General features: G+C 72.3%; 56 protein-coding genes (2 of these 56 only partly in view). 19 read left to right on the top strand and 37 right to left on the bottom strand.

Annotated elements, in window-relative coordinates; genetic code table 11:
- The 3 genes from AS594_RS28165 to AS594_RS28155 all read right to left on the bottom strand — a co-directional run.
- On the bottom strand, window positions 1-374 hold the 5' portion of the coding sequence (locus AS594_RS28165) for a GNAT family N-acetyltransferase (RefSeq protein ID WP_069929643.1). Its footprint begins 130 nt before the window's first position; only the first 374 of its 504 coding nucleotides appear in the window; its start codon is at window positions 372-374; the stop codon falls past the left edge of the window.
- 37 nt (window positions 375-411) lie between these two features.
- Window positions 412-978: a sigma-70 RNA polymerase sigma factor region 4 domain-containing protein gene (locus AS594_RS28160; protein ID WP_240509097.1), complete on the bottom strand. Its 567-nt coding sequence runs from the start codon at window positions 976-978 to the stop codon at window positions 412-414.
- Window positions 979-1,068: 90 nt separating this feature from the next.
- The gene (locus AS594_RS28155; RefSeq protein ID WP_069929642.1) at window positions 1,069-2,232 is read right to left on the bottom strand and encodes a glycerophosphodiester phosphodiesterase; all 1,164 of its coding nucleotides are present in this window, start codon (window positions 2,230-2,232) and stop codon (window positions 1,069-1,071) included.
- Window positions 2,233-2,492: 260 nt separating this feature from the next.
- Here AS594_RS28155 and AS594_RS28150 point away from each other — a divergent pair, with 260 nt between their 5' ends.
- The gene (locus AS594_RS28150; protein ID WP_069929641.1) at window positions 2,493-3,164 is read left to right on the top strand and encodes a lysophospholipid acyltransferase family protein; all 672 of its coding nucleotides are present in this window, start codon (window positions 2,493-2,495) and stop codon (window positions 3,162-3,164) included.
- A gap of 119 nt (window positions 3,165-3,283) precedes the next feature.
- Here AS594_RS28150 and AS594_RS28145 read toward each other — a convergent pair whose 3' ends face one another.
- The 5 genes from AS594_RS28145 to AS594_RS28125 form a co-directional block, all read right to left on the bottom strand.
- Window positions 3,284-4,834, bottom strand: a complete 1,551-nt coding sequence (locus tag AS594_RS28145) for an MFS transporter (protein ID WP_069929640.1) — start codon at window positions 4,832-4,834, stop codon at window positions 3,284-3,286.
- The gene (locus AS594_RS28140; RefSeq protein ID WP_069929639.1) at window positions 4,831-5,382 is read right to left on the bottom strand and encodes a TetR/AcrR family transcriptional regulator; all 552 of its coding nucleotides are present in this window, start codon (window positions 5,380-5,382) and stop codon (window positions 4,831-4,833) included. The genes AS594_RS28145 and AS594_RS28140 overlap by 4 nt, the downstream gene beginning before the upstream one ends.
- 53 nt (window positions 5,383-5,435) lie before the next feature.
- Entirely contained in the window at window positions 5,436-6,407 is a 972-nt protein-coding gene (locus tag AS594_RS28135; protein WP_069929638.1) for an aldo/keto reductase, read from the bottom strand.
- A 66-nt stretch (window positions 6,408-6,473) separates the two neighbouring features.
- Entirely contained in the window at window positions 6,474-7,901 is a 1,428-nt protein-coding gene (argH, locus tag AS594_RS28130) for an argininosuccinate lyase (RefSeq protein WP_069929637.1), read from the bottom strand.
- Window positions 7,902-7,986: 85 nt separating this feature from the next.
- Window positions 7,987-9,180 (bottom strand): argininosuccinate synthase, encoded by a 1,194-nt coding sequence (locus tag AS594_RS28125; protein ID WP_069929636.1) that lies wholly within the window; start codon window positions 9,178-9,180, stop codon window positions 7,987-7,989.
- 202 nt (window positions 9,181-9,382) lie between these two features.
- On the opposite strand from AS594_RS28125, the gene AS594_RS28120 reads away from it, so the two are divergent.
- Entirely contained in the window at window positions 9,383-10,741 is a 1,359-nt protein-coding gene (locus AS594_RS28120; RefSeq protein WP_069929635.1) for an NAD(P)/FAD-dependent oxidoreductase, read from the top strand.
- A 43-nt stretch (window positions 10,742-10,784) separates the two neighbouring features.
- Here the strand turns inward: AS594_RS28120 and AS594_RS28115 are convergent, their stop codons facing one another.
- From AS594_RS28115 to argC, 6 genes are read right to left on the bottom strand one after another with little or no spacing between them, the layout of a single operon-like run.
- Window positions 10,785-11,327 (bottom strand): arginine repressor, encoded by a 543-nt coding sequence (locus AS594_RS28115; RefSeq protein ID WP_069929634.1) that lies wholly within the window; start codon window positions 11,325-11,327, stop codon window positions 10,785-10,787.
- A 5-nt stretch (window positions 11,328-11,332) separates the two neighbouring features.
- Complete coding sequence (locus tag AS594_RS28110) at window positions 11,333-12,547, bottom strand: acetylornithine transaminase (protein WP_256096840.1); 1,215 nt, start codon at window positions 12,545-12,547, stop codon at window positions 11,333-11,335.
- Window positions 12,544-13,449: an acetylglutamate kinase gene (gene argB / locus AS594_RS28105; protein ID WP_069929633.1), complete on the bottom strand. Its 906-nt coding sequence runs from the start codon at window positions 13,447-13,449 to the stop codon at window positions 12,544-12,546. Before argB ends, AS594_RS28110 begins: the two co-directional genes overlap by 4 nt.
- The gene (argJ, locus tag AS594_RS28100) at window positions 13,446-14,600 is read right to left on the bottom strand and encodes a bifunctional glutamate N-acetyltransferase/amino-acid acetyltransferase ArgJ (protein WP_069929632.1); all 1,155 of its coding nucleotides are present in this window, start codon (window positions 14,598-14,600) and stop codon (window positions 13,446-13,448) included. The genes argB and argJ overlap by 4 nt, the downstream gene beginning before the upstream one ends.
- Window positions 14,597-14,764 (bottom strand): hypothetical protein, encoded by a 168-nt coding sequence (locus AS594_RS44775; RefSeq protein WP_167368048.1) that lies wholly within the window; start codon window positions 14,762-14,764, stop codon window positions 14,597-14,599. Before AS594_RS44775 ends, argJ begins: the two co-directional genes overlap by 4 nt.
- Window positions 14,761-15,789 (bottom strand): N-acetyl-gamma-glutamyl-phosphate reductase, encoded by a 1,029-nt coding sequence (argC, locus tag AS594_RS28095; RefSeq protein WP_069929631.1) that lies wholly within the window; start codon window positions 15,787-15,789, stop codon window positions 14,761-14,763. The genes AS594_RS44775 and argC overlap by 4 nt, the downstream gene beginning before the upstream one ends.
- Before the next feature lie 188 nt (window positions 15,790-15,977).
- Between argC and AS594_RS28090 the strand changes: the two genes are divergently transcribed.
- From AS594_RS28090 to AS594_RS28070, 6 genes are all read left to right on the top strand, one after another.
- Window positions 15,978-16,340, top strand: a complete 363-nt coding sequence (locus AS594_RS28090; RefSeq protein WP_141746828.1) for an SIMPL domain-containing protein — start codon at window positions 15,978-15,980, stop codon at window positions 16,338-16,340.
- Between the two features lie 11 nt (window positions 16,341-16,351).
- Window positions 16,352-16,474, top strand: a complete 123-nt coding sequence (locus AS594_RS47305; RefSeq protein WP_256096841.1) for a hypothetical protein — start codon at window positions 16,352-16,354, stop codon at window positions 16,472-16,474.
- 138 nt (window positions 16,475-16,612) lie between these two features.
- Window positions 16,613-17,221 carry a YdeI/OmpD-associated family protein gene (locus AS594_RS28085; protein WP_069929629.1) on the top strand — a complete coding sequence of 203 codons (609 nt, stop codon included), beginning with the start codon at window positions 16,613-16,615 and terminating at the stop codon, window positions 17,219-17,221.
- A gap of 82 nt (window positions 17,222-17,303) precedes the next feature.
- Entirely contained in the window at window positions 17,304-17,489 is a 186-nt protein-coding gene (locus AS594_RS28080; protein WP_069929628.1) for a hypothetical protein, read from the top strand.
- Window positions 17,490-17,635: 146 nt separating this feature from the next.
- Entirely contained in the window at window positions 17,636-18,418 is a 783-nt protein-coding gene (locus AS594_RS28075) for a VOC family protein (protein WP_069929627.1), read from the top strand.
- A 33-nt stretch (window positions 18,419-18,451) separates the two neighbouring features.
- Window positions 18,452-19,609 carry a methyltransferase gene (locus tag AS594_RS28070; RefSeq protein WP_176733087.1) on the top strand — a complete coding sequence of 386 codons (1,158 nt, stop codon included), beginning with the start codon at window positions 18,452-18,454 and terminating at the stop codon, window positions 19,607-19,609.
- Window positions 19,610-19,696: 87 nt separating this feature from the next.
- Here AS594_RS28070 and AS594_RS28065 read toward each other — a convergent pair whose 3' ends face one another.
- Window positions 19,697-21,139, bottom strand: coding sequence for an aminotransferase-like domain-containing protein (locus tag AS594_RS28065; protein ID WP_069929626.1), 1,443 nt, complete (start codon window positions 21,137-21,139; stop codon window positions 19,697-19,699).
- Here AS594_RS28065 and AS594_RS28060 point away from each other — a divergent pair.
- Window positions 21,138-22,133, top strand: coding sequence for a DMT family transporter (locus AS594_RS28060; protein ID WP_069929625.1), 996 nt, complete (start codon window positions 21,138-21,140; stop codon window positions 22,131-22,133). The two genes, AS594_RS28065 and AS594_RS28060, sit on opposite strands and share 2 nt — an antisense overlap.
- Before the next feature lie 83 nt (window positions 22,134-22,216).
- Window positions 22,217-22,420 carry a DUF1918 domain-containing protein gene (locus AS594_RS28055; RefSeq protein ID WP_069929624.1) on the top strand — a complete coding sequence of 68 codons (204 nt, stop codon included), beginning with the start codon at window positions 22,217-22,219 and terminating at the stop codon, window positions 22,418-22,420.
- A gap of 39 nt (window positions 22,421-22,459) precedes the next feature.
- On the opposite strand, the gene AS594_RS28050 is transcribed toward AS594_RS28055, so the two are convergent.
- Complete coding sequence (locus tag AS594_RS28050) at window positions 22,460-23,707, bottom strand: glycoside hydrolase family 10-like protein (protein WP_069929623.1); 1,248 nt, start codon at window positions 23,705-23,707, stop codon at window positions 22,460-22,462.
- 170 nt (window positions 23,708-23,877) lie between these two features.
- Here AS594_RS28050 and AS594_RS28045 point away from each other — a divergent pair, with 170 nt between their 5' ends.
- Together AS594_RS28045 and AS594_RS28040 are read left to right on the top strand one after the other, a co-directional pair.
- Complete coding sequence (locus tag AS594_RS28045; RefSeq protein ID WP_069930836.1) at window positions 23,878-24,738, top strand: 3-hydroxybutyryl-CoA dehydrogenase; 861 nt, start codon at window positions 23,878-23,880, stop codon at window positions 24,736-24,738.
- 148 nt (window positions 24,739-24,886) lie between these two features.
- Window positions 24,887-25,144 (top strand): hypothetical protein, encoded by a 258-nt coding sequence (locus tag AS594_RS28040; protein ID WP_069929622.1) that lies wholly within the window; start codon window positions 24,887-24,889, stop codon window positions 25,142-25,144.
- A 19-nt stretch (window positions 25,145-25,163) separates the two neighbouring features.
- On the opposite strand, the gene AS594_RS28035 is transcribed toward AS594_RS28040, so the two are convergent.
- The 10 genes from AS594_RS28035 to infC form a co-directional block, all read right to left on the bottom strand.
- Window positions 25,164-25,694 (bottom strand): NUDIX hydrolase, encoded by a 531-nt coding sequence (locus AS594_RS28035; protein ID WP_079144365.1) that lies wholly within the window; start codon window positions 25,692-25,694, stop codon window positions 25,164-25,166.
- Between the two features lie 51 nt (window positions 25,695-25,745).
- Window positions 25,746-27,086, bottom strand: a complete 1,341-nt coding sequence (locus AS594_RS28030; RefSeq protein WP_069929620.1) for a tetratricopeptide repeat protein — start codon at window positions 27,084-27,086, stop codon at window positions 25,746-25,748.
- A gap of 271 nt (window positions 27,087-27,357) precedes the next feature.
- Window positions 27,358-28,446, bottom strand: coding sequence for a PP2C family protein-serine/threonine phosphatase (locus AS594_RS28025; RefSeq protein ID WP_079144366.1), 1,089 nt, complete (start codon window positions 28,444-28,446; stop codon window positions 27,358-27,360).
- Between the two features lie 187 nt (window positions 28,447-28,633).
- Window positions 28,634-31,162 carry a phenylalanine--tRNA ligase subunit beta gene (pheT, locus tag AS594_RS28020; protein ID WP_069929618.1) on the bottom strand — a complete coding sequence of 843 codons (2,529 nt, stop codon included), beginning with the start codon at window positions 31,160-31,162 and terminating at the stop codon, window positions 28,634-28,636.
- On the bottom strand, window positions 31,162-32,289 hold the full coding sequence (gene pheS / locus AS594_RS28015) for a phenylalanine--tRNA ligase subunit alpha (RefSeq protein WP_069929617.1): 1,128 nt from the start codon (window positions 32,287-32,289) through the stop codon (window positions 31,162-31,164). Before pheS ends, pheT begins: the two co-directional genes overlap by 1 nt.
- Window positions 32,290-32,404: 115 nt before the next feature.
- Window positions 32,405-33,550 carry a sensor histidine kinase gene (locus tag AS594_RS28010; protein WP_069929616.1) on the bottom strand — a complete coding sequence of 382 codons (1,146 nt, stop codon included), beginning with the start codon at window positions 33,548-33,550 and terminating at the stop codon, window positions 32,405-32,407.
- Window positions 33,551-33,681: 131 nt separating this feature from the next.
- On the bottom strand, window positions 33,682-34,539 hold the full coding sequence (locus AS594_RS28005; protein ID WP_069929615.1) for a TrmH family RNA methyltransferase: 858 nt from the start codon (window positions 34,537-34,539) through the stop codon (window positions 33,682-33,684).
- 127 nt (window positions 34,540-34,666) lie between these two features.
- The gene (rplT, locus tag AS594_RS28000; protein WP_028815427.1) at window positions 34,667-35,053 is read right to left on the bottom strand and encodes a 50S ribosomal protein L20; all 387 of its coding nucleotides are present in this window, start codon (window positions 35,051-35,053) and stop codon (window positions 34,667-34,669) included.
- A 104-nt stretch (window positions 35,054-35,157) separates the two neighbouring features.
- A complete protein-coding gene (gene rpmI / locus AS594_RS27995) occupies window positions 35,158-35,352 on the bottom strand; it encodes a 50S ribosomal protein L35 (protein WP_028815428.1) in 195 nt (64 codons plus the stop codon).
- 126 nt (window positions 35,353-35,478) lie between these two features.
- Window positions 35,479-36,144, bottom strand: a complete 666-nt coding sequence (gene infC / locus AS594_RS27990) for a translation initiation factor IF-3 (RefSeq protein WP_218107237.1) — start codon at window positions 36,142-36,144, stop codon at window positions 35,479-35,481.
- A 407-nt stretch (window positions 36,145-36,551) separates the two neighbouring features.
- Between infC and AS594_RS27985 the strand changes: the two genes are divergently transcribed.
- Window positions 36,552-36,914 carry a DUF1844 domain-containing protein gene (locus AS594_RS27985; RefSeq protein WP_079144367.1) on the top strand — a complete coding sequence of 121 codons (363 nt, stop codon included), beginning with the start codon at window positions 36,552-36,554 and terminating at the stop codon, window positions 36,912-36,914.
- A gap of 20 nt (window positions 36,915-36,934) precedes the next feature.
- On the opposite strand, the gene AS594_RS27980 is transcribed toward AS594_RS27985, so the two are convergent.
- Complete coding sequence (locus tag AS594_RS27980; protein WP_069929612.1) at window positions 36,935-37,669, bottom strand: SseB family protein; 735 nt, start codon at window positions 37,667-37,669, stop codon at window positions 36,935-36,937.
- Window positions 37,670-37,733: 64 nt separating this feature from the next.
- On the opposite strand from AS594_RS27980, the gene AS594_RS27975 reads away from it, so the two are divergent.
- Window positions 37,734-38,405 carry a serine hydrolase gene (locus AS594_RS27975; protein ID WP_069932145.1) on the top strand — a complete coding sequence of 224 codons (672 nt, stop codon included), beginning with the start codon at window positions 37,734-37,736 and terminating at the stop codon, window positions 38,403-38,405.
- Window positions 38,406-38,423: 18 nt separating this feature from the next.
- Here AS594_RS27975 and mycP read toward each other — a convergent pair whose 3' ends face one another.
- Window positions 38,424-39,755 (bottom strand): type VII secretion-associated serine protease mycosin, encoded by a 1,332-nt coding sequence (gene mycP / locus AS594_RS27970; RefSeq protein ID WP_079144369.1) that lies wholly within the window; start codon window positions 39,753-39,755, stop codon window positions 38,424-38,426.
- Window positions 39,752-40,978 carry a hypothetical protein gene (locus AS594_RS27965; protein WP_420877852.1) on the bottom strand — a complete coding sequence of 409 codons (1,227 nt, stop codon included), beginning with the start codon at window positions 40,976-40,978 and terminating at the stop codon, window positions 39,752-39,754. Before AS594_RS27965 ends, mycP begins: the two co-directional genes overlap by 4 nt.
- A 510-nt stretch (window positions 40,979-41,488) precedes the next feature.
- On the opposite strand from AS594_RS27965, the gene AS594_RS27960 reads away from it, so the two are divergent.
- Window positions 41,489-42,691, top strand: coding sequence for an amino acid deaminase/aldolase (locus AS594_RS27960; RefSeq protein ID WP_069929610.1), 1,203 nt, complete (start codon window positions 41,489-41,491; stop codon window positions 42,689-42,691).
- A 47-nt stretch (window positions 42,692-42,738) separates the two neighbouring features.
- Here AS594_RS27960 and AS594_RS27955 read toward each other — a convergent pair whose 3' ends face one another.
- From AS594_RS27955 to AS594_RS27945, 3 genes are read right to left on the bottom strand one after another with little or no spacing between them, the layout of a single operon-like run.
- On the bottom strand, window positions 42,739-43,545 hold the full coding sequence (locus tag AS594_RS27955) for a 3-oxoacyl-ACP reductase (protein WP_069929609.1): 807 nt from the start codon (window positions 43,543-43,545) through the stop codon (window positions 42,739-42,741).
- 4 nt (window positions 43,546-43,549) lie between these two features.
- Window positions 43,550-44,914 (bottom strand): aldehyde dehydrogenase family protein, encoded by a 1,365-nt coding sequence (locus AS594_RS27950; protein WP_069929608.1) that lies wholly within the window; start codon window positions 44,912-44,914, stop codon window positions 43,550-43,552.
- Window positions 44,915-44,922: 8 nt separating this feature from the next.
- Window positions 44,923-46,296, bottom strand: a complete 1,374-nt coding sequence (locus AS594_RS27945; protein ID WP_069929607.1) for a glutamine synthetase family protein — start codon at window positions 46,294-46,296, stop codon at window positions 44,923-44,925.
- A gap of 77 nt (window positions 46,297-46,373) precedes the next feature.
- On the opposite strand from AS594_RS27945, the gene AS594_RS27940 reads away from it, so the two are divergent.
- From AS594_RS27940 to AS594_RS27930, 3 genes are all read left to right on the top strand, one after another.
- Window positions 46,374-47,102 carry a FadR/GntR family transcriptional regulator gene (locus AS594_RS27940; RefSeq protein WP_069929606.1) on the top strand — a complete coding sequence of 243 codons (729 nt, stop codon included), beginning with the start codon at window positions 46,374-46,376 and terminating at the stop codon, window positions 47,100-47,102.
- 151 nt (window positions 47,103-47,253) lie between these two features.
- Window positions 47,254-48,729, top strand: coding sequence for an ethanolamine permease (gene eat, locus AS594_RS27935; RefSeq protein WP_069929605.1), 1,476 nt, complete (start codon window positions 47,254-47,256; stop codon window positions 48,727-48,729).
- A gap of 29 nt (window positions 48,730-48,758) precedes the next feature.
- Window positions 48,759-49,481, top strand: a complete 723-nt coding sequence (locus tag AS594_RS27930; protein WP_069929604.1) for a gamma-glutamyl-gamma-aminobutyrate hydrolase family protein — start codon at window positions 48,759-48,761, stop codon at window positions 49,479-49,481.
- Window positions 49,482-49,510: 29 nt separating this feature from the next.
- Here the strand turns inward: AS594_RS27930 and AS594_RS27925 are convergent, their stop codons facing one another.
- Both AS594_RS27925 and AS594_RS27920 read right to left on the bottom strand, forming a co-directional pair.
- On the bottom strand, window positions 49,511-49,966 hold the full coding sequence (locus tag AS594_RS27925) for a hypothetical protein (protein ID WP_069929603.1): 456 nt from the start codon (window positions 49,964-49,966) through the stop codon (window positions 49,511-49,513).
- Window positions 49,967-50,002: 36 nt separating this feature from the next.
- Window positions 50,003-50,983, bottom strand: a complete 981-nt coding sequence (locus AS594_RS27920) for a LysR family transcriptional regulator (protein ID WP_079144370.1) — start codon at window positions 50,981-50,983, stop codon at window positions 50,003-50,005.
- Window positions 50,984-51,053: 70 nt separating this feature from the next.
- Between AS594_RS27920 and AS594_RS27915 the strand changes: the two genes are divergently transcribed.
- The gene (locus AS594_RS27915) at window positions 51,054-52,193 is read left to right on the top strand and encodes a TDT family transporter (RefSeq protein ID WP_069929602.1); all 1,140 of its coding nucleotides are present in this window, start codon (window positions 51,054-51,056) and stop codon (window positions 52,191-52,193) included.
- Here AS594_RS27915 and AS594_RS27910 read toward each other — a convergent pair.
- The 3 genes from AS594_RS27910 to AS594_RS27900 all read right to left on the bottom strand — a co-directional run.
- The gene (locus AS594_RS27910; protein ID WP_069929601.1) at window positions 52,132-52,854 is read right to left on the bottom strand and encodes a helical backbone metal receptor; all 723 of its coding nucleotides are present in this window, start codon (window positions 52,852-52,854) and stop codon (window positions 52,132-52,134) included. The genes AS594_RS27915 and AS594_RS27910 overlap by 62 nt on opposite strands.
- A gap of 17 nt (window positions 52,855-52,871) precedes the next feature.
- A complete protein-coding gene (locus AS594_RS27905) occupies window positions 52,872-53,477 on the bottom strand; it encodes a helix-turn-helix domain-containing protein (protein WP_069929600.1) in 606 nt (201 codons plus the stop codon).
- Between the two features lie 181 nt (window positions 53,478-53,658).
- Window positions 53,659-54,863 carry the 3' portion of an ABC transporter permease/substrate binding protein gene (locus AS594_RS27900; RefSeq protein WP_439794510.1) on the bottom strand. Its footprint extends 691 nt past the window's final position, so 1,205 of the gene's 1,896 nt are visible here — the last part of the coding sequence; its start codon lies off the right edge, out of view — the gene reads right to left on this strand; it ends in the stop codon at window positions 53,659-53,661.

Raw genomic sequence — 54,863 nt, 5'->3', positions numbered from 1 at the left:
CTGCGGTGACCGGTGAAGAGCTGGAAGCGCTTCGCGGCGGGCTCCCCGGCGAAGTACGCCTCGATCGCGTCGAGCAGCCGCCCGCCGAGGCCGTGCCGCTGCATCCGGGGGTGCACGATGAGCTTCGCGATCCGCGCGGTGCCCGCCTCGTCCACGGCCGCACGCACGGACGCGACCACCTCGTCGCCGAGCCGGGCCACCAGCGTGTGGCTGCGCCCGAGTTCGGCCCGCAGATCGTCGAGGGTCTGGGTGAGCGGCTCGATGCTGTAGTCGCCGTACAGCTCGGCCTCGCCCTGGTAACACAGGTACTGCAACTTGAGGATCTGCTCGGCATCCTGCGCCGTTGCCGCTGAGATGGTCACGCTCATGCCCATGTGTGCATGCCTCCCGCTCGCCTGATACGCCGGTTGCTTATCGCTCCATTCCCCTTTGCCCTGGAGCCGCAACCTCCGCCGCCAGCATTCTGCGCAGGCATCCCAGGCAACGGGAACGCATGGGCCCCAAACTGCCCTGTGACATTCCCAACCTTCCTGCGATTTCCCGGTACGTGGGGTCGGACGGCGACAGCATCGCGTCCAGCAGCCGTGGACACCTTCCGGGCAGCCTCCGGACCGCCGCACGCAGGGCCCGCCGCCGCTCCGCGCTCAGCGCGGCGCGTTCCGGGCAGGTGGTGTCTGCCGTCGCGGCCGGTGGGGCGGGGCAGGGCAGTTCACGCCGCGTCGCGCGGCGGGCCAGGCTCGCCTCGGTCCGTACGGCGTGCAGCAGCCAGCCCGCCGGGTCGGGCGGCGGGCCCGAGCCGTCGAGGAGTTCGACGAGCCGCAGCCATACGGCCTGTTCGAGGTCGCCCGCCTCGACTCCGCCGCCCGCCGCCTCCGCGACGGCTTCGGCGGCGAGCAGGGGGCGCAGCGTACGGAAGAGGGCGGACGACGCCGCCGTGGGCGGGGCGGCGGGGACGGGGATGATCACGGGGAGGGTCATGCCAGGCGGGACGTGAGGCCGGCGGCCGGCGGTTGCCGTACGGCGCCACAGTCACCCGTCCGTGGACACGCGGCCCTCCCCGCGCTCCCGTCAGCGCTCGCGCGCGAAGTCCTCCGCCGCCAGCAGCGCGGTGTCCGGGTGGTCGGAGAAGATGCCGTCGATGCCCTGTTCGAAGTAGCGCTTGAAGGCGCCGAACGCGTCTCCGTACGCCGCCGGATCGGTGCCGCGCCTGAAGTCCGCGGGCAGGAAGGTGTTCTCGTTGCGCATCGTGTACGGGTGGAGTATCAGCCCCCGCGCGTGAGCGTCCCGTACGAGCGTCGTCGGCGCCCCCAGCTTGCCCGTGGCGTCCTTGGGGATGATGAGGTCGAGAGTGGGGCCGATCCCCTGGGCGAAGTCGGCGATCCACTTCAGCCCCTCGGGCTTCACCAGGTCGGCGACGGTGCGCGGGTCTCCGGCCACCTGGAAGTCCCAGGGCCGGGTGGCGGCGCCGGACAGGAGTACGACGCGCGGCGCCGCGACCAGCCCGGCCATGCGCCGCATGCTGCCGGGCTCGAAGGACTGGAGGAAGTTGGGCGAGTTCTTCTTGTGGCGGCCGTACGTGCGCAGCAGCTTGGCCAGGGGCTCTTCGAGGCCGAGGCCGCGGCCGCGGAAGTACGTGGGGTGCTTGGTCTCGATGTGCAGCCAGATCCGCCGGCCCCGGGCGCGGCCCTCCTGCTCGGCCCAGCGCAGCACCTCCTCGAAGGTGGGGATCGTCCAGCGGCCGTCGTACAGGGTGTTCTCCTGCCGGGTGCCCGGGATCCGCTCCTTGGCGCGCAGCGTCTTGAGCTCGGCGAGGGTGAAGTCCTCGGTGAACCAGCCGGTGAGCGACACGCCGTCGACGGACTTCGTCGCCTTGCGGGACGCGAACTCGGGGTGCGCCGCGACGTCCGTGGTCCCGGTGATGTCGTTCTCGTGGCGGCAGACGAGGTGCCCGTCCTTGGTGGGGACGAGGTCCTGCTCGATGACGTGCGCGCCCATGTCGAGGGCGAGCTGGTACGAGCCGATGGTGTGTTCGGGGCGGTAGCCGCTGGCTCCGCGGTGCGCCACGACGGTCGGTACGGGGAGGTCACGGTAGGAGGTGTGGCCCCGGCCGTCCCCCTCGCTCCCGGCGGCGCCCGCGGTGCCCGGCAGTCCGAGGGTGACGCCCCCGGCCCCGAGTACGGCCGCGCCGATAACCGTGCGCCGCCCGGGATTCCGCTGTCCGCCCTGTGTCATGAACGCTCCTCCGTCAGTTCCCGCAGATGTCCCGCGAATGTCCCGCACCTGCCAAGAATGAAGGGCCCGATCGTAGGCGCCTACGTCTTACGCGGACGAGACTGTGGACGGAACGGACCGGAAACACACGTCAACACTGCGTATCGATGTGATGAACCCGATGTGCGGTCGGGCGGACACGGCGAGTATCGTCCTCACCTGCACAGACTTCATCCAGAACAGGCCGACAGCCTCACCCGGCCACGACACCGGAGGAACCGTTGTCCCGTCTCGCGCTCATCAAGGCAGTGCTCGGACCGATCCTGCGCCTGATGTTCCGCCCACAGGTGGAGGGCGCCCAGAACATTCCCGGGACCGGTCCGGTCATCCTGGCGGGCAACCATCTGACGTTCATCGACTCGATGATCATGCCGATCTGCTGCGACCGGCAGGTGTACTACATCGGCAAGGACGAGTACGTCACCGGCAAGGGGCTGAAGGGCCGGCTGATGGCCTGGTTCTTCACCAGCTGCGGCATGATCCCGGTGGACCGGGACGGTGGCCGCGGCGGTGTCGCGGCGCTGATGACGGGCCGCCGGGTGCTCGAGGAGGGCAAGATCTTCTCGATCTACCCGGAGGGCACCCGCTCCCCCGACGGCCGCCTCTACCGGGGCCGGACGGGCATCGCCCGCCTCACCCTGATGACCGGCGCGCCGGTGGTGCCGTTCGCGATGATCGGTACGGACAAGCTCCAGCCGGGCGGCGCGGGCCTGCCGCGTCCCGGCAAGGTGACGGTGCGCTTCGGTGAGCCGATGGAGTTCTCGCGCTACGAGGGCATGGACCGCGACCGCTACGTGCTGCGCGCGGTGACGGACTCGGTGATGGCCGAGGTCATGCGGCTGTCCGGCCAGGAGTACGTCGACATGTACGCCACCAAGGCGAAGGCCGCCTGAGCGGAGCCGCCCGAGGCGGCGTCACCGTACGGCCGGGGGCCGGGGCACCGACGGGTGCCCCGGCCCCTTTCCGCGCGCCGCCCGCGCCGCCTTCGCGGCTGCCTCGGGCACCGCACGCCTCACTCGATGTCGTCGACGATGCCCTTCGCCAGCTTCTGGCCGCGCAGCATGAACCACGCCGCGACCGCTGTCGCGAACAGCACCACCGACCCCACCCACGCCCCCGCCTGGAAGCCGTCCGTGAACGCGTCCTGCGCCGCCGAGATGAGCGCGGCGGCCTGGTCGGCCGGGAGGGACTCCGCCGCCTCCACGGCTCCGCCGAGGGAGTCGTGCGCGGCGTCGGCCACCTCGGCGGGGGTGTCCGGGGGCACCGTGAAGCTGCGGTAGATGGCGGTCACGATCGAGCCGAGCAGCGCGATGCCGAGCGCCGCGCCCAGTTCGTACGCCGTCTCGGAGACGGCCGAGGCGGCTCCCGCCTGCTCTTTGGGGACGCTGGAGAGGATGACGTCCGCCGTCACGGTGAAGGCCAGTCCCGCCCCGATGCCGCCGACGACCATGGCCGCGACGAGCAGCGGCACGTCGGTGTCCGCCGTGACGATGGTGCAGGTCAACAGACCGAGTCCGAGCGCCACCAGGCCGCTGGTCACCGCGCTGCGGACCGAGACCCTGCGCGCTACGTAGCCGGCCGCCAGACCGGCGGCCACCGCGCCGGCCGCTGCGGGCAGCTCGATGAGGCCCGATTCCAGGGGGGAGCGCTCCTGGACGAGTTGCAGGAACTGCGAGAGGAAGAAGACCAGGCCGGACAGGCCGAGGATGGTCAGCAGGTCGGCGAGGACCGCGCCCGAGAACCCCCGGTGGTGGAAGAGCCGCATGTCCAGCAGCGGCGAGGGGAGGGTGAGCTGGCGCCGTACGAACCAGAAGAGCGCCGCCAGTCCGGCCAGCCCGGTGAGCCCGGTCCCCCAGGCGAGGCCGTGTGCCGCCGCCTCTTTGACGGCGTACACGAAGCCGACCATGCCGACGAGTGAGAGCCCGACGCTGAGCAGGTCCCAGGGGCCGGGCGCCGGGTCCTTGGACTCGGGCAGCAGTTTGATGCCGACGAGGACCAGGACCAGCATCACGGGCACGTTGATGAGGAAGACCGAGCCCCACCAGAAGTTCTCCAGGAGGAAGCCGCCCACCACCGGGCCGACGGCCGCGCCGGCCGAGGCGGCGGCGCCCCAGATGCCGATGGCGAAGCTGCGTTCCTCGGCGTCGTGGAAGATGTTGCGGATGAGCGCGAGCGTGGAGGGCATCAGCGTCGCGCCTGCCACGCCGAGCAGCGCGCGGGCGAGGATCATCATCTCGGGGCTGCTGGCGTACGCGTTGAGCACCGAGACGGCGCCGAACGCGACGGCGCCGCACAGCAGCAGCTTCTTGCGCCCGATCCGGTCGCCGAGGCTGCCCATCGAGACGAGCAGGCCGGCGATGACGAACGAGTAGACGTCACCGATCCACAGCAGTTGGGTGCCGGAGGGCTGGAGGTCCTCGCTGAGGAAGGGCGTCGCGAGGCCGAGTACGGTCGCGTCGACGGCGACGAGCAGCACGGCGAGCACGAGCACGCCGAGCGCGAGCCAGCGGCCGGGATGGTGGACGGCGCTCCGCGCCATCTGGTGCCGGCCGCTACTGGTCATTGCTCCACGTTCCGACGTGCTCCGCCGAGCAGCAACTCGACGATCATGTACTGGAAGTCCTTCGCCGCCACCCGGCCGTCCTGGACGGCCCACGCGCCGGTGCCGATGAGCCCGTACAGCGCCTCGGTCAGCCAGGCCGGAGTGAGGTCGATCCGGAACTCGCCCTGCTGCTGGCCGCGCCGGAAATGAGCGGAGACGCGGGCGTCCAGACGGCCCCATCCCTCGTGGACCTGTGCGCCTTCGAAGAGCTGGTTCTCCGTGACGAGGAAGGCGAGCAGACCGGCGGCGGGCTCGATCTCGGCGATCAGGCGGCGCAGCCCTTCCTCGGCGGTTCCCTCGTTCAGCCGGGCCGCGTCGAGCGCCGCCTCGAACTCACGGATGCCGAGCCCTTCGAGGGCCTTGACCAGGGCCTCGCGACCGGCGAAGTGGCGGTGCAGGGTGGCCCGGCCGATGCCGGCCGACTTGGCGACCTCGTCCATGGTCGCGGTCGCCTTGCGGGAGAGGAGGGCGGCCGCGGTGCGGAGCACCTGCTCGCGATCGACAGTCATGAGACAACAATAACCCGAATGAGACATTAATGTCTCGCGCACCGGGTAACGGCTCAGCTCCAGGGCAGTTCCGAGCGGTGCTTCCAGTACGCCCCCGGCTCCTCCACCGACTCCGCCAGACGGGCCATGTGACTGTCGTCCAGGTCCACCACCGCGGCGTGCACGTTGGAGACCAGCTGGACCGCGGTCGCCGCGCCGGACAGGACGACGCCCGCCCAGGGCAGCCGCAGGATCACCGCCATGGCGACGGCGTCGCACGAGAAGCCGGTCTCCCCGGCTACGGCGCGCAGCGCGGCCGGGGCGGCGGGTCCGGCGAGCCTGCCGTTCGCCAGGGCCTCTTTCACGATCACGGTGAGGCCCGCCTCGTGAGCCTCGGCCAGCGCCGGCCCCGCCGAGGTCTCCAGCAGGTTGTACGTCGCCTGGACCGTACGGAACAGCGGCTCGCCGTCGACCGTCACGGCGAGCGCCGACCGGATGGCTTCGGCCTGGCCGGGACCGCTCGTGGAGATGCCGACGGTGACGCCACCGGCGGCCAGCTCCGCCAGCCGGGCGTGCAGCGCCGGGTCTGTGAGCGCCGGGCTGTCGGGGGTGACCGAGTGGATCTGGTACAGGTCGAGGCGGTCGCCCAGCAGGGCGGCGGTCTCGGCGTACTGCCGTTCGAAGGCCGCCAAGCTGTGGTCCTTGACCTCGTGGACGTCGGCGTCCGTACGCCAGTCGGCGGTGTACGTGTAGCCCCACTTGCTGCCGATCACCACGTCCTGGACCTCGGGCCTGGCGCGCAGCCACTCCCCGAGGAACTCCTCCGCACGGCCGTACGAACGCGCGACGTCCAGGTAGCGCACGCCCTGCGCGTAGGCGGCGTCCAGCAGTTCGTGGGCGCACTCGCGCAGGGCGTCCGGGGTGCGGCCGGCAGGCAGATCACGGTCCCGGCCGGGCGTGATGTACGCCGGACGGCCGACGGCCGCGAGGCCGAGTCCGAAGTGGGCGGTGGCAGTGGTAGCCGCAGCCAGCCGGGCAAAGGGCATCGGGGCCTCCCCGCAGGGTCGGTCGAGTACGGTCGCTCACTACCGTACTCAACCGGACCGCGAGGTTCAGTTCTTGGCGGTGGCCCAGGCGTGCTGCTCCGCCAAGTCGGCCTTCACCTCGGCGAGCTGGATCGCGACCGCCGAAGGCGCGGTGCCGCCGCGGCCGTTGCGGGAGGCGAGGGCGCCGGCGACGTTCAGGACCGTACGCACCTCGGGGGTGAGGTGCGGGGAGATCTTGGCGAACTGCTCGTCGCTGAGCTGGTCGAGCTCGATGCCCTGCTGCTCGCACTCCTTGACGCACTCGCCCGCGACCTCGTGGGCGACCCGGAACGGCACGCCCTGCCGGACCAGCCACTCCGCGATGTCGGTGGCGAGCGAGAAGCCGGCCGGCGCCAGTTCCTCCATGCGCTCGCGGTTGACGGTGAGCGTGGCCATCATGCCGGTGAAGGCGGGCAGCAGGACTTCGAGCGTGTCGCAGGAGTCGAAGACCGGCTCCTTGTCCTCCTGGAGGTCGCGGTTGTACGCGAGAGGGAGGGCCTTCAGCGTCGCCATCAGGCCGGTCAGGTTGCCGATGAGGCGGCCGGACTTGCCGCGCGCGAGCTCGGCGATGTCCGGGTTCTTCTTCTGCGGCATGATCGAGGAGCCGGTGGAGAAGGCGTCGTGGAGGGTGACGAAGGAGAACTCCTTCGTGTTCCAGATGATGATCTCTTCCGCGATCCGCGAGAGGTTGACGCCGATCATCGCGGTGATGAAGGCGAACTCGGCGACGAAGTCGCGCGACGCCGTGCCGTCGATGGAGTTGCCCGAGGAACCGTGCTCGAAGCCGAGGTCGGCGGCGACCGCCTCCGGGTCCAGGCCGAGGGACGAACCGGCCAGGGCGCCCGATCCGTACGGCGACACGGCCGTCCGCTCGTCCCACTGCCGCAGCCGCTCCGCGTCCCGGGACAGGGACTGGACGTGGGCCAGGACGTGGTGGGCGAAGAGGACGGGCTGGGCGTGCTGGAGGTGCGTACGGCCGGGCATGGCGACGTCCGAGTGCGCCTCGGCGAGACCGACGAGCGCGTCCTGGAGCTCGGCGAGGAGGCCGCCGATGATCCGGGCGTGGTCCCGCAGGTACATCCGGAAGAGGGTGGCGACCTGGTCGTTGCGGGAGCGGCCGGCGCGCAGCTTGCCGCCGAGATCGGCGCCGAGCCGCTCCAGGAGCCCGCGCTCCAGGGCGGTGTGGACGTCCTCGTCGGCGATCGTGCCGACGAACGAACCGTCCGCGACGTCCGCCGCGAGCTGGTCGAGACCGGCGTGCATGCGCCGCAGTTCGTCCTCGGTGAGCAGCCCCGCCTTGTGGAGTACGCGGGCGTGGGCGCGGGAGCCGGCGGTGTCGTACGGCGCGAGCCGCCAATCGAAGTGGACGGACGCGGACAGCTTGGCGAGGGCCTCGGCAGGACCGTCGGCGAAGCGGCCGCCCCAGAGCCGGACGTCACCGTTGTTGCTGCTCACAGCTACTGCTCCTCAAGGGGTGGGGATGTGCGACCGCCTCCCCACCCCTGGAGGGTCGGGAGGCGGCCTGTCGAACGAGTCTTGATTACGCGAGGTCACGCTTGGCGGCGATCTTCGACGACAGGCCGAAGATCTCGATGAAGCCCTGCGCCTTGGACTGGTCGAACGTGTCGCCCGAGTCGTACGTCGCCAGGTTGAAGTCGTACAGCGACTCGTCGGACTTCCGGCCGGTGACGACGGCGCGGCCGCCGTGCAGGGTCATCCGGATGTCGCCGGTGACGTGCTGGTTGGCCTCGTTGATGAAACCGTCCAGCGCCCGCTTGAGCGGGGAGAACCACAGGCCGTCGTACACCATCTCGCCCCAGCGCTGCTCGACCTGCCGCTTGTAGCGGGCCAGCTCGCGCTCGACCGTGACGTTCTCCAGCTCCTGGTGGGCGGTGATCAGCGCGATCGCGCCCGGGGCCTCGTACACCTCGCGGGACTTGATGCCGACCAGCCGGTCCTCGACCATGTCGATCCGGCCGATGCCCTGGGCGCCGGCGCGCTCGTTGAGCTGCTGGATCGCCTGGAGGACGGTGACGGGCTTGCCGTCGATGGCGACCGGGACGCCCTCCTTGAAGGAGATGACGACCTCGTCGGCCTCGCGCGGGAGCGCCGGGTTCGAGGTGTACTCGTAGATGTCCTCGATCGGGGCGTTCCAGATGTCTTCCAGGAAGCCCGTCTCGACGGCGCGCCCGAAGACGTTCTGGTCGATGGAGTACGGGGACTTCTTGGTGGTCGCGATCGGGAGGTTCTTCTCCTCGCAGAAGGCGATCGCCTTGTCACGGGTCATCGCGTAGTCGCGGACCGGGGCGATGCACTTCAGGTGGGGACCGAGCGCGGAGATGCCGGCCTCGAAGCGGACCTGGTCGTTGCCCTTGCCGGTGCAGCCGTGGGCGACGATCGAGGCGCCGTGCTTGTTGGCGGCGGCGACGAGGTGCTTGACGATGGTCGGCCGCGAGAGCGCGGAGACCAGCGGGTAGCGGTCCATGTAGAGGGCGTTGGCCTTGATCGCCGGGAGGCAGTACTCCTCGGCGAACTCGTCCTTGGCGTCCGCGACCTCGGCCTCGACGGCACCGCAGGCGAGCGCGCGCTTGCGGATGACGTCCAGGTCCTCGCCGCCCTGGCCGACGTCCACGGCAACGGCGATGACCTCGGCGCCCGTCTCCTCGGCGATCCAGCCGATGGCGACGGAGGTGTCCAGGCCGCCCGAGTAGGCGAGTACGACGCGCTCGGTCACGGGTTTCTCCTTACGATGCATGCGGTGATGGGTATAAGTATGCACTCCACCGTATGTTTCGTCAACGCGCCTCCCGAAGCCTCCTGAGCGCCCCGCGAGCGCGGCCCCCCGAATGCACCTCGCCGGCGGGCGGCTCCCCGTCCGTACGCCGAAGGTGGGAGGACAAGCAGCTGTCGCGAGCCCCGAGGAGCAGTGGACATCTATGACGCGACCGAAGATCCTCGTGGTCGGCGCGGGTTTCGCCGGGGTCGAGTGCCTCCAGCGGCTGGAACGCAAGCTGTCCCCCCGCGAGGCCGAGCTGGTCCTCGTGTCGCCGTCCGACTACCAGCTCTACCTGCCGCTGCTGCCGCACGTGGCGGCCGGCGTACTGACCCCGCAGTCCGTCGCGGTGTCCCTGCGCCGCCGGCTGCGCCGCACCCGGATCTGCCCGGGCGGAGCCATCGGCATCGACGCCCGCGCGAAGGTGTGCGTCATCCGGAAGATCACCGGAGAGGTGGTCACGGAGCCGTACGACCAGCTCGTCCTCGCGGCCGGCAGCACCACGCGCACCTTCGACATCCCCGGGCTGCTGGAGCACGGACGCGGTATGAAGTCGCTGGCCGAGGCGGCGCACGTGCGCGACCACGTCATCGCCCAGCTCGACCTCGCCGCCGCCACCACGGACGACGCCGAGCGGGAGGCGAGGCTGCGGTTCGTGGTGGTCGGCGGCGGCTACGCCGGTACCGAGACCGCCGCCTGTCTGCAACGCCTGACCAGCGCCGCGGTCGGCCGCTACCCGCGTCTGGACCGAGCGCAGATCAAGTGGCACCTGCTGGACGTGGCGCCGCGCCTGCTGCCCGAACTGGGCGAGAAGCTGGGCGAGAAGGCCATGGCGATGCTGCGCTACCGGGGCATCGAGTTCTCCCTCGGCACGTCCGTGGCCTCGGTCGACGCGACCTCGGTCAGGCTCACCGACGGCCGTACGCTGCCGTCGCACACCCTCATCTGGACCGCCGGAGTCTCAGCGAGCCCGCTGGTCGCCACGCTCGGAGCGGAGACCGTACGCGGCCGTCTCGCGGCCACGCCCCGGCTGACCGTCCCCGGCTTCGACGGCCTGTTCGCCGCGGGCGACGCGGCCGCCGTCCCCGATCTGGCGAAGGGCGGCGACGCCCTGTGCCCGCCGACCGCGCAGCACGCCCAGCGCCAGGGCCGGACCCTCGCCGACAACATCGTCGCCCGGCTGCGCGGCACGCCGCTGAAGCCGTACGTCCACAAGGACCTGGGCCTGGTGGTGGACCTCGGCGGCCGGGACGCGGTCTCCAAGCCCCTCGGCCTGGAGCTGCACGGCCTGCCCGCCCAGGCCGTGGCCCGCGGCTACCACCTGCTGGTTCTGCCCACCATGACCGCCAGGACACGCGTGATGACCAACTGGACGCTCAACGCGGTCGCCGGCGACGACTTCGTCCGTACGGACTTCCAGGCCCGCCGGGCCGGCACGCTCCAGGACTTCGAGAACACGTCCGTATACCTCACCCCGGAGCAGATCCGCGAACACAAGGGGCCGGTGGCAGCCAGGACCTAGCTGCCACCGGCAGGGCCGCGCCCGCTGACGCAGCCTCGGACTCCTAGCGGTCGTTCTGGGCCAACCGCAGCAGGTGGTCGGCCAGCGCCTGGCCGCCGGCCGGGTCGCGGCTGATCAGGAGCAGCGTGTCGTCGCCCGCGATCGTGCCGAGGATGGCGTTCAGCTCGGCCTGGTCGATGGCCGAGGCGAGGAACTGGGCGGCACCCGGCGGCGTACGCAGGACGACGAGGTTGGCCGAAGCCTCGGCGGAGATGAGCAGTTCACCGGAGAGGCGTCGCATGCGCTCCTCCTTGGCGGACTCGCCGAGCGGCGCGTGCGGGGTGCGGAAGCCGCCCTCGCTCGGTACGGCGTAGATCAGCTCGCCGCCGGTGTTGCGGATCTTGACCGCGCCCAGTTCGTCGAGGTCCCGGGAGAGCGTCGCCTGGGTGACGCTCAGCCCGTCGTCGGCGAGGAGCTTGGCGAGCTGGCTCTGCGAGCGCACCGGCTGCCGGTTCAGGATGTCCACGATCCGGCGGTGCCTGGCAGTGCGGGTCTGCGGCACCGCCTGGCCGCCGTGCTCGTTGTCCTGCGCCTGCGCCTCGGTCATCTGTGTCATTCTCCGGTCCGTCGGTCCCCGTGTGCGGTGTCGAGAACGCCGGGCAGGGCCCGGAGGAACGTTTCCACCTCTTCGTCTCCGATGAGGAACGCCGGCATGAGCCGTACGACATCGGGGGCGGGCGCGTTCACCAGGAGACCGGCGTCCTGAGCCGCCTGCTGCACCTGGGGAGCAAGGGACTCGGTGAGCACGATACCCAGCAGCAGGCCGGCGCCGCGGACGTGGGAGACGAGCGGGTGCCCGAGTGACTCGATTCCGTCGCGCAGCTTCTCCCCCATCCGCTTGACGTGATCGAGGAGCCCGTCGGCCGCGATGGTGTCCAGTACGGCGAGTCCGGCGGCGCAGGCGACGGGGTTCCCGCCGAAGGTCGTGCCGTGCTGGCCGGGCTTGAGGAGGTCCGCGGCGGGACCGAAGGCGAGGGTCGCGCCGAGCGGAAGACCGCCGCCCAGGCCCTTGGCGAGGGTGACGATGTCGGGCTCGACGGCCTCGTGTCCCTGGTATTCGAACCAGTGGCCCGTGCGCCCGATGCCCGTCTGGACCTCGTCGAGGACGAGCAGCGTGCCGGTGGCGCGGGTGATCTCGCGGGCGGCTCGCAGGTAGTCCTCCGGCGGGACGACGACGCCGATCTCGCCCTGGATCGGCTCGATGATCAGCAGCGCGGTGTCGGTGGTGACGGCGGCGCGCAGTGCGTCGACGTCTCCGAAGGGTACGTGCGTCACGTCGCCCGGCAGCGGCAGGAAGGGGGTCCGCTTGGCCTCCTGTCCGGTGAGGGCGAGGGCCCCCATCGTCCGGCCGTGGAAACCGCCCTGGGTGGCGACCATGTGCGTACGGCCGGTGAGGCGCCCGATCTTGAGGGCGGCCTCGTTGGCCTCGGCGCCGGAGTTGGCGAAGAAGACGCGGCCGGGACGCCCGGAGATCTGGATCAGGCGCTCGGCGAGCGCGACGGGCGGCTCTGCGACGTACAGGTTGGAGACATGGCCGAGCGAGGCGATCTGACGGGACACCGCTTCGACGATGGCGGGGTGGGCGTGGCCCAGCGCGTTCACGGCGATGCCGCCGACGAAATCGGCGTATTCCTTGCCGTCCGCGTCCCAGACCCTGGCGCCCTCGCCGCGTACGAGGGAGAGTTTGGGCGTGCCGTAGTTGTCCGTCATGACGCCCTGCCAGCGCTGCGTGAGCTCCTGGTTCGCGGTCGGTTCGTGCTGCGTCACTTCGTTCCCCCCTCGTGCTCGTCGGGCACGACCATCGTGCCGATGCCCTCGTCCGTGAAGATCTCCAGCAGGATCGAGTGCTGCACCCGGCCGTCGATCACGCGGGCGGTGTTGACCCCGTTGCGTACGGCGTGCAGACAGCCCTTCATCTTGGGGACCATGCCGCTGGAGAGCTCGGGCAGCAGCTTCTCCAGTTCCCGGGCGGTGAGCCGGCTGATCACCTCGTCGCTGTTCGGCCAGTCCTCGTAGAGACCTTCGACGTCGGTGAGGACCATCAGCGTCTCGGCGCCAAGCGCGGCGGCGAGCGCGGCAGCGGCGGTGTCGGCGTTCACGTTGAAGACGTGATGGTCGTCGGCGCTGCGGGCGATGGACGAGACGACCGGGATGCGGCCGTCGTCGAGCAGGGCCTGGATGGCGCCGGTGTCGATCGCGGTGATCTCGCCGACCCGGCCGATGTCGACGCTCTCGCCGTCGATCTGCGGGTAATGCTGGGTGGCGGTGATGGTGTGCGCGTCCTCGCCGGTCATGCCGACGGCGAGCGGGCCGTGCTGGTTGAGCAGCCCGACGAGCTCGCGCTGCACCTGGCCGGCCAGGACCATCCGTACGACGTCCATGGCTTCGGGCGTAGTGACCCGCAGTCCCGCCTTGAACTCGCTGACCAGACCGTGCCGGTCGAGCTGCGCGCTGATCTGCGGGCCGCCGCCGTGCACGACGACCGGTTTGAGACCGGCGTGCCGCAGGAAGACGACGTCCTGGGCGAAGGCGGCCTTCAGGTCCTCGTCGATCATGGCGTTGCCGCCGAACTTGATGACGACGGTGCGGCCGTGGTGGCGGGTGAGCCAGGGCAGCGCCTCGACGAGGATCTGCGCCTTGGGCAGTGCGGTGTGCTTACGAGTGCTCATGAGCTGTACGCGCTGTTCTCGTGGACGTAGTCGGCGGTGAGGTCGTTGGCCCAGATGACGGCCGACTCGCTGCCCGCGGCGAGGTCGGCGGTGATCCTGACCTCCCGGTAGCGCATGTCGACCAGGTCGCGGTCGTCACCGACCGACCCGTTCCTGCACACCCAGATGCCGTTGATGGCGACGTTGAGCTCGTCGGGCTCGAAGGCGGCCCGTGTGGTGCCGATGGCGGACAGCACCCGGCCCCAGTTGGGGTCCTCCCCGTGGATGGCGCACTTGAGGAGGTTGTTACGGGCGATGGAGCGGCCCACCTCGACGGCGTCGTCCTCGGTGGCGGCGTTGACGACCTCGATCCGGATGTCCTTGCTCGCCCCCTCCGCGTCGCCGATGAGCTGGCGGGCGAGGTCGTCGCAGACGGTGCGTACGGCTGCGGCGAACTCGTCGTATCCGGGGGTCACTTGTGACGCGCCCGAGGCGAGCAGCAGCACGGTGTCGTTCGTCGACATGCAGCCGTCGGAGTCGACGCGGTCGAAGGTCTGGCGGGTGGCGTCGCGCAGTGCCGTGTCGAGTACGTCCGCGTCGACGTCGGCGTCGGTGGTCAGTACGACGAGCATGGTGGCGAGGCCGGGGGCGAGCATGCCCGCGCCCTTGGCCATGCCGCCGACGGTCCAGCCGTCGCCGCCCGCGACGGCCGTCTTGTGGACGGTGTCGGTGGTCTTGATGGCGATCGCGGCCTTCTCGCCGCCGTGCTCGGAGAGTTCGCCGGCGGCCTTCTCGATGCCGGGGAGGAGCTTGTCCATGGGGAGCGTGATGCCGATGAGGCCTGTGGAGGCGATGGCGATCTCACCGGCGCTGTGGCCTTCGAGGACCTCCGCCGCCTTCTCGGCGGTGGCGTGGGCGTCCTGGAAGCCCTTGGGGCCCGTACAGGCGTTGGCGCCACCGGAGTTGAGGACGACGGCGGAGATCCGGCCGCCCTTGACGACCTGCTCGGACCACAGGACCGGCGCGGCCTTCACGCGGTTGGAGGTGAAGACGCCCGCGGCGGCCAGGCGGGGCCCGTTGTTGACCACGAGGGCCAGGTCGGGGTTGCCGCTGTCCTTGATCCCCGCGGCGATGCCCGCCGCGGTGAATCCCTTTGCTGCCGTGACGCTCACTGCATCTCCTCGTTCGCCCCGCCGCGGAAGCGGCTGATGTCTCCGCCGCGTTGGCGGCTGATGTCTGCGCCGCCGTAGCGGCTGATGTCACTGAGGCCCGCGCGGCGCGGCGGCGCGGCCTTCGTCGTGGTCCGCGGCCCGGCGGCTGTGCCTGCCTCGCTCACGGAGCCACTCCGGTGGTGGGAAGTCCGGTGTCCTCGGGAAGCCCGAGGGCGATGTTCATGCTCTGCACCGCGCCGCCTGCGGTGCCCTTGGTGAGGTTGTCGATAGCGCTGATCACGATCACGCGGCCGGCGGCCTTGTCGTGCGCGACCTGGATCTGGACGGCGTTGGAGCCGTACACGGAGGCGGTGGCGGGCCACTGGCCCTCGGGGAGGAGGTGCACGAACGGCTCGTCGGCGTACGCCTTCTCGTACGCCTCCCGTACGCCCGCCGCCGTCACACCCGGCTTCGCCCTGGCGCTGCACGTGGCGAGGATGCCGCGCGGCATGGGGGCCAGTGTCGGCGTGAAGGAGACGGTGACCGGCTCGCCCGCGGCGGCGCTGAGGTTCTGGATCATCTCGGGGGTGTGGCGGTGGCCGCCTCCGACGCCGTACGGCGACATGGAGCCCATCACCTCGCTGCCGAGCAGATGCGGCTTGAGCGCCTTGCCCGCGCCGGAGGTGCCGGTGGCGGCGACGATCACGGCGTCCGGCTCCACAAGCTGGGCGGCGTACGCCGGGAAGAGCGCGAGCGAGACGGCGGTCGGGTAGCAGCCGGGGACGGCGATCCGCTTGGAGCCCGCGAGCGCGGCGCGGGCGCCGGGGAGCTCGGGCAGGCCGTACGGCCAGGTTCCGGCGTGCGGCGAACCGTAGAACTTCTCCCAGTCGCCCGCGTCCCGGAGCCGGAAGTCGGCGCCCATGTCGACCACGACCCCCTCGTCGCCCAACTGCCCGGCGACCGCGGCGGACTGGCCGTGCGGAAGCGCGAGGAAGACGACGTCGTGCCCCGCGAGCACCTCGGCGGTGGTCGGCTCCAGCACCCGTCCGGCCAGCGGCAGCAGGTGGGGCTGGAGAGAGCCCAGGCGCTGCCCGGCGTTGGAGTGGCCGGTCAGGGCGCCGATCTCCACACCGGGGTGGGCGAGGAGCAGGCGCAGCAGCTCGCCGCCCGCGTACCCGCTCGCTCCTGCCACTGCTGCACGTACCGCCATCGAAAATCCTCCTCGTCGATGGCATGACTATACGCAACACCGCAGTTTTATGCAATGGATATGGGGCTGACCGGCGCATCTCGGCTCGCGGCCCCGCCGGGGCCGTGGAACGGTCGACGCGAGTGCATGACCGAACCTGCCGTACCGCCGGCCCACCGGCCGCTGGACCTCTGGAGAACGCGTTGCTGGTGCCCACCGCTACGGCCTTCGCCGCCCGGTCGCTCGCCACCGTCGCCCTGGCCACCGTCGCCCTGGCTGCCGGCCTGCCGGCCGGCGGGACCGCGTCCGCCGGGGCGGCTCACGGCGGCGAGCGGTCCGTACCGGCCGAAGCGGCGGCGCGGCCCGCACCCGCCTGCGCGACCGTGCTGGCCACGGTCGTGGTGGAGTCGGTGCAGCGCACGCCCTCCGAGGCGATGAGCCACAACACCGCCGCGACACGTCGGGTACGGGAAGCCCTCGAGGCCGAGGGCGTCGCCCGGCGCGACGCGGGCACGGTGCGTCTCGGTCTGACGCCCGTCCTGGAGCCGGACGGCTCCGGCGGCAGCCGGTGACCGGATACCGGGTGAGCCGGACCCTCGCCGTCACGATCCGCGCCGGCGAGCGGGCGGACGCCGTCCTCGACAGGGCGGTGGCCGCGGCGGGCGGCGCGGCCCGCGTCGGGTCGGTGTCCTGCGCGCACCCCTGAACCCGCGCCCGAGGGCGGTCCGGGCGCCGTGCGGAATCCGGTGGCCGCCACCGCGGTGCGCGGGGCGAGGCCGGGCGGTGCGGGGCGGACTCCCGGAGCTCGGTGGCGGCCGGCCGGGCGGGCGATAGCCTGAGCCGCATGGAGCAGCTCGACGGAGTGGAGATCATCGCCTTCCCGGACGGCGAGGCGTTCGAGAACTGGCTGGCCGGGCACCACACGCGCCACGAAGGCGTGTGGATCAAGGTGGCGAAGAAGAAGTCGGGCATCGCGACGGTCACCGACGACGAACTGGTCGACATCGGGCTGTGCTACGGCTGGATCTCCGGTCAGCGGCGCTCCCACGACGACCGGCACTACCTCCAGAAATACGTGCCGCGCCGGCCCAAGAGCCTGTGGTCGCAGGTCAACGTGGAGAAGGTCGCGATGCTGACGGCCGCCGGGCGGATGCGTGAGCCCGGGCTGGCCGAGGTGCGCCGGGCCCAGGAGGACGGACGCTGGGCGGCGGCGTACGCGTCGCAGAAGACCGCCGCGGTGCCCGCCGATCTCGCGGCGGCCCTCGACGCGGACCCCGAGGCGAAGAAGGCGTACGAGGCGCTGGACAAGACCGGCCGCTACCTGGTGATGCTGCCGCTGCTCCAGGCGCTCACGCCGGACAGCAGGCAGGTCCGGCTCGAAAAGGTACTGCGCCTGCTGGCGAGCGGCGGCTCTGGCCGGGCGGGTGAGCGGGCCTCCGGCCGCCGCGCTTGAGTACATCCGCCTGACGCCGCGTACGTCCGACCGAGTACCCCTGCGGATGGCGTCACCCCGCCGAGATCGCCAAGCTGCCCCCATGAACACACACGCGCCTGACCGGAACGGCCGCCGGCCCGCCCGCCGGGCGCACCCGCGCCCCGTCCGCGACCACCGGACCGCGGAACAGGTGATGAAGGCGATCCTCGTCGTGGCGGCCGTCCTGGCCGCGATCGTGGTGCCGTACCTCGCTTTCGTCATCGGCGTCCACGCCCTCGCCGGCTGACCCGGCGTCCTGGGTCCGGGGTCCTGGAGGGGAAAGGGGGCGGGCCGGACGGCGCCGGGGTGCCAGGGCCCCGCGAGTCCCGGCCGGAAGCTGTCCTACATGCGGTCTAACCTCGGCGTACCAGCGCCGGAACCGAGGAGCAGTGGATGAGCCACGTCGACAGCAACCAGCCGGAGTCCACCCCCACTTGGATCGACCTCGACGTCCCGGACCTCGACCGCGCGAAGGAGTTCTACAGCGCGCTGTTCGGCTGGGACTTCGAGACCGACGCGGAAGCGACCGGGACCGCCGGCCACACCACCTGCCTGCTGCGCGGCCGGGCCGTGGCCGGCTTCCGGCCCCCCTCCGCCCCCGACCCCGCCCCCGGCTTCTGGCGCATGTACTTCGCGACACAGGACTGTGACGCCACCGCCAAGCGCGTCACCGACGCGGGCGGCACCCTGACGCAGGGCCCGGTGGAGTTCGGCGACCGGGCGCGGATCGCCCTGGCGTCGGACGCCGTGGGCGCCGGATTCGGCCTCTGGCAGGGCCGTACCCTCCCCGGCTGCCTGATCGTGAACGAACCCGGCTCGCTGGTCCGCAACGATCTGACCACGCCCGAGCCCGGCCGCGCGCGGGACTTCTACACGTCGCTCTTCGGCTTCACCCTCGACGGCAACGAAGATCTCCCCGGCTTCGACTTCACCTTCCTGCGCCGTCCCGACGGCCACGAGATCGGCGGAATCTTCGGCGATCCGTCCGCCGCCGCCTCCGTCTGGCAGACCACCTTCGAGGTGGCGGACACCGACGCCCTGGTGGAGCGCGCCGTCGCGGCGGGCGGCACGGCCGGCGCGCCCGCGGACAGCCCGTACGGCCGGTTCGCGGAGATCACCGATCCCTTCGGCACCGCGTTCAGCGTCATCGCCAGGCCCCCGGCCCAGCCGGAGTGAGGCGTACGGGGGCTCGGTTAGCCTGAGGGCACAATGAACCATCTGACGACGTCAAAGGGCGAGTACGAACTCGTCCGCTTCCCCGAGGACCCCCGCGACAGGCTCCGTGCCTGGGACGCAGCCGACGAGTACCTGCTGCGGCATCTGGAGGGAACGGCCGGCGATCCTCCCACGGACCTGTCCGGCACCGTCGTCGTGGCCGGCGACCGCTGGGGCTCCCTGGCCACCGCCCTGGCCGGCTGCCGCCCCACACAGATCACCGACTCGTACCTCGCCCAGCAGGCGACCCGGGTGAACCTGGAGCGCAACGGGGCGGACGTGTCCTCGGTGCGCCTTCTCTCCACGCAGGAGCCCCCGCCGGAGCGGATCGACGTACTCCTGATCCGCGTCCCCAAGAGCCTCGCCCTGCTGGAGGACCAGCTGCACCGGCTCGCCCCGCACGTCCACGCGGACACCGTCGTCGTCGGCACGGGGCTGGTCAAGGAGATCCACACCTCGACCCTCCGGCTGTTCGAACGGATCCTCGGTACGACACGGACGTCACTGGCGGTGAAGAAGGCGCGGCTCATTTTCTGTACGCCGGATCCGGGCCTCGCACGGGGCGGCGACCCGTGGCCGTACAGCTACACGCTGCCCGCCGACGTGGGCGTCGCGTCCGGCATCACCGTCACCAACCACGCGGGCGTCTTCTGCGCCGAGCGCCTCGACATCGGCACGCGGTTCTTCCTCCGGCATCTCCCGCGGCGCCGGGGCCCCGAGCGCGTCGTCGACCTGGGCTGCGGCAACGGCGTGGTGGGTACGGCGGCCGCGCTCGCCAATCCCGAGGCCGAGGTCCTGTTCACCGACGAGTCGTTCCAGGCGGTGGCGTCGGCGGAAGCCACGTTCCGGGCGAACACCGGGGCGGACCGGAAGGCGGAGTTCCGGGTGGGCGACGGCCTGTCGGGAGTGGCGGCGGGGACGGTGGATCTCGTACTGAACAACCCGCCGTTCCACAGCCACCAGGCGACGACGGACGCGACGGCCCGCCGCATGTTCGGCGGGGCGCGGGACGCGTTGCGGCCCGGGGGTGAACTGTGGGTCGTCGGCAACCGGCACCTCGGCTACCACGTGACGCTGCGCCGGATCTTCGGCAACAGCGAACTGATCGCCGGCGACCCGAAGTTCGTGGTGCTGCGGGCGGTGAAGCGCTGACTCCACGGGGCTGACTCCTGTGGGCCATTTTCCGCGCTGCGGGAGAATCCGCGCGGTGCGACCCGCGGGTGCGACCCGCGCGGTGGGCTACTCCCCGCCGAGCAGCCCCGCGCACGCGCCCCGCAGGCGCTTGACGCCCTCGGTGATCTCGGCCGGGCCCGCCACCCCGGCGAAGCTCAGCCGGACGTGCCCGGCGGTCGGTTCCGCGCTGAAGTACGGGCGGCCGGGGGCGATCGCGACGCCCGCCCGCAGGGCCGCCGAGACCACCGCGTTCTCGTCCGCGCCGTCGGGCAGCCTCAGCCACAGGTGGTAGCCCCCGGAAGGGACGTGCGGCAGCGCGAGTTCCGGCAGGCCGAGGCGCAGGGCTGCGGTGAGGGTGTCGCGGCGTACCCTCAACTCACCCGCCACCGTACGGAGATGACGCGGCCAGGCCGGGGACCCGACCAGCTCCACGGCGGCCTCCTGGAGCGGCCGGGGCACGAAGAAGCTCTCGACGACCTGGATGGCGCGCAGCCGCTCCAGCACCGGCCCGCGCGCCGCCAGGGCGCACACCCGGAAGCTGGGCGAGGTCGCCTTGGTGAGCGAGCAGACGTGGACGACGACGCCGTCGTGGTCGTCGGTGGCGAGCGGCCGGGGCAGTGGCCCGGCGTCGTCGTGGACCAGGCGCCGCACAAAGTCGTCCTCGATGACGAAGGCCCCCGCCTCACGCGCGATCCGCAGCACTTCGGGGCGGCGCTCGGCCGAGAGCACCGCACCGGTCGGGTTCTGGAAGAGCGGCTGGCAGACGAAGACGCGGGCACCGGTGGCCCTGAAGGCCGCCGCGAGGAGTTCGGGGCGCACCCCGTCCGCGTCCATCGGCACGGGCACCGGCCGCAGTCCCGCCGCGCGGGCGATCGCCAGCATGCCGGGGTACGTCGGCGACTCGACCAGCACCGGAGCGCCCGGCGGGGCCAGTGCGCGCAGGGCGGTCGTCAGCGCGCTCTGGCCGCCGGCGGCGACGAGGACCTCTGCGGCGGTGATCGCGCCGCCGATCCCCCGGGCGAACCACTCGCGCAGCTCGGGCACCCCGTCGGTCGGCGGCCGCCCCCAGGCGCCGGGGCGGCGCCCGGCCCTCGCGAGGGCGGCCGCCATGGCCCGCTCCGGCTGGAGGGAGGCGTGGAGGTAGCCGCTGTTGAACTCGATGACGCCGGGCGGCGGGGCGGCCAGGGTGACCAGGACGCCGGACGCGTCGACCGAGCGCGGTACGAGTTCGGTGGCACCGTCGGCACTGAGCGCGACCTCCTGCCAGGAGGTGTCCCCGGGCGCCGCCGTGGCCGTACGGGGCTGCGCCCGGTAGGCGCCCGCGCCGGGCCGGGTGACGACCAGGCCCTCGGCGGCGAGCTGCGCGAGAGCGCGCGAGACCGTCACGGGGCTCACCCGGTAGCGCTCGACCAGGACCCTGCTCGACGGGAGCTTTCCACCGGGCGAGTAGCGGTCGAGCTCCCGCTTGAGGGATCCTGCCAGCTCCGCCACACTGCTACGCTCGTACATGACAGCACAGAATAGCGCTACTCACAGCACGACAGTAGCGGTCAGCAGCGAGACCGAGAGCCCGGCGACCGGTACGACCGGTGCGCGTCCCGGAGCCGGTGGCCATCCCGGAGCCGGTACGACCCGGGCGCCCCGCACTGCCCGCAGCGGGACCCTCCTCGCCGCGCTGGGCGTCACCGCCTTCTCGCTGACCTTCCCGGCCACCGCCTGGGGCCTCGAAGGGTTCGGCCCCTGGTCGCTCGTGGCCGTACGCAGCGTCCTCGCCGCACTCATCGCCGGCGCCGCCCTGCTCGTCCTGCGGATACCCGTACCGGCCCGCCGCCACTGGGGCGGGCTCGCCGTGGTCGGCGGCGGCGTGGTCCTGGGCTTCCCGATGCTGACGACGCTCGCCCTCCAGACCTCCACCACCTCGCACGCCGCCGTGGTGGTCGGCCTGCTGCCGCTCACCACCGCCGCCCTCTCGGCACTGCGCACCGGCACCCGGCCGTCGCGCGCGTTCTGGGTGGCGGCCCTCGCAGGCGCCGCCGTGGTCATCGCGTTCACCGTCCAGCAGAGCGGCGGCGCGCTGTCCGCCGGCGATCTGTACCTCTTCGGCGCGCTGCTGGTCTGCGCCGCCGGCTACACCGAGGGCGGCAGGCTGGCACGGCGGATGCCGGGCTGGCAGGTCATCGGCTGGGCGCTGGTGTTGTGCCTGCCGCTCACCGTCCCGGCGGCGGCCCTCGCGCTCACCTTCGAACCGGTGCGCCTCACGGCGCACAGCGTCGCCGGGCTGCTGTGGGTCGCGGTCGGCTCGCAGTTCCTGGGCCTCGTCGTCTGGTACCGGGGCATGGCGGAGATCGGCGTCTCCAGGGCGAGCCAGCTTCAGCTCGCCCAGCCCCTGCTGACGCTGGTCTGGTCGGTCGCCCTGCTCGGCGAGCACCTGACCCCCGCCGCTCCGCTCGCCGCCGTCGGCGTACTGGTCTGCATCGCGGTCACCCAGCGCGCGCGGACCTGAACGGCCCAGCAGCAGGGCGCCAACCCGGGCTCTCGGTCATAAACTGGGACATACCGAGAGTCGGCCACAGAAGGGCATTCCCGATGCAAGCGAGCGTGGGCGACCAGCTGCTGGTGCACGGCAGGACCGTGGGCCACGAGGACAAGGTCGCGAAGATCGTCGAGGTGCTCGGTTCCGAGGGCACCCCGCCGTACCGTGTGCGCTTCGACGACGGGCACGAGGCGCTGGTTTCGCCGGGCCCCGACTCCGTCGTACGGCACAAGGAGCACGGCGGAACACCGCAATAGGCTGCGACACCGCGGCAGCCCCGGCCGGCCCTGGGCCGGTCAGTGGGGCGGCCGCACCCGGGCCGGGTAGTGGTCCGCCACCACCCGGTCCATCGCTTTGATGCGGTCGGCCGCCACCTCCTTCGCCGAGAAGAAGACGTGCCCCCTCACCTGCGCGAAGTTTTTGGCCAGGGTGAGGTGGCGGGACAGCTCGGCGGGGTCCTGCCAGGCGGCGGGCTGGGCCGGGTCTCCGGCCTTGTAGAGCGCCTCTCCGGCGTACAGGTCGACGCCGGTCCCCCGTACGGTCCGCGCCCACCAGGGCAGCAGCTTCGCGTAGTCGGCCGCCTCGAAACCGATGTTCCAGTAGAGCTGCGGGACGATGTAGTCGATCCAGCCCTCCTTCACCCACTTCCGGGTGTCGGCGTGCAGATCGTCGTACGTCTGCACCCCGGCCCGGGTCGGTGAGCCCAGCGGATCGGTCGTGGCGTTGCGCCACACCCCGAAGGGACTGATCCCGAAGCGGACCTTCTTGCCCTTCTTCCTGACCGCCTTGATCCGCTCGGCCGTCTCGCTCACCAGCCGGTCGGTGTTGTCGCGGCGCCAGGCCGCCCGGTCCGGAAATCCGCCGCCGTGGCGCGCGTACGCGTCGTCGTCCGCGAAGACCTGTCCGGCCACCGGGTACGGGTAGAAGTAGTCGTCCCAGTGCACGGCGTCGATGTCGTAGCGCTCCACGGCGTCCAGCATGGCGTCCTGAACGAAGCGCCTGACCTCCGGCAGCCCCGGGTTGTAGTAGAGCTTTCCGCCGTACGGCAGCACCCAGTCCGGGTGGACGCGCGCCGGATGCGACTCCACGAGCCGCGAGGGGTCCGTGTGATTCGCGACCCGGTAGGGGTTGAACCACGCGTGCAGCTCCAGGTCGCGCTTGTGCGCCTCCTCCACCGCCGTCCCCAGCGGGTCCCAGCCCGGGTCCTTGCCCTGTACGCCGGTCAGGTACTGCGACCACGGTTCGTACGGCGAGGGCCACAGGGCGTCGGCGGTCGGGCGGACCTGGAAGACCACCGCGTTCAGCCTGCGCCGTACCGCCGTGTCCAGGTGGGCCAGCAGCTCGGCCTTCTGCTCGTCGGCGGTCAGCCCGGGCCTGGAGGGCCAGTCGCGGTTGGCGACCGTCGCCAGCCACATCCCGCGCAGCTCGCGCTTCGGGTTCTTGCGCCGGACGGGGACGGCGGCCGCCGCGTCCCCGGTGACCGCCAGCACGGACAGCGCCCCGGCCGCCGCCGCCAACAACCTTCTTCGGCCGATCTGAACCATATGTCGCCCCTTACTAGGTGCATACGTCCCGTCGTATCCGCAGAGCATGCCCGCCCCGGCCCCTCACGCACACGTAGGCCCGGAGTAACGTCGGGGGCCGAGGCGGGCACCGGTACGGCCGGATGCCTGCCGAACTGTTGATCAGCGAAAGGCACGATGTGACGGACTCCATGGCGGATGTGCAGCGCGTCGGAGTAGTGGGCTGCGGCCAGATGGGCGCGGGCATTGCCGAGGTGTGTGCCCGCAGCGGCCTCGAGGTGAAGGTCGCCGAGACCACGGGCGAGGCCCTGGAGATCGGCCGCACCCGGCTCTACAACTCCCTCTCGAAGGCCGCCGAGCGCGGCAAGATCACCGAGGAGGAGCGCGACGAGACTCTCGCCCGCCTCAGCTTCACGACCGACCTCGGCGAGTTCGCCGACCGCGACCTCGTCATCGAGGCGGTCGTCGAGAACGAGTCGATCAAGACGGAGATCTTCCAGGTCCTCGACCAGGTGGTGACCCGCCGGGACGCGATCCTCGCCTCCAACACCTCCTCGATCCCGCTGGTGAAGCTGGCCGTCGCGACCTCCCGTCCGGACCAGGTCATCGGCATCCACTTCTTCAACCCGGCCCCGGTGCAGAAGCTCGTCGAGCTGATCCCGGCGCTGACCACCTCCGAGGAGACCATCAAGCGCGCCGAGGGCGTGGTCCAGAACGTGCTCGGCAAGCACGCCATCCGCGCCCAGGACCGCTCGGGCTTCGTGGTCAACGCGCTCCTCATCCCGTACCTCCTCTCGGCGATCCGGATGTTCGAGTCCGGCATCGCGAGCCGCGAGGACATCGACAACGGCATGGAGATGGGCTGCGCCCACCCGATGGGCCCGCTCAAGCTCGCGGACCTGATCGGCCTGGACACGGTCGCCTCGGTCGCCGACTCGATGTACGACGAGTACAAGGAACCGCTGTACGCCGCACCCCCGCTGCTCCAGCGGATGGTGGACGCGGGCCGGCTGGGACGCAAGACGGGCTCCGGTTTCTACCCGTACTCCTGAGCCGTCCGGAGCCGCGATTCGCACGGAGTGTGCGGGGCGTACCCGCATATGCCCCGCACACACGCTCCCGCCGTGGCCACAGGGCGAGTTGGCTCTGTGGCACATGCACGGGGCCGCCGGACGGCCCTGTCGAGAGAAGGAGCGGACCGTGAGTATCGACACCGATCAGACCGTGGTCGTCGAGGAGTACGCCGAGTTACGGCGCCGCCTCGACGTGGGGCTCACCAGGATCGACGGGCAGCTGGCACTGCTGGCCCACCGGGACGACCAGGCCGACGGCGATCTGGCCGGCCTGGCCGCGCGGGTGACGGCCCTGGAGCACAACCGCTGGCCGCTGCCCACCGTTTCGGCGCTCACCGCCGCCGGAGCGCTGGCGGTGGCCGTCTGGCAGGCCGTCGGCCGCTAGGGGCGAGCGGGGCCCGCCTTTAGCCGAGGCGCATGTGATGCAGCATCAGCAGCCCGGCCGCCATGTTGGCGGCCGGGACCTCGCCCCGGGCCACCATGTCGGGGACCAGTTTGAGCGGGACCCACTCGCGCCGTGAGGACTCGAAGTCGTCCTCGGGGTGGCCGGTGTACGTCGCCTCGTCCGCCCAGTAGAGGTGGTGCCGGGCGTCGGTGAGGCCGTTGGACGGCTCGACCGTGAGGAGGTGGCGCAGCGGCCCGGGCCGCCAGCCGGTCTCCTCCTCCATCTCGCGTGCCGCGGCGGTCTCTACGTCCTCACCGTCCTCGACGACTCCGGCGGCGAGCTCCCAGCCCCAGCTGTCGGTGATGAAGCGGTGCCTCCAGAGCATCAGCACCTCGTTGGCCTCGTTGACCACCGTGGCCACGGCCACCGGGCGCAGCCGTATGACGAAGTGGTCGAGGTGCCGGCCGTCGGGGAGTTCGACGTCCGCGAGGTTGATCCGGAACCAACGGTTCTTGTACACAGTCTGTTCGCTTAAGTTCGTCCACTGCATTGTTCTGCCACCTTCCGACAAGTAGATGGCAACATCGCAGCAGGAGGACGGTCAGAGCGGAACGCGCAAAGCCCCGTCGATCAGTTCGGCCGCCTCTTCCGCGCCGGCGCACCCGCTTCCCACCAGGTGCTCGCGAACCGCCCGCAGACGGTCGCGCATCCGCTGCGACTCCATCCCCTGGGCGCGCTGCGCCATCTCCGTGGCGATCTCCACGGCCCGGTCGGCCTTGCCCTGCCTCAGTTCGATGTGGGTGAGCATGGCGAGCCGGTGCACGCGGCCCCGGTCGTGCGCGGGCGAGCCGACCGCCGCGTCCGCGTGCTCGCGTGCGGCGGGCAGATCGCCCAGGCTCAGCAGGGCCTCAGCCACCTGTACGTTCACCAGGCCGGGCTGGACGTATCCCGTCTCGTCCGGTTCGCTGCCCGGTCTGATGGATTCCGCCTCGGTCTCCGCACGCCGGATGCAGGACAACGCGTTCTTGCTGTCGCCGAGATGGGCGTACGCCTTCGCCTGCATCGCGTGCAGGTCCGCGGCCAGCGCCGGAGTGATCTGGGTGCCCGCCGTGCGCAGCGCAGCCTCCGCGAAGGCCACCGCCTGCCGGTACTCGGCCATGAACAGCGACTGGTTGACGAGCAGCGCGATGATGTACGCGCCGAGTCCCCGGTCCCCGCTGGCCTTGGCGAGCCGCAGGGCCTGGTGGAAGTACCGCTGGGCGAGTCCCTGGGCGTCCGAGTCGTACGCGCAGATGCCCGCCACCGCCACCAGGCCGCCCGTGGCACGGTGCAAGTGGCGGCCCATGGCGTTGGAGTAACTGCCGCGCAGCAGCGGGGCCGTCTCCGCGTTGAGGAAACCCACCACGCGCGCCCGGGTGGCGACGCCGCCGGCCTTGCGGTACATCAGCTCGTAGTGCGCTCTCGCCGCGCGCAGCATCTGTATGTCGGCCACGCTGACGCGCGTCTGGCCCTTGCGCGAGACGTCCGCGTCCTCCGGCGGGTTCTCCCACTCCCAGACCGGCATCACCGCGGGCGTCCCGGTCACGGCGGGGGCGCCCAGGATGTGCGGGCGCTGCTGCTCGTCGGAGCGCCACAGCGCGGTAGCCCGTTCCACGAAGCCCGTCAGCGGGGAGCCGTGCGGCATGGCCGCCTCGCCCGGCATGCCGAACCCGATGTCGTCCAGCGTTATCGGCCGGTGCAGCCGGGCCGCGAGTACCTCGCAGATCAGATCGGGCACCTGGCCTCGCGGCCGCTGCCCCTTCAGCCAGCGGGCCACGGCGGTGTGTTCGTATCTCAGCGCCAGACCCCTCGCACTGCCCGCCTGATTCACGTGGGCGGCAAGGCCGGCGTTGGAGATGCCCGCTTCGTCGAGCAGGGCGTCGAGCAAAGTATTCGGCTGCATGGGCCTCTCCGGTGGCTCGGTGGAGTCAGCGTAATGGAGCTCCGTTCACACGGGGTGTGAACGGAGTGCCCGCGTTCGTGCCCCGCGTGCTCTCCCGCGCGCATCCCTGCTCCGATTGACTTCAGTTCGCCTCCCCTGGAGGCGGCCGGGCCGCCGGCTCCCCCTCGTACAGTGCGGCGGCCCGATCCCGCACCGTCCGCCCTGCCGGTCTGCCCGACACTCCGCGGCAGGGCGGACGGAGCTGATCCACCGGGCCCGGAGCGTCGGCCGGTCACCGATTGGAGGATTCCGCGCAGGAGCGGCGCAGCCCCTGATCCCCGGGCTGCGCCGGCACGCGTCTGCGGTCGTTGCGCAGGACGAGCAGTGCGACGTCGTCGGTGAGCCGCCCGCCCGTGTGCCGCAGCAGCGCCGTGTGAACGCGCTGCACGACGACGGCCGGTGAGACCGGCGAGCCCAGTGCGGCGGCCTCCACGAGGGCGCGCCGCAGGCAGAAGAACTCCCCGTCGGCGTTCCTGGCGTCCTCGGCGCCGTCGGTGTGCAGGACGAGCGCCTCACCGGGCAGCAGGCGCGTGCACCGACGGGCAGAGAGGCTGTCGGGCAGCGGGAACATTCCGAGCGGCGGCAGTACGTCCCCGCCGGCGATCGGCTCGGCGGTCCGGCACAGCCGGTAGGGCCACGGATGGCCGCAGTTGAGCGCCAGCACGTCGCCGTCCTCGTGGATCTCCAGCAGGAGTACGGTGGCGAACTCCTCGGCCAGCGGATTGTCCGGTTCCGTGCCGCTCACCGACGGGTGCTCGGACCGCGAGCGCTCGCGCAGATGCCGTTGCAGCGCCCGCTCCAGCTTCCGCAGGACGCCTGCCAGTTCGAGCTCGTCGTGGGCCGCCTCCCGGAAACTGCCGAGCAGCGCGGCCACCGCTCCGACCGCGGCGAGCCCGTGCCCCCGTACGTCGCCGATGACGATCCGTACGCCCTGCGCGGTGGCCACCGCCTCGTACAGGTCGCCGCCGACCGTCGCCCCGCGGCTCGCGGACAACTGCCCGGCGGCGAGGGCCAGGCCGTCGAGCCGGGGCGGCAGCGGCCGCAGCAGCACCTGCTCGGCGGCGCGCGCGACCTCGCGGACCCTGCGCAGCTCCCGTACCGGGCCGAGCCGGACACTGGTCAGCAGCCAGGCGAACAGCGCGAGGAACGCCGCGCACGTCACGAAGCGCGGCGCCATCCCCTCATGGGTCGCGAACGGGCAGGTCAGTTGCCAGACGGTCGCCGCGACGAGCCAGACGGCGGGCAGCCCGAAGACAAGGGCGCGCCGTGCGTACGGGACGCACGCACGCCGCACGCCCCGCCAGGTTGTTGTACGGATCATCCCGACGGCCCCCTAGGCCCTGGCCCTGTACGACGCTGCCTGTACGATGCTGGCCCTCGTCGGCCGGAATGATTGTGTCGACCGCCCGTACCTGTTTGCGTACCTCGCCCCCACTTCTCACCCAAATGAGTGAGGGGCGTGCCCGTGACTCCGGACACGCCCCACAGCACTACTGCCGCAACAGGTGTTACATCCCGCGCAGCACCGCGCCCGTGCGCTCCCCGGCGAGCGCGACGGCGGCGTCACGTGCGGCCGTGGCCTCGTCGACCGTCAGCGTACGGTCGGCTGCGCGGAAGCGCAGCGCGTACGCGAGCGACTTCTTGCCCTCGCCGAGCTGCTCGCCCGTGAACACGTCGAACAGCCGCAGCGATTCGAGGAGTTCACCGGCACCCTCGCGCAGCGCCGCCTCGACGTCCGCGGAGGCGACCTCGGTGGGGACGACGAGCGCGACGTCCTGGGTCGCCACCGGGAAGGCGGAGATCCGCGGCGCCCGCAGTACCCCGGTCGCCGCCTGCTCCAGGAGGTCGGTCTCGATCTCCATGGCGCAGGTGCGCTCCGGCAGGTGGAGTGCCTTGATGACGCGCGGGTGCAGCTCACCCGCGTGCCCGACGAGCGTCTCCTCGCCGTTCACCGTAACGTACAGCGCCGCGCAGCGGCCGGGGTGCCACGGCGCGTGCCGGTCGCCCCGGACGACGAGCTCGGTCCCGGCCTCGCGGGCGAGGACGCGGGCGGCCTCGACGGCGTCCGCCCAGGTGCCCGGACGGCCCTTGCCCCACCAGCCGGCCTGCTCGCGGGCGCCCGCGAGGACGACGGCGGCGCGGTGCGGCTGACGCGGCAGCGTGGCGTTGAGACCGGCGATCTCCTCGTCGGTCGGCCGGCGGTCGACGGGCAGTCGCGCGGCCTTGTGCTCGTCACCCGTCGGCCGGAAGACCAGGCCGGTCTCGAAGAGCGCCAGGTCGTGCGAGCCGCGGCCGTCGTTGCGGCGCAGGGCGCCGAGGAGGCCGGGCAGCAGCGTGGTGCGCAGCGCCGGCTCCTCGTCGGAGAGCGGGTTGACCAGCTTGACCGTACGGCGACGGGCGTCGTCGGCGTCGAGGCCGAGCTGGTCGAGCACGGCGTCGCCGATGAACGGGTAGTTCAGCGCTTCGACATACCCCGCGCCCGCCAGGGCGCGCCCGATGCGGCGGTGCAGCCGCTGCCGGTCGGTGAGCCCGCGGCCCGAGGGGGGCGTCGGCAGCGTCGACGGGAGGTTCTCGTAACCCTCCAGCCGGATGACCTCTTCGGCAAGGTCGTTCGGGTAGGCCAGGTCGGGGCGCCAGGACGGCACGGTCACGACCAGCTCGTCCTGCCCGTACACGTCGCAGCCGACCTCCTGGAGGCGGCGTACGACGGTCTCGCGGCCGTAGTCGACGCCCGCCACGCGGTCGGGGTGGTTCGCGGGCATGGAGACCGTGCGCGGACCGGAGGGCGCGACGACCTCGGTGACGCCGGCCTCGGCGGTACCGCCCGCGAGCAGCACCAGCAGGTCGACGGTCCGCTGGGCCGCCGCGGAGGTGGCCTGCGGGTCGGTGCCGCGCTCGAAGCGCTTGGACGCCTCGGACGCGAGCTTGTGCCGGCGCGCGGTACGGGCGATGGACAGCGCGTCGAAGTGCGCCGCCTCGATGACGACCTCGGTGGTGCCCCTGACCGCGCCCGTCTCCGGGTCGGTCACGGAGTCCGCGATCTCGGTGTTGGCGCCGCCCATGACACCGGCGAGACCGATCGGGCCGCGGTTGTCGGTGATGACGAGGTCCTCGGCGTCGAGGACCCGCTTGGTGCCGTCGAGCGTCGTGAACTTCTCGCCCGGCTCGGCCCGGCGGACACCGATCGGCCCGTCGATGCGGGACCGGTCGTACGCGTGCAGCGGCTGACCGAGCTCCAGCATCACGTAGTTGGTGACGTCGACCGCGAGCGAGATCGGGCGCATCCCGGCCTTCTGGAGCCTGCGGCGCAGCCAGATCGGGGAGCGCGCCTCGGGCTCGAGACCGACGACCGTACGCGCGGTGAAGCGGTCGCAGCCCTGCGGGTCGGCGACCTTCACGAGGTAGCCGTACGAGTTGGGCGCGGGCACGTCGAGCAGCGCCGGGTCGCGCAGCGGCAGCCCGTACGCGGTGGCGACCTCACGGGCGACGCCGCGCATCGACAGGCAGTAGCCGCGGTCGGGCGTGACGGCGATGTCGAGGACCTCGTCGACGAGTTCGAGCAGCTCGATGGCGTCGGTGCCGACCTCGTACTCGGGCGGCAGCACGATGATGCCGTTGCTGCCGTCGTCGCCCATGCCCAGCTCGTCGCCGGAGCAGATCATGCCGTGCGAGGTCTTGCCGTACGTCTTGCGCGCGGCGATCGCGAAGTCGCCGGGCAGGACGGCGCCGGGCAGCACCACGACGACCTTGTCGCCGACGGCGAAGTTGCGGGCGCCGCAGACGATCTCCTGCGGCTCACCGGTGCCGTTGGCCGTGCCGACGTCGACGGTGCAGAAGCGGATCGGCTTCTTGAACTCGGTCAGTTCCTCGATGGTGAGGACCTTGCCGACCACCAGGGGGCCCTTGAGGCCGGCGCCGAGCTGCTCGACCGTCTCGACCTCCAGGCCCGCGGACACGAGCTTGGCCTGTACGTCACGGCCGGTCTCGGTGGCGGGGAGATCGACGTACTCCCGCAGCCAGGAAAGCGGGACCCGCATCAGATCTCCATCCCGAAGGGCCGAGTGAACCGGACGTCACCCTCGACCATGTCTCGCATGTCTTCTACGTTGTGGCGGAACATGAGCATCCGCTCGATGCCGAACCCGAAGGCGAATCCGCTGTACTTCGCGGGGTCGACGCCGCAGGCCGTGAGCACCTTCGGGTTGACCATGCCGCAGCCGCCCAGCTCGATCCAGCCCTCGCTGCCGCAGGTGCGGCAGGGACGGTCCGGGTTGCCGACGGACTCGCCGCGGCAGACGTAGCAGACCATGTCCATCTCGGCGGACGGCTCGGTGAACGGGAAGTAGTTCGGGCGCAGCCGGGTCTTCATTCCCTCGCCGAAGAGCGCCTGGACCATGTGGTCGAGGGTGCCCTTGAGGTCGGCCATGGTGAGGCCCTCGTCGACGGCGAGCAGCTCGATCTGGTGGAAGACCGGGGTGTGCGTGGCGTCGAGCTCGTCCGTGCGGTAGACGCGGCCGGGGCACACGACGTACACGGGCGGCTCGCGGTCGAGCAGCGCGCGGGCCTGGACGGGAGAGGTGTGCGTGCGCAGGACGACACCGGACTCGTCGGACTTCGACCCGTCGGCGCCCTGGACGAAGAAGGTGTCCTGCATCTGGCGCGCCGGGTGGTCCGGGACGAAGTTGAGGGCGTCGAAGTTGAACCACTCCGCCTCGACCTCGGGGCCCTCGGCGATCTCGTAGCCCATGGCGACGAAGACGTCGGCGACGCGCTCCATCAGCGTGGTCAGCGGGTGCCGGGCGCCGGCCGGGACGCGGTCGTACGGCAGCGTGACGTCCACCGCCTCCTCGACCAGCACGCGCTCGTCCCGCTCCGCCTCCAGGGCGGCGAGGCGGGCGGCCAGGGCCTTGTTCACGGCGCCGCGGGCCATGCCCACGCGCTTGCCCGCCTCGGCCTTGGCGGCCGGCGGCAGGGCGCCGATCTCACGGTTGGCGAGCGAGAGCGGCGAGGTGGGGCCGGTGTGCGCGGTCTTCGCGTGGGTGAGCGCGTCGAGATCCGCCGCGGCGTCGAAGGCGGCGAGCGCCTCGTCCCGCATGCGCTCGATCTCTTCCGGTTTCAGCGCCTCGACCTCAACAGGGTCGTACGACTTATTGGGTGCGGACATCTCTTCCCGTACTTCCGATTGGCTGGTGGCGTGGCCCCCGCTCGACGACTGAGGACGCAAAGGTGCCAAAGGTCGAGTCTAAAGGCCGCGAGGGGTGAAGAAGCCCGTGGGCCGCTCAGGCGAGATACGCCGGAGCGCCGACGGGCAGGATAAATCGGAACTCGGCGCCGCCGCCGGGCCCGCGGCCGACGGTGATCGAGCCGCCGTGCGCCTCGACGATGCCCTTGACGATGTACAGTCCGAGGCCGGTCCCGCCGCGCTTGCTGCCGCGCCAGAAGCGGGTGAAGACGCGGCCCATCGACTCCTCGGGGATGCCGGCGCCTTCGTCACTCACGGTCACGGCTGTTCCCTTCGCTGCGTCGCCGGCGGTCTTGAGCGGGGCTGCGCCCACCTCGATGGTGACCGTTCCCTCGCCGTGCCGCACCGCATTTTCCAGCAGGTTGCCGAGCACCTGGTCGATCTTGTCCGGGTCTGCCCACAGATCGGGCAGCGGCTGCTGGACACGGACGAGGAAGCGGTCCGCGGGCTGGCCGTTGGAGATGTGAGCCTGGACGTGGCGTCCGACGGCCGTCGGGACGTCCACGGGCTGCCTGCGCACCTCGAGGCGTCCGGAGTCGATGCGGGAGATGTCGAGCAGCTCGGCGATCAGCCGGGTGATCCGGCTCGCGTCGGCGTCGACGGTCTCCAGCATGAGCTTCTTCTGATCGTCGGTGAACCGCTCCCACTTGGCGAGCAGCGTCGCCGTGAACCCCTTGACCGAGGTCAGCGGGGAGCGCAGCTCGTGGGCGACCGTGGCTATCAGCTCGGCGTGGCTGCGTTCGGTGCGGCGCCGGGCCTCGGTGCCGCGCAGCGAGACGACGACCCGCCGTACGGGCCCGGTCGGCTCGTCGCGTACGTACCGGGCGGAGACCAGCACCTCTCGGCCGCCGGGCAGCAGCAGGTTGCGTTCCGGCTGTCCGCCCCGGATCGCGAGTCCGCCGTACGGGTCGGTCAGGCTCCACCAGCGCCGGCCTTCGAGGTCTTCGAGCGGCAGCGCGGCCCCTAGCGGCCGGCCGAGCGCGGCGTCCTTCGTGATGGCGGTGATCCGCGCCGCCGCGTCGTTGAAGCAGATCACGCGGCCGTTCTCGTCGGCGACGGCGAGGCCGTCGGGCAGGTCGTCGGGATCGATCCCGTGCCCGTCCCAGGCGCTCTGCCCGTCCCGCGCGTACGGACGCGGTAAAGCGTCGCCCGCCTTCGACGGACCGCTCGTGCCGACAGCCATCCCCGTGTCCCACCTCTTCCGGAGAGCGGAGGGGGTCCCTCCCTGCTCAAGGGGTCCCCCTGCCCGAGCGAAGCCGGGAACCAGGGGGAGGAGCCGAGAACCCGGGGAGGGCCCCGGAGCCCGCCACACTACTAGCTGGAGGTTACGCTGCGGCACCCTCCGGAAGCGCGCTGCGCACGAGCGGAGGCGTAGAGGCACACGGCGGCGGCCGTGGCGAGGTTGAGGCTCTCGGCCCTGCCGTGGATCGGCACGCGCACCACGGCGTCCGCGAGCGCGCGGGTCTCCTCCGGCAGGCCCCACGCCTCGTTGCCGAAGACCCAGGCGGAGGGCCCGCCCATGGTGCCGGCGTCGAGCTCGTCGTCGAGGTCGTCGTCGCCCGCGCCGTCGGCCGCCAGGATGCGTACACCGGCGCTCTTCAGCCCGCTGACGGCCTGCTCGACGGGGACCCCGACGGCGACCGGCAGGTGGAAGAGGGAGCCGACCGAGGCACGGACCGACTTGGGGTTGTAGAGATCGACGGAGGCGTCGGTGAGGACGACCGCGTCGGCACCGGCGGCGTCCGCGCAGCGCAGCACCGTACCGGCGTTCCCGGGGTCCCGGACGTGCGCCAGGACGGCGACGAGCCGGGGCCTGGCCGCGAGGATCTCCTCGAAGGGCGAGTCCAGGAAGCGGCAGACACCGACGATGCCCTGCGGGGTGACGGTCTGGGACACCTCGGCGAGCACCTCGTCGGGCGCCAGGTGCACGCGGGCGCCTGCGGCGCGGGCGGCAGAGACGATGTCGTCGTACCGCTCGGCGGCCTCGACGGTGGCGAAAAGCTCGATCAGGGTCGCCTCGCCACCGTCGCCGCGGTGCTCGACCGCCTCGCGCACGGCCTGCGGCCCCTCGGCGATGAACCGGCGCTCCTTGCCGCGGAAGCTCCGCTTGGCCAGCCGCTTGGCGGCGGTCACGCGCGGGGACCGCGGGGAGATCAGCTCGGGGGTGCCCATGGTCGGCGGCTCACTTCTCTGCGTATCTCTGCGTACGAAAGGGGTCGTGCACGTCCGGTACGACGCACCGGACCCGCAGGCGGCGAACGCCTGCGGGTCCGGTGGACGAAGAGGGTGCTGCCTGAGATCAGGCGGCGGTCTTCGGGGCGTTGACGTCGCTCGGGAGCGCCTTCTGGGCGACCTCGACGAGCGCGGCGAACGCGTTGGCGTCGTTGACCGCGAGCTCGGCCAGGATCTTGCGGTCCACCTCGATGTTGGCGGCCTTCAGACCCTGGATGAGGCGGTTGTACGTCATGCCGTTCTGGCGGGCAGCGGCGTTGATGCGCTGGATCCACAGCTGACGGAAGTCGCCCTTGCGCTTCTTGCGGTCGTTGTAGTTGTAGACCAGGGAGTGGGTGACCTGCTCCTTGGCCTTGCGGTACAGGCGCGAACGCTGACCGCGGTAGCCCTTGGCCGCCTCGAGAATTGCCCGGCGCTTCTTGTGGGCGTTGACTGCCCGCTTGACGCGTGCCACTTGTTAACTCCTTGTAGCGGGGCCGCGGTTGAACTCACATGGCCCGGAAACGTATTGGTCTCGGTCGGTCCGACGAGGGGCTCCGGTCGCCCGGAGCCGCGACGTCACTTGCCGAGAAGCTTCTTGATCTTCGGGGCGTCCGCCGGGGACACCACGACAGCGCCGGTCAGCGAGCGGGTCTTCTTGGAGGACTTGTGCTCCAGGAGGTGGCGCTTGCCGGCCTTCTCGCGCATGACCTTGCCGGAGCCGGTGACCTTGAAGCGCTTGCTGGCACCGCTGTGCGTCTTGTTCTTCGGCATAGCGCCGTTCTCTCCTCGTCAGTGGCGCTCCCCCGGTGCGTACCGGAGAGCGGGAGCGTCAGTCAGTTATGGGGGATTGAGGCTTCCTGGCCGAACCCGGGGCCGCCTGGATGGCAGCCCCGCGGATCACGCTTCGGAAGGGGTCTCGGTCTGTGCCTCGGCCGGAGCCTCGGCGACCTCGTCCGTCGACTCGGCCTGGCCAGCCTCGTCGGTGGCGTAGCCCTGGCGTTCGGCCTTGCGGGCCGCCTGGGCCTCGCGTGCCTCGGCCATGGCCTCGGTCTTCTTCTTGTGCGGGCCGAGAACCATGATCATGTTCCGGCCGTCCTGCTTGGGATTCGACTCGATGAAGCCAAGGTCCTCGACGTCCGAAGCCAGACGCTGAAGCAGTCGGAAGCCGAGCTCGGGGCGGGACTGCTCACGACCACGGAACATGATCGTGATCTTGACCTTGTCGCCCTGCTTGAGGAACCTGACGACATGACCCTTCTTGGTGTCATAGTCGTGCGGGTCGATCTTCGGCCGGAGCTTCATTTCCTTGATGACCGTGTGCGCCTGGTTCTTGCGCGCCTCACGGGCCTTCATGGCCGACTCGTACTTGAACTTCCCGTAGTCCATGAGCTTGCACACGGGCGGACGGGCGGTCGCCGCGACCTCGACCAGGTCGAGGTCGTACTCCTGCGCAAGCTCCAGGGCCTTCGCAAGAGGCACAATGCCGACCTGCTCGCCGCTGGGTCCGACGAGTCGCACCTCGGGAACGCGAATCCGGTCGTTAATGCGGGGCTCAGCGCTGATGGATCCTCCTCAGTAGCACCACACGACTGTCTGGCAGACAGCCGCGTAACGTCTGTTTCGTGAGACCAACCTCAGGGAGCCATGAAAAATGCCCCGGACGGGAACACAGGCGGGGCTCCTGGATATACCGGAGCACCACCGCGCATCAACCGCGGGGCGCATCATCGAGCGGTGCTCCATCGTCCGTACGGAACGATGGGGACCGCCTGACCGGTGACCCGCCGTCCGTGAGGACAGCCAGGTGGGAGATCGGAGCCTCCACTTGTGGGCCGGGCACACAGGTGTCCGGCCGGTCGTTACACAAGGTTAGCAGCTCTCGGAAGGAGGGGCGACCCCGGTCGGACCGGCCCGGCCGGGGTCGGACACTGCCGCGAGTGCCCCGCTCGCCTGGGCATATCGTGTGCGTCATGAGTGACGCGACCTCCCCCAATGAATCTCCCGACTTCGACGCCATGACGCGCGACATCGCGGAAGTACCGGCAGTCGAGGTGATCGTGACGGTGGCGGTCAACCTGATGAGCGCCGCCGCCGTGAAGCTCGGCCTCACCGAGGACGGCGACCAGCACAAGGACCTCGACGAGGCCCGCAAGCTGGTGCACGCGCTGGCCGGTCTGCTCGACGCGAGCGCGACCGAGATCAGCTCCTTCCACGCGGCGCCGCTGCGGGACGGGCTGAAGTCCCTCCAGCTGGCGTTCCGCGAGGCGTCGGCCGTGCCGGACGAGGTCGGCCAGGGCCCGGGCGAGAAGTACACCGGCCCGGTCTACGGCTGATCCGGTAGCTGCCGCGGCGGCTACGCGCGTACGAACAGGGGCTCGCCGGGAGGCGTGGCACCGGCCGGCAGCAGAGCCAGGTCGAGGCCGCGCACCAGGCGGGCCCTCAGTGTTTCGTCGGCGGCCAGCGCCCCGGCGACGCGGCGGGCCGCCTCGGCCGGATCGGCGTCCGGGGCGAGGACCAGCGCGAGGGTGCCGTCGGCACTGCCCGGCCCGAGGTGGGCGCGCAGCACGGCGGGCTCCGCGGCGACGGCGGCCCGTACCGCTTCGGTGACGGCCGGGTCGTCGAGGGGCACCGCACTGGTGCGGCCCTCGGCCGCGGCGAGCAGCGCGGACCCGGTGAGCTGGTACGGCACAGGGCCGGCCAGGTCGAGGAGCAGGGTGTCGGCCCGCTCGTGGGCGACGGCCTGGAGCGCCTGGTGCAGGGGTACGGCGACGGGGCGCGCCTCGAGGTTCCAGCGGGCCAGGGCCTCGGTGGAGGTGAAGGCGGGCAGGGCGCGGCGCTCGCCGGCCCGGAGCGTCGGCACGGCCATGTCGCTGGTCTTCTCGCGGCGCAGGCCGGTGGCCTCGTCGGTCTCGGCCTCGCCGAGTACGGCGACGACGGGCACGAGCAGCCGGGCGCCGGCCAGCGCTTCGAGCACCTGCGGCTCGGCGGCCGGGTCCGCGGCCCAGGCGGCGAGCGCGGCGGTGAGCCGGGGGTCGGCGGTGCCGTCGTCTTCGGAGAAACCGGGGTCCGGGATGTTCTTGAGGGCCACGTCACGAGACTATCCGCCCGGCGCCGGGCGTTTCGGCACCGGGGCCGCGGGCACGGCCGTTGTTGTGGATCTCTCGTACGCCGTCTCCGAGGCGGGCAGCGGGCGCTGTGCCGTCCACGGGCAGCGCAGCTTCGCCGCCGCGAGCGTCGTCAAGGTGGGCATCCTGGCGGCGCTGCTGCTGCGCAGCGCCCGGGACGAGGGCCGGGCGCCGGGCCCCGCGGAGCGGGCGTACGCCGAGGCGATGATCCGGCGCAGCGACAACGACGCGGCGTCGGCGCTGTGGGCGGCCGTCGGCGGAGCGGCCGGGCTGGACGCGGCGCTGGCGCGGCTGGGGCTGACGGAGACGGCGGCGGACCGGGCGTGGGGGCGCACGCGGACCACCGCGCGGGATCAGGTGACGCTGCTGGGGGCGGTGTTCGGGCCCGGGAACGGCGTACTGGACGAGGACGCGCGTACGTACATCCGGACCTTGATGGGGCAGGTCGTGGCGGGCCAGGACTGGGGGGTGTCGGCTGCCGGGAGCGGGGCGGCGCTCAAGAACGGGTGGATGCCGCTCGACGCCACGGGGCTGTGGGCCGTGCACAGCGTGGGGCGGGTGCGGGTGGCGGACGGGCGCCGGCTGCTGATCGCCGTGCTGTCGGAGGGCCACGCCACGAAGGAGGCGGGGATCGCGGTGGTGGAGGACGTGGCCCGGGAGGTGGCGGCCGGGTTCGGCGGGGACGGGCGTGGCCGGTGAGGAGCGGGCCGTGGGCGGTCAGCGGAACTGGCGGGAGCCCTGGTCCCGGCTGGAGCGCCACAGGGTCACCGCGCCGGCCAGCAGGAGCGCGCCGGCGCCGCCGGCGGCGGGGGCGAGCCAACCCGCCGGTTCACCGTCCTCGCGCAGGGGGTCGGGCCCGGCGCCGAAATACCTCTTGCCGTGGGGGGCCGGGACGGGGCGCAGGCCGGCGGGGCGGAGCCGGCCGGCCGCCTCCAGGGCGGCGGCCGGGTCCACGAAGCCGTAGCCGCGGGCATCGTCGCGGCCGCCCTCGGGTGCGTCGCGTGCGGTGTCCGCGAGGAGCTTCTTGACCTGGGCGGGGGTGAGGTCCGGGTACGCGGAGCGCACGAGAGCGGCGGCGCCGGAAACGAAGGCGGAGGCGGCGCTGGTGCCCCAGCCCTCGTAGTACCGCCGGTCCGGGTCGGCGATGATCACGTCTACGCCGGGGGCGCTGACGGTCGCGTACCAGCGGCTGGTGGAGAAGGAGGCGTGGGTGCCGGAGCTGTCTACGGCGGCCACCGCGATCACGCCGGGGTAGGCGGCGGGGTACGAGATGTGGTCGCCCTCCTCGCCGCTGTTGCCGGCGGACGCGACCACGACGGCGCCCTTGGCGAGGGCGTACTGGACGGCGGCGTCCTCGGCGGGCTCGGGGTGGGCGGACTTGCTGTCGTCGCCGAGGGAGAGGTTGATGACGTCGGCGCCGTGGTCGGCGGCCCAGCGGATGCCCTGGGCCAGGGCGTGGCCCCGGGTGCTGCGGGCGCGCTTGCGGGCCGGGTCGCCGCCTTCGAGGATCACCCGGACCGGGAGGATCTTCGCCTCGGGGGCGATGCCGACGACGCCGTCGGAGCGGCCGGGGCCGTTGCCGTGGCCGGCGATGATCCCGGCCATGGCGGTGCCGTGGCGGGCCCAGGCCCGGTCGCCCTTGCCCGCGCCGAAACCTATGAGGTCCTTGCCGTCCAGTACCCGGCCTTCGAGGTCGGGATGGCTGCCGTCCACGCCGGTGTCGAGTACGGCGACGGTGACGCCGTCGCCCTTGGTCGTACGCCAGGCCCGGTCGGTGTGCAGTGCGTCGAGCGCCCACTGCTGGGCCCGGATGCTGTCGGCGTGCGCGGACGGCGCGGGCAGCACGGCGAGCGCGGTGGCCGCGAGGGCGGCGGCGAGGGCGCGGGGGGCGGTGCGGCGGGCGGTACGGGAGCCCGTGCGGCCGGCCGCGCCGCTTCGTGCGGTGCCGTCGGAGGCGCGGCCCGGTCCGGCGCCGGGCGCGTGGGCGGGTGCGGGCGCGGTGCCGTCGTCGGCCGGCCGGTGGGGAGTCGTGCCGGGGATGCGGGTCATGCCGGGGGCTCCGTGGCCTGGAGGGCGGTCTTGCGCAGGCCGCGTTCGACCCGGTCGGCGATGCCCTTCGCCTCGTGGCCGAGGCCCGCCTGGGCGGGGGCGTTCGTCGCGCCCGCGACCGTGGCACGGCCGACGGGCTGCGGGTCGGCGACCGTGCGTCCGTCGGCGAAGCCGGAGACGGCGTACACGACGACCGGTACGTCGGTGAGCACGCGCACCGTCCAGCTCGCGCGCTGACGGTCGCCGAACCCGGCGGCGACGGTTCCCTCGGCGGGGTACGTACGGGGCATGAGGTCGGTGCGGTCGGCGAGGCCCTCGTTGGTGAAGCGCGCGCGCAGCGTTCGCATGGCCGGTGCGTCGGCCTCGGTGAAGACCATGCCGACCGTGGTGACGCTGCTGGACGTGGCGTCGGTGTAGGTGGCGCGCAGGAGGCGCAGGCAGCCGGCCGGTTCGAGCGCCTTGAGCAGCAGTGGGTCGAGGGCCTTCGCGCAGCCGCTGTCGGGGGCGACGGCGACGCGTGTCCACACGCGGTCGGCGCCGCCGGGACCCGCGCCGTCGCCTTCGATCGTCGGCGGGAAGAGCTTGTCGACGGGAACGCTGTGCCAGAGGCCGCGTGCCTCGGCGTAACCGGTGGGAGACGCCGCCTCGGCGTCCGAGCCGCCGGTGAGCCAGCTGCCGGTGGCGGCTCCGCCGATGAGGCCGAGTCCCAGGACGAGACAGGCAGCGGCGCCGACGACGCGGGCGGGGCGGCGGGTACGGACCGGCCGCAGCCGGGTGGTGGTCTCGGCCGGGGTCTCCGGCGGCACACCCCAGTGCCGGGGAGCGGCGAAGTGGGCGGGCCGGGGCGCACCGGGCTGCGGGCCCAGGTCGACGGCCCCCACTGGCCTGCGCGGGGGCACGCCGGTGGCACCGGGCGGCGGCGTCGCGCGCGGACCTGCGGGCGGCGTGGCACGCGGATCGGCGGGCGGCATGGCGCGCGGATGGGCGGGCGGCGACGGGACCTGCGGCGGCAGGGCGCCCGGCGCGGCGGGTACGGGGCGCAGCCGGGCGGTGGTCTCCACCGGGGCGACGTCACGGCCGCCCATGGGGCGCGGGCCACCGGCCGCCGGCCGCCGGTTGTCCTGCTGGGCCCCGTCGCCGGTACGGGCGCCGGACCCGTTCGGGTCGCCGGTGTACCCCGGCCCGGGACGGCCAGGCGGACCGCCGAGTGCGGCTCCTGTCACACCCGGCGGCGACGGCACGGCGGCACCGGGGCCGCTCCGGGCACCCGGGCGAGGCGTGCCCGGCGCGGGCGCCCCATGCGCCTGCTCCCCGGCGGGCCCCGACCGGCCGCCCGCGGCGGGCGGCATGGGGCCCGGGGGGCCGGACGGCGAAGAAGCGCGGGGCGCGGCGGGGAAAGGAGCCGGGGGCCGGCGGGCGGAGCGGCCGGGCGGGAGGCGTAGGGCGGGGCGGGGGCGGGCTGCCGGGCAGGGGGGACGGGCGGGGACGTGGGGCGGGGTGGGAGGGGGGCACGGTGTGCCTCGGTGCTCATCCGCCCCCCTGTTCGTGTCCGCCCGGCCTGTGCCCCGCGATGCCCGATCGCCGTTCGGGGCAGGTCCGTTCGAGTCGTCCTCACCGCGTGGGCGTCACTCTACGGGCTGCCGCGCGTCGTTCGGGAATCAGTCCCCGGCCTCGCGGCATCTGACCGGATGATCCCCCTACCCAGTGGTAATCCGCTCTGGCAAGCTCTGGCCATGACACCCCGCGCTGCCGACCGGGCCCGGTACGACCGGGCCACCGCCCACCTCGACGCTCCCGTCGCAGTCGTCGACCTGGAAGCGTTCGACGACAACGCCGCGGACCTGGTACGCCGGGCGGCCGGCAAGCCGGTCCGGGTGGCCAGCAAGTCCGTACGCTGCCGCGCCCTGCTGGAGCGCGTGCTCGCGCGGGACGGCTTCGCGGGCATCATGTCGTACACGCTGGCGGAGTCGCTGTGGCTCGCGCGCTCCGGGTTCGACGATGTGCTTCTTGCCTATCCGTCCGCGGACAGGAGCGGATTCGCGGAGCTCGCCGGGGATCCGAAACTCGCCGCCGCCGTGACCGTGATGGTCGACGATCCGGCGCAGCTGGAGCTGATCGAGCGGGCGCGGGACGGCGGCCGGGAGGAGATACGGGTCTGCCTGGAGCTGGACACCTCCTTGCGGCTGCTCGGCGGCCGCGTCCGGATCGGCGCGCTGCGTTCGCCGTTGCGCGAGCCCGCACAACTCGCCGAGCTGGCCCGCTCGGTGGCCCGCCGCCCCGGATTCCGCCTGGTCGGCATCATGGCGTACGAGGGTCATGTGGCCGGCGTCGGCGACTCGCTCGCCGGCCGACCGCTGCGCTCCCGCGCGATCAGGGTGATGCAGCACGCGGCGCGCAAGGAGCTGGCGGCCCGCCGGGCGGCCGTCGTACGCGCGGTACGGGCCGTCGCGCCGGACCTGGAGTTCGTCAACGGCGGCGGCACGGGCAGCGTCCAGCACACCGCGGCGGAGTCCGCGGTGACCGAGATCGCGGCGGGATCGGGGCTGTACGTGCCGCGCTTGTTCGACAACTACTCGTCGTTCACGGGACGGCCCGCCGCCCTCTTCGCCCAGCCCGTCGTCCGCCGGCCGGGCGTGGGTGTGGTGACAGTGCTCGGCGGCGGCTATCCGGCGTCGGGCGCCCCGGGCCCCGACCGGTCGCCCGTCCCGTACCTCCCGGAGGGGTTGCGGTACGACCCGCAGGAGGGGGCCGGTGAGGTGCAGACCCCGCTGATCGGCTCCGCCGCGGACGATCTGCTGATCGGCGACAAGGTGTGGTTCCGGCACGCCAAGGCGGGCGAGATGTGTGAGCGGTTCGACGAGCTGCGGCTCATCGAGGGCGACGAGGTGGTGGCGACCGTACCGACGTACCGGGGTGAGGGGCGGACGTTCCTGTAGACGGGAAGGCCGGGCCGGCGGGTCCGGTCCGGCCTCCCGCGGGCCGGCTAGAGCGGGGTCACGTACGCGCCCGCGATGCCCCCGTCCACCAGGAAGTCCGTGGCGTTGATGAACGACGAGTCGTCGCTGGCCAGGAACGCCACCGCCGCCGCGATCTCGTGCGCCTCCGCGAAGCGGCCGACCGGGATGTGCACGAGCCGCCGCGCCGCCCGCTCCGGGTCGCTGGCGAACAGCTCCTGGAGAAGGGGCGTGTTGACCGGGCCGGGGCAGAGCGCGTTCACGCGGATGCCCTCGCGGGCGAACTGCACGCCCAGCTCGCGCGACATCGCGAGGACCCCGCCCTTGGACGCCGTGTACGAGATCTGGGAGGTCGCCGCACCCATGATCGCGACGAACGAGGCGGTGTTGATGATGGAGCCGCGGCCCTGGCGCTGCATGTAGGGGATGGCGGCCTTGCAGCAGAGGTAGACGGAGGTGAGGTTGACGTCCTGGACGCGCTTCCACGCCTCCAGGCCCGTGGTCAGGATCGAGTCGTCGTCGGGCGGTGAGATGCCCGCGTTGTTGAAGGCGATGTCGACGGAGCCGTAGGTGTCGTACGCCGTCTTGAACAGCGCGTCGACCTGCTCGGCGTCGGTGACGTCGACCCGTACGAACGTGCCGCCCACCTCGTCGGCCGCGGCCTTGCCCGCGATCTCGTCGATGTCGCCGCAGACGACCCGCGCGCCCTCGGAGGCCAGGCGGCGCGCGGTCGCGAGACCGATGCCGCTGCCGGCGCCGGTGATGACGGCGGTACGTCCGACCAGGCGGCGGCAGACGACGGCGTCGGCCCCTGCGGTCTCAACAGTCTCGGTCATGGTCTCAGGCCTCCGTGCTGATGAAGATGTTCTTGGTTTCGGTAAAAGCGGTGAGGGCGTCGGGGCCCAGTTCGCGGCCGAGCCCCGACTGCTTGAAGCCGCCGAAGGGCGTCGAATAGCGCACGCTGCTGTGGGAGTTGACGGACAGGTTGCCCGCCCGGACCCCCTGGGACACGCGCAGGGCCCGGCCGACGTCCCGGGTCCAGATGGAGCCGGAGAGGCCGTAGTCGGTGGCGTTGGCGAGGCGGACGGCGTCGTCCTCGTCGTCGAAGGGGAGGACGACGGCGACGGGGCCGAAGACCTCCTCCGTCGCGGCGGCCGCGTCCGGGCCGACGCCCGTGAGCACGGTCGGCGCGAACCAGAACCCCGGCCCCTCGGGGGCGCTGCCGCGGATGGCCTGCGCTCCCTCGGGGACGTACGCACGTACGCGCTCCAGCTGCGCCCTGGAGATCAGCGGGCCCATCTGCGTCTTGTCGTCGGACGGGTCGCCGACCACCACGCCCTCGATCGCGGGGGCGAGGAGGTCCAGGAAGCGGTCGTACGCCGAACGCTGGACGAGGATGCGCGTACGGGCGCAGCAGTCCTGGCCGGCGTTGTCGAGGAAGGACATCGGGGTGGCGGCGACGGCGGCCTCGATGTCGGCGTCGGCGAAGACGATGTTGGGGCTCTTGCCGCCGAGTTCGAGCGTCACGCGCTTCACGCGGTCGGCGCACTTGGCCATGATCTGCTTGCCGACGCGCGTCGAACCGGTGAAGACGATCTTCGCCACGCCGGGGTGTTCGACCAGGGCGTTGCCCGCCACGTCGCCCGCGCCGGGCAGGACCTGGAAGAGGTTCTCGGGGAGCCCCGCTTCAAGGGCGAGTTCGGCGAGGCGCAGGGCGGTCAGCGGCGTGGTCTCGGCGGGCTTGAGGATGACCGCGTTGCCGGCCGCGAGCGCCGGGGCGGTTCCCCAGGCGGCGATCGGCATGGGGAAGTTCCAGGGCGCGATGACCCCGATCACGCCGAGCGGTTCGAGGACGGTGATGTCCAGGCCGCCCGCGACCGGGATCTGGCGGCCGCTGAGCCGCTCCACTCCCCCGGCGGCGAAGTCGAGCAGGTCGCGTACGTTGCCCGCTTCCCAGCGGGCGTTGCCGAGGGTGTGGCCGGCCTCGCGGACCTCCAGCCGGGCGAGTTCCTCGACGTGTTCGTCGACCTCGGCGGCGAAGCGGCGCAGCAGCCGGGCGCGGTCGGCGGGGGCGGCGGCGGCCCAGGCGCGCTGCGCGCCGGCGGCCCGTACGACGGCCGCGTCGACGTCGGCGGCGGTGGAGGCCGGGACAGTGGCGACGACCTCTTCGGTGGCCGGGTTGAGGATGTGGTGCTCGAAGGACACGGCGGGCCTCACAGTCGTTCGAAGGAGCGGCGGAGCTCCCAGTCGGTCACCGCGGAGTCGAACGCCTGGAGCTCGACCCGCGCCATGTTGCTGTAGTGCGCGACGACTTCGTCGCCGAAGGCGGCCTTGGCGATGGGGCTGTTCTCCCAGAGTTCGGCGGCCTCGCGCAGCGAGGTGGGCACGTGGGCGTAGTCGCCGGTGTAGGCGTTGCCCGTACACACCTCGGGGAGTTCGAGCCGCTGCTCGATGCCGTGGAGGCCGGCCGCGACCAGGCCCGCGACGGCGAGATACGGGTTGACGTCACCGCCGGGGAGCCGGTTCTCGAAGCGCATGGAGCGGCCGTGTCCGACGACGCGCAGGGAGCAGGTGCGGTTGTCGTGCCCCCAGGCGACGGCGGTCGGGGCGAAGGAGCCCGGCTGGAAGCGCTTGTACGAGTTGATGTTCGGCGCGTAGAGCAGCGAGAAGTCGCGGAGTGCGGCCAGCTGTCCGGCGAGGAAGTGCCGCATGACGGGCGACATGCCGTCGGCCGCCGCCTCGTCCGCCATGACGTTGCGGCCGGCCTCCTCGGTGGACTGCAAGGAGAGGTGGATGTGGCAGGAGTTGCCCTCGCGCTCGTTGTACTTCGCCATGAAGGTGAGCGAGACGCCTTCCTGCGAGGCGATCTCCTTCGCGCCGGTCTTGTAGATGGCGTGCTGGTCGCAGGTGACGAGGGCTTCGTCGTACTTGAAGACGATCTCGTGCTGGCCGGGGTTGCACTCGCCCTTGGCCGACTCGACGGTCAGGCCCGCCGCGGTCATGTCGTTGCGGATGCGGCGCAGGAGGGGCTCGATGCGGCCGGTGCCGAGGACCGAGTAGTCGATGTTGTACTGGTTCGCGGGTACGAGGTCCTTGTATCCGCGGTCCCAGGCTTCTTCGTAACTGTCCTTGAAGACGATGAATTCGAGCTCGGTACCGACGTGGGCGCTGTAGCCGAGCTCCGCGAGGCGCTCCAGCTGGCGGCGCAGGATCTGGCGGGGCGCGGCGACGACAGGGGAACCGTCGTTCCAGGCCAGGTCGGCGATGAGCATCGCGGTGCCGTCGTTCCAGGGGACGCGGCGCAGCGTCGTGAGGTCGGCGTGCATGGCGAAGTCGCCGTAGCCGCGGTCCCAGGAGGCCATCTCGTATCCGTCGACCGTGTTCATCTCGGTGTCGACGGCGAGAAGGTAGTTGCAGCCCTCGGTGCCGTGGTCCAGTACGTCGTCGAGAAAGAACCGGGCGGCGAACCGCTTGCCCTGGAGGCGACCCTGCATGTCGGGGAAGGCCAGGACGACTGTGTCGATGTCACCGCTCGTCACGAGGGCGCGGAGCTCCTCAAGAGCGAGCGGGGGTGTGCGGTCTGCCACGGAAAGTTCCTCCTTCGGTCAGCCGGAAGCCATAAGGTATTGCTGAAGACCATTGCTTGGGAAGGGGAAACCGCAACGTGGCGAGCGAAATCGATTCTGCGGACCGTTTGACGCCCGTATTGCGGCCCGTACGGGCGGGCAACGGATTCGAGGAGGCGCTGGAGCAGATCCTCCAGGTGCTGCGCCTTGGCCTGGTCCCCGTCGGGGAGCGGCTGCCGGCCGAGCGGGAACTGGCCGACCGCCTGCGGATCAGCCGGGTCACCCTGCGCGAGGTCCTGAAGGTCCTCCAGGACCAGGGCCTGGTCGAGAGCAGGCGGGGCCGGTACGGCGGCACGTTCGTGCTGCCGCGCCCGGACGCCTCCGGGGAGGGTGAGCTGCGCCGGCGCGTGGCGGCCGTCGACGTGGAGGACGCGCTCCGATTCCGCGAGGTGCTGGAGGTCGGCGCGGCCGGGCTGTGCGCGGCGTACGGGCTGGACGACGAGGGCGCGCTGCGGCTGCGGGCGGCGCTCGCTGCCACGCACGACGCGCCGCTGGCGGACTACCGCAGGCTGGACACCCTGCTGCATCTCACGCTGGCGGAGCTGTCCGGCTCGCCGACGCTGACCGCGCAGTACGCCGCCGTACGGGCCACCGTGAACGGGCTGCTCGACTGCATTCCGCTGCTCGTCCGGAACCTGGAGCACTCCCAGCAGCAGCACACCGCGCTCGTCGAGGCGGTGCTCGACGGCGACGCGGACGGGGCGCGCGAGGTGATGCGCGAGCACTGCTCGGGCACGGCCGCACTGCTGCGGGGCTTCCTGACGTGACCCATGGACCCTTCGCCCGGCATGCGCCCCTTTCGGCGGCGCCGGACGATGCGGATCCGTAACAGCGGCTTAACGCACAGGTCTTGCGCTGGGACCGGCCGAACCACAAAGGTATGGCCACCCACCATTGACCCGAGGCAGGGAGCGGCTCATGGCCGACAGCACCGACTCGCGCACCCCACCGCCCGCCCCCACCCCACCGTCCGGCTCCCCCGGCCCGGACGACGGCTATCTGCGACGGCGCACCCTGCGCCGGGGCAGCGCCGGATGGCTGCTGCTGACCGGGCTCGGCGTCGCCTACGTCGTCTCCGGTGACTTCTCCGGCTGGAACATCGGCCTGGCCGAGGGCGGCTTCGGCGGCCTGGCCATAGCCACCCTGGTCATGGGCGTGATGTACGCCTGCCTGGTCTTCGCACTCGCCGAACTGTCCGCCATCCTGCCCACGGCGGGCGGCGGCTACGGTTTCGCCCGGCGCGCGCTCGGCACCTGGGGCGGATTCCTGACCGGCACGGCCATCCTCATCGAGTACATCCTGGCGCCCGCCGCGATCTCCATCTTCATCGGCGACTACGTCGAGTCGCTGGGCCTCTTCGGGCTCACCGCGGGCTGGCCGGTCTACCTCGCCTGCTTCGCCGTCTTCATCGGCATCCACCTGTGGGGCGTCGGGGAGGCGCTGCGCTTCAGCCTCGTGGTGACCGCGATCGCGGTGGCGGCGCTGCTGATCTTCGCGGTGGGCGCCTTCACCGAGTTCAGCGCGGACGGCCTCAACGACATCCCGGTCGACAAGGAGGCGCTCGGCGCGAACTCCTGGCTGCCGTTCGGACTGCTCGGCATCTGGGCCGCCTTCCCCTTCGGCATGTGGTTCTTCCTCGGCGTCGAAGGTGTGCCGCTCGCCGCCGAGGAGGCCAAGGACCCCGTGCGGTCCATGCCGCGCGCGCTGGCCATCTCCATGGCCGTCCTCGCGCTGCTCGCCCTGGTCACCTTCTTCGCCGCCACCGGCGCGCGCGGCTCGGCCGCCGTGCAGGACGCGGGCAACCCGCTGGTCGTGGCGCTCCAGGGCGACGGCGATCCGACGCCGCTCAGCCGCTTCGTCAACTACGCGGGTCTGGCGGGCCTCGTCGCCTCGTTCTTCTCGCTCATCTACGCCGGGTCGCGGCAGTTGTTCGCGCTCTCCCGGGCCGGCTACCTGCCGCGCTTCCTGTCGCTGACGAGCCGCCGCAAGGCGCCGTACCTCGGGCTGCTCATCCCCGGGGCGATCGGATTCGCGCTGGCGGCGGGGACCGGGGACGGCGCGCGGATGCTGAACATCGCGGTCTTCGGCGCCACCATCTCGTACGCCCTGATGGCTCTCTCCCACATTGTGCTGCGCCGCCGCGAGCCCGGGCTGCACCGCCCGTACCGCACGCCGGGCGGCGTCGTCACCTCGTCCGTGGCCTTCGTGCTGGCGCTGTCGGCGCTGGTGGCGACGTTCCTGGTGGACAAGGACGCGGCCTTCATCGCCCTCGGGGTGTACGTCGTCGCCCTCGCCTACTTCGCGTTCTACAGTCGGCACCGGCTCGTCGCCACGGCTCCCGAGGAGGAGTTCGCCGCGCTCGCCGAGGCCGAGGCCGAACTCGAACGCAACTGACCCCCACGCACAACCCGACCGGAGGACCCGTGTCCAAGCCGCTCATCGGCATCAGCACCTACCTGGAGCCCGCCAAATGGGGCGTCTGGGACATGCCCGCCGCCCTGCTCCCGGTCGGCTATCCGCGCCTCGTGCAGGCGGCGGGCGGCCTCGCGGCGATGGTGCCGCCCGACGAGCCGTCGTACGCCGCCGAGGTGGTGGGCCGTCTCGACGGCCTGGTCGTGGCGGGCGGCGCGGATGTCGATCCCGTACGGTACGGCGCCGAGCGGGACCCCCGCACCGGGCCGCCGGCCCGGGAGCGCGACGGGTGGGAACTGGCCCTCATCGGGGCCGCCCTGGCGTCGGGGACGCCGCTGCTGGGCATCTGCCGGGGCATGCAGCTGCTGAACGTGGCACGCGGCGGCACCCTGCTCCAGCACCTGGAGGGGCACACGGCCGGCCCCGGTGTCCTCGGCCGCCACACGGTGCGGCCGGTGCCCGGGACCCGCTACGCCTCGGTCGTACCCGAGGAGACCGGCGTACCGACGTACCACCACCAGGCCGCCGACCGGATCGGCGACGGCCTGGTGGTGTCGGCGTACGCGGCGGACGGGACGCCCGAGGCCCTCGAACTGCCCGGCGGGCAGTGGGTTCTGGGCGTTCAGTGGCATCCGGAGATGGGCGAGGACCTGCGGGTGATGCAAGCGCTGGTGTCGGCCGCTGCGGCCGCCGCCGGCCGGCCGTCGCCGCGTGCGCGACAGCTCCAGACCTGACGGAGGTCGGTGGCGGGCCGGACGCGGGGTCAGATACGGCCCGCCAGCATGCGGGTGACCGGGCCCAGGGAGCGCTGCTCCGCCTTGCGGCCCGCCACGAACGAGGCGGCGCCTATCGCCACCGCGCCCGCACCGGCGCCCGCGATGACGGCCTTGCGCGCGTTGAGCAGCACCCAGGCGGTGGAAGCGGTCGACGCGACCTTGCCGGCCGCGGACCCGAGGGCCTGGCGGCTCGCCTCGACGCCCTTGATTCCGGCGGCCTTCGCGGAGCCGACCGCGTCCGTGGCCTTGTCCGTGGCCTTCGCGGTGGTGTCGGAAGCGGCGGCCTTGGCGCTGCCGGCCGCGTTCGCGGCCTTCCCGCCGCCGTTCGAGGCGGCCGACTTGGCGCTGCCCGCCGCGCTCGCGGCCTTGCCGGTGGCGCCGTTGGCGGCGCGGGTCGTGGTGGAGGTTGCCTTTGTCCGGGTGTTCTTGTCCTGTTCAGTCATGCTCTTCGGGTATCCGCTGAGGGCCGTGACAAACAGTCATCCCTTCTCCGGGGCCGGCCGTGTCAGTCCCAGCAGGTCCCGGGCGGGCCCGGTGGGACGCGGGCCCGTCGGCCAGACCGCGCGCAGGTCGCGGCTCAGCCGGATGCCCTCGACCGGGATTTCGACCAGGCGGCGGGAGGCCAGCTCCTCGCCCACGGCAAGTTCGCTGAGCACGCTGGGGCCGGCGCCGCTGACCGCCGCCGCCTTCACCGCTGTCGTGGAGGCGAGTTCGAGGAGCGGGGCGGCGAGGCCGCCGTACCCCGCGAGGGCCGCGTCCAGCACCTGCCGGGTGCCGGAGCCCTTCTCCCGCAGGATGAGTGACGCCTCGGCCAGCTCCCGCGCGGCCACCGGGCGGCGCCGGCGGGCCCACGGGTGGCTGGTGGCCGCGACCACGACGAGCCGGTCGTGGCCGATGACGACGCCGTCGAGCCCGTCGGGCACGGCCAGCCCCTCCACGAAGCCCAGGTCGGCCTCGCCGCCGAGCAGACGCTGCGCGACGACGGCGGAGTTGCCGGCGAGCAGGGAGACCGCCGTACCGGGCCGCTGTCCGTGCAGCGCGATCAGCCAGCCCGGCAGCAGGTACTCGGCGATCGTCATACTGGCCGCGACGCGCAGCCGCGAGTCCCGCCGCCCGCGCAGCGCCTGCGCCCCCGCGTCGAACGCCTCGGCCGCCTCCACCACCCGGCGCGCCCAGTCGGTGACGAGCGCGCCCGCCTCGGTGAGGCGCGAGCCGCGCGGCGAACGGTCGACCAGGGCGACGCCGAGCTGCCGTTCCATCGAGCGGATACGACTGCTCGCGGCGGGCTGGCTGATGCCGAGCTCCCGCGCCGCGCGCCCCAGGCTGCCGAGCCGCGCGACGCCCAGCAGCAGCTCCATGGCGCCGAGGTCGGGCACCCGGTGGGCGAGCGGTGCCCCGCCTCCCCCGGCGCGGGGGTCGTGTCCCGGACCGGGCCCTGTACCAGCGTCATGGCGACTCATAACATCAGTTTATGACCCCATAGGGGAATCGTCCCTGGTGGGGGTCGGCCGGGGCGCCCAGTGTGGGCGTATGGCCACCTATGCGCAGCCGCGCCCCCTCGTCGCCGCCCCGCGTCTGCCCGCGCTGCGCCATCTCGGGCCCAACTGGTACGCCACGGTGATGGGTACCGCCATCGTCGCCAACGCCGGCGCCGGCCTCCCCTTCGCCGTCCCCGGCCTGCGCCCCGTGCTCACCGGCGTCTGGGGGCTGTCCGCCGTGCTGCTCGGTGTGCTGCTTCTCGCGCGCGCGGGCCACTGGGCGTACCACCGCGACCAGGCGGGGGCGCACCTCCTGGACCCCGCCGTGGCCCCGTTCTACGGCTGCCTGGCCATGGCGCTGCTCTCGGTCGGCGGCGCCACCGTGACGGTCGGCGGGGACGTCATGGGCACCGGCGCCGCCCTCGCCGCCGGCACGGTGCTCTGGAGCCTGGGGACGGCCGTCGGTCTGGCGGCCGCCGTCGCGATCCCGTACCTGCTGGTCGTACGGCACCGGGTGGAGCCCGGCAGTGCCTCCCCGGTGTGGCTGCTGGCGGTGGTGGCGCCCATGGTCTCGGCGGCGCTGGGGCCGCAGCTGGTCCCGCACCTGCCCGGCGGGCAGTGGCGGGAGGCGATGCTGCTGGGCTGCTATGCGATGTTCGGGCTCAGCCTGCTCGCCACGCTGGTGATGCTGCCGCTGATATTCGGCCGCCTCGTTCACGGCGGCCCGCTGCCGCTCGCGCTGACGCCGACGCTCTTTCTCGTACTCGGCCCGCTCGGTCAGTCCGTCACGGCGGTCAACACGCTCGCCGACGTCGCTCCGGGCGCCGTCGGAGCGCCGTACGCGGACGCGCTCGGCGCCTTCGCGGTCCTCTACGGCGTGCCCGTGACGGGCTTCGCGCTGCTGTGGCTGGTGCTCGCGGCGGCCATGGTGGTCAGGGCGGCCAGGCAGGGCATGCCGTTCGCCATGACGTGGTGGGCGTTCACCTTCCCGGTCGGTACGTGCGTCACGGGCGCCGCCGGGCTCGCCCGCCACACCGGGCTCGACGCCCTCGGCTGGCTGGCGGCCGGCCTGTACGCGGCGCTCGTCCTCGCCTGGGCGGTCGCGGGCGTACGGACGCTGCGCGGTGTGGTCAGCGGAGCGCTGCTCGCAGCACCCGGGGCGCCTCGGCCAGGGACGGCCCGTACCAGGTGAGGTGGCGACCGCTGACGAGCGCGGCGGGCAGCCCGGGGAACGCCTCGGGCCCGTCGTCCTCGGTGAAGCGGTAGGGCTCGTCCGGCAGTACGACGAGGTCCGCCCCGGCCGCGCGCAGTTCGTCAAGGGGGACGCGGGGGTAGCGCTCGGCGTGGCCGGCGTAGAGGTGGTCGACGCCGAGTCTGGCCAGCAGGTCCCCGGCGAAGGTGTCCCGGCCCAGGACCATCCAGGGCCTGCGCCAGACCGGCACGACGGCCTTGAGCCGCGGGCCGTCGCCCCCGGCGACCGGCCCGGCACCGCTCCAGGCTTCTTCCGCCGCGTCGAGCCAGCCGGGCCGGGTGGTCAGGCCGCAGCCCGCCGTCAGAACCCGGTCCAGCTCGGCAAGGGCCTGCGGAAGGTCCCGGATCACGGTGACCATGACGGTGAGCCCGGCCTGCCGGAGGGCGGCGAGGTCGGGTTCGCGGTTCTCCTCCTCGTTGGCGAGCACGAGGTCCGGGCGCAGCCGTACGACGGCCTCGACGTCCGGGTTCTTCGTCCCGCCGATGCGTACGACGTCGAGGTCGGCCGGGTGGCTGCACCAGTCGGTCGCCCCGACGAGCAGCCCCGGCGCGCTGACCGCCACGGACTCGGTGAGGGACGGCACGAGGGACACGACGCGCATGACGGCCCGCCCGCCCGTCAGCCGTCGGCGCGGGCGCTGCCGCCGCCGTCGTTGCGGGTATCGGTCTCACCGTCGTCGTCGTGTCCGACCGTGCCCGCCGCCGCGACTACGAGGATCCGGGTGCCCGCCTCGGTGGCCCGCCACCGGTGCCGTACGCCTCCGGACAGGAACAGCGTGTCACCGCGCTCCAGCCGGTACGCCCGCCCTTCGGCCTCCACCTCGGCGGCGCCGTCCGCGATGTACATCAGCTCGTCGCCGTGGTGCTGGAACTCGCGGCCGGTGTCCTGCTCCCCGGTGTACTCGGTGGCCCGCAGCTGATGCCTGCCGCGCACGACGCACCGCACGTCCGCGCCGCCGTCCCCGCCGTCGTACTGCCCGGCCCGTACGACGTCGACCGTACGTCCCGAGTCCGCGGCGTCGATCAGTTCGGCCGCGGTGGTCTCCAGCGCCTTGGCCACCCGCTCCAGGGAGCGCGTGCTGGGTCTCGCCCGCTCGTTCTCGATCTGGCTGAGGAACGGCACCGAGAGCCCGCTGCGCGCCGCGACCGTGGCCAGGGTGAGGGCCAGGGACTTGCGACGCCTCCGGACGGCCGTACCGACCCGAAGAGTTTCCTTGTCGTCCATCGCTCCGGCTCCCTCCCTGTCTCGTGGTCGTCAACACTGAGTGCAGCCTACGCAGCTTCGCTCGCCGGTTTCGTACATACGTCAGGGAAGGCCCCCTGTCCAGGACAGCACCGAGGGGCGGACCTCGCCACAAGACGAGGCCCACCCCTCGGTGAGCTGCGGTGACGCGACCGCCGGCGGCTCAGCCGGCGGCCGGTGCCAACTTCTCGGCGATGCCCGCGTCGACCTGGGCGGCCGCGGTGGGCCGCCGGGAAGCCGCCGCTGCCCCGGCGTCCCCCTCGGACGTCCCGGCGACCGGCGCCCACTGGTCGGCCAGGCCCGGGTTCTCCCTGAGCCAGGCGCGGACGGCGTCCTGTTCTTTGCCCTTGCCGCCCGCCTGGATCTTCGCCTCAAGACCCGTGAGCTGCTCCTCGGTCATCCGGAAGTCCTTGAGCCACTTCCCGACGGCCGGGTTCTCGTCGGAGAAGCCCTCGCGCGTGAGCGTGTGCACACCGTCGCCCTTGCCCCAGGCGCCCTTCGGGTCCTTGAGCTTCTTCAGGTCGTAGGTGCTGTACGCCCAGTGCGGCGACCACAGCGTGGTGACGACGGGCTCCTTCTCGTCATACGCGCGCTTGAGCTCGGCCAGCATGCCGGGGGTGGAGCCGTCGACGACCTCGTACTCGCCCTCCAGGCCGTACTCCTCGAGAACCTTGTCCTTGAGGAGGCCCATCATCCCGGCGCTCGGCTCGATGCCGATGATGCGGCCCTTGAACGTGTCCGACCTGCCCTTGAGGTCTTCGAGGGAGTCGACGTCCTTCATGTACGAGGGGACGGACAGCTCCAGGGACGTCGGTCCGTACCAGGAGCCCATGTCCTCCAGCTTGTCCTGGTACTTCGCCCAGTACTTCTCGTGCGTGACGGGCAGCCAGGAGTCGGTCTGGATGTCGATCTGGCCGGTGGACTGGCCGGTGTAGAGCGAGCCCGCCTCGTACTGCTCGGCGTCGACCTCGTACCCGCGCCGCTCCAGCAGCTCCTTCCAGAGGAACGTGGACGCGATGCCCTCGTCCCAGGGGATGTAGCCCATGGAGATCTTCTTGCCCTTGCCGACGTTGCCGGGGTCGTCGGCGTCGGCGGCCTTCGTGCCGCCGAACACACTCGTGCCACCGGCGACGAGGGCGAGTACGACGACTCCGGCCAAGGCGACGGCGGGCTGCGGGCGGTAGTTCCAGAGCTTCGCGCCGCCCGGCCTGCCCGTCTCCCTGGCCCTGGCGAGCGCGCGGCGGCCGAGCGGGGAGATCTGCGCGCCGAGCGCGCCGGTCATCCGGTCGAGGTACATGGCGAGGACGACGATGGACAGACCGGCTTCGAAGCCGAGACCGACGTCGACGTTGCCGAGCGCGCGGTAGA

The sequence above is a fragment of the Streptomyces agglomeratus genome, assembly GCF_001746415.1.
Taxonomy (GTDB): domain Bacteria; phylum Actinomycetota; class Actinomycetes; order Streptomycetales; family Streptomycetaceae; genus Streptomyces; species Streptomyces agglomeratus.
This window is presented reverse-complemented; position numbering and strand designations above follow the sequence as displayed.

Bases quoted from the DNA above. Each gene is read 5' to 3' on its own strand.
- AS594_RS28160 (WP_240509097.1), bottom strand. From the start codon at position 978: ATGACCCTCCCCGTGATCATCCCCGTCCCCGCCGCCCCGCCCACGGCG.
- AS594_RS28155 (WP_069929642.1), bottom strand. From the start codon at position 2,232: ATGACACAGGGCGGACAGCGGAATCCCGGGCGGCGCACGGTTATCGGC.
- AS594_RS28145 (WP_069929640.1), bottom strand. From the start codon at position 4,834: ATGACCAGTAGCGGCCGGCACCAGATGGCGCGGAGCGCCGTCCACCAT.
- AS594_RS28140 (WP_069929639.1), bottom strand. From the start codon at position 5,382: ATGACTGTCGATCGCGAGCAGGTGCTCCGCACCGCGGCCGCCCTCCTC.
- AS594_RS28135 (WP_069929638.1), bottom strand. From the start codon at position 6,407: ATGCCCTTTGCCCGGCTGGCTGCGGCTACCACTGCCACCGCCCACTTC.
- AS594_RS28120 (WP_069929635.1), top strand. From the start codon at position 9,383: ATGACGCGACCGAAGATCCTCGTGGTCGGCGCGGGTTTCGCCGGGGTC.
- AS594_RS28115 (WP_069929634.1), bottom strand. From the start codon at position 11,327: ATGACCGAGGCGCAGGCGCAGGACAACGAGCACGGCGGCCAGGCGGTG.
- argB (WP_069929633.1), bottom strand. From the start codon at position 13,449: ATGAGCACTCGTAAGCACACCGCACTGCCCAAGGCGCAGATCCTCGTC.
- argC (WP_069929631.1), bottom strand. From the start codon at position 15,789: ATGGCGGTACGTGCAGCAGTGGCAGGAGCGAGCGGGTACGCGGGCGGC.
- AS594_RS28085 (WP_069929629.1), top strand. From the start codon at position 16,613: ATGGAGCAGCTCGACGGAGTGGAGATCATCGCCTTCCCGGACGGCGAG.
- AS594_RS28080 (WP_069929628.1), top strand. From the start codon at position 17,304: ATGAACACACACGCGCCTGACCGGAACGGCCGCCGGCCCGCCCGCCGG.
- AS594_RS28075 (WP_069929627.1), top strand. From the start codon at position 17,636: ATGAGCCACGTCGACAGCAACCAGCCGGAGTCCACCCCCACTTGGATC.
- AS594_RS28070 (WP_176733087.1), top strand. From the start codon at position 18,452: ATGAACCATCTGACGACGTCAAAGGGCGAGTACGAACTCGTCCGCTTC.
- AS594_RS28060 (WP_069929625.1), top strand. From the start codon at position 21,138: ATGACAGCACAGAATAGCGCTACTCACAGCACGACAGTAGCGGTCAGC.
- AS594_RS28065 (WP_069929626.1), bottom strand. From the start codon at position 21,139: ATGTACGAGCGTAGCAGTGTGGCGGAGCTGGCAGGATCCCTCAAGCGG.
- AS594_RS28055 (WP_069929624.1), top strand. From the start codon at position 22,217: ATGCAAGCGAGCGTGGGCGACCAGCTGCTGGTGCACGGCAGGACCGTG.
- AS594_RS28050 (WP_069929623.1), bottom strand. From the start codon at position 23,707: ATGGTTCAGATCGGCCGAAGAAGGTTGTTGGCGGCGGCGGCCGGGGCG.
- AS594_RS28045 (WP_069930836.1), top strand. From the start codon at position 23,878: ATGGCGGATGTGCAGCGCGTCGGAGTAGTGGGCTGCGGCCAGATGGGC.
- AS594_RS28035 (WP_079144365.1), bottom strand. From the start codon at position 25,694: ATGCAGTGGACGAACTTAAGCGAACAGACTGTGTACAAGAACCGTTGG.
- AS594_RS28030 (WP_069929620.1), bottom strand. From the start codon at position 27,086: ATGCAGCCGAATACTTTGCTCGACGCCCTGCTCGACGAAGCGGGCATC.
- AS594_RS28025 (WP_079144366.1), bottom strand. From the start codon at position 28,446: ATGATCCGTACAACAACCTGGCGGGGCGTGCGGCGTGCGTGCGTCCCG.
- pheT (WP_069929618.1), bottom strand. From the start codon at position 31,162: ATGCGGGTCCCGCTTTCCTGGCTGCGGGAGTACGTCGATCTCCCCGCC.
- pheS (WP_069929617.1), bottom strand. From the start codon at position 32,289: ATGTCCGCACCCAATAAGTCGTACGACCCTGTTGAGGTCGAGGCGCTG.
- AS594_RS28010 (WP_069929616.1), bottom strand. From the start codon at position 33,550: ATGGCTGTCGGCACGAGCGGTCCGTCGAAGGCGGGCGACGCTTTACCG.
- AS594_RS28005 (WP_069929615.1), bottom strand. From the start codon at position 34,539: ATGGGCACCCCCGAGCTGATCTCCCCGCGGTCCCCGCGCGTGACCGCC.
- rpmI (WP_028815428.1), bottom strand. From the start codon at position 35,352: ATGCCGAAGAACAAGACGCACAGCGGTGCCAGCAAGCGCTTCAAGGTC.
- AS594_RS27985 (WP_079144367.1), top strand. From the start codon at position 36,552: ATGAGTGACGCGACCTCCCCCAATGAATCTCCCGACTTCGACGCCATG.
- mycP (WP_079144369.1), bottom strand. From the start codon at position 39,755: ATGACCCGCATCCCCGGCACGACTCCCCACCGGCCGGCCGACGACGGC.
- AS594_RS27960 (WP_069929610.1), top strand. From the start codon at position 41,489: ATGACACCCCGCGCTGCCGACCGGGCCCGGTACGACCGGGCCACCGCC.
- AS594_RS27955 (WP_069929609.1), bottom strand. From the start codon at position 43,545: ATGACCGAGACTGTTGAGACCGCAGGGGCCGACGCCGTCGTCTGCCGC.
- eat (WP_069929605.1), top strand. From the start codon at position 47,254: ATGGCCGACAGCACCGACTCGCGCACCCCACCGCCCGCCCCCACCCCA.
- AS594_RS27925 (WP_069929603.1), bottom strand. From the start codon at position 49,966: ATGACTGAACAGGACAAGAACACCCGGACAAAGGCAACCTCCACCACG.
- AS594_RS27920 (WP_079144370.1), bottom strand. From the start codon at position 50,983: ATGAGTCGCCATGACGCTGGTACAGGGCCCGGTCCGGGACACGACCCC.
- AS594_RS27915 (WP_069929602.1), top strand. From the start codon at position 51,054: ATGGCCACCTATGCGCAGCCGCGCCCCCTCGTCGCCGCCCCGCGTCTG.
- AS594_RS27910 (WP_069929601.1), bottom strand. From the start codon at position 52,854: ATGCGCGTCGTGTCCCTCGTGCCGTCCCTCACCGAGTCCGTGGCGGTC.
- AS594_RS27905 (WP_069929600.1), bottom strand. From the start codon at position 53,477: ATGGACGACAAGGAAACTCTTCGGGTCGGTACGGCCGTCCGGAGGCGT.